Annotated in this window: 50 protein-coding genes and 3 pseudogenes (1 of these 53 only partly in view); 31 read left to right on the top strand and 22 right to left on the bottom strand. The window is 71.1% G+C overall.

Annotation, left to right across the window (positions count from 1 at the left end):
- Positions 1-73, top strand: the 3' end of a protein-coding gene (locus ACIA8E_RS36015; protein ID WP_399304699.1) for an SCO5918 family protein. It extends 236 nt beyond the left edge of the window; 73 of the gene's 309 nt are visible here — the last part of the coding sequence; its start codon lies beyond the left edge, outside the window; it ends in the stop codon at positions 71-73.
- Between the two features lie 103 nt (positions 74-176).
- Here the strand turns inward: ACIA8E_RS36015 and ACIA8E_RS36010 are convergent, their stop codons facing one another.
- Together ACIA8E_RS36010 and ACIA8E_RS36005 are read right to left on the bottom strand one after the other, a co-directional pair.
- A complete protein-coding gene (locus ACIA8E_RS36010) occupies positions 177-530 on the bottom strand; it encodes a hypothetical protein (protein WP_399304696.1) in 354 nt (117 codons plus the stop codon).
- 1,051 nt (positions 531-1,581) lie between these two features.
- The gene (locus ACIA8E_RS36005) at positions 1,582-1,806 is read right to left on the bottom strand and encodes a hypothetical protein (protein WP_399304693.1); all 225 of its coding nucleotides are present in this window, start codon (positions 1,804-1,806) and stop codon (positions 1,582-1,584) included.
- Between the two features lie 294 nt (positions 1,807-2,100).
- Between ACIA8E_RS36005 and ACIA8E_RS36000 the strand changes: the two genes are divergently transcribed.
- From ACIA8E_RS36000 to ACIA8E_RS35985, 4 genes are all read left to right on the top strand, one after another.
- Positions 2,101-2,244, top strand: coding sequence for a hypothetical protein (locus tag ACIA8E_RS36000; RefSeq protein WP_399304691.1), 144 nt, complete (start codon positions 2,101-2,103; stop codon positions 2,242-2,244).
- A 34-nt stretch (positions 2,245-2,278) separates the two neighbouring features.
- The gene (locus ACIA8E_RS35995; protein ID WP_399304688.1) at positions 2,279-3,547 is read left to right on the top strand and encodes an ATP-binding protein; all 1,269 of its coding nucleotides are present in this window, start codon (positions 2,279-2,281) and stop codon (positions 3,545-3,547) included.
- Positions 3,548-3,808: 261 nt separating this feature from the next.
- On the top strand, positions 3,809-5,131 hold the full coding sequence (locus ACIA8E_RS35990; RefSeq protein ID WP_399304686.1) for an ammonium transporter: 1,323 nt from the start codon (positions 3,809-3,811) through the stop codon (positions 5,129-5,131).
- Positions 5,128-5,466 (top strand): P-II family nitrogen regulator, encoded by a 339-nt coding sequence (locus tag ACIA8E_RS35985; protein WP_030972661.1) that lies wholly within the window; start codon positions 5,128-5,130, stop codon positions 5,464-5,466. Before ACIA8E_RS35990 ends, ACIA8E_RS35985 begins: the two co-directional genes overlap by 4 nt.
- Before the next feature lie 144 nt (positions 5,467-5,610).
- Here the strand turns inward: ACIA8E_RS35985 and ACIA8E_RS35980 are convergent, their stop codons facing one another.
- Entirely contained in the window at positions 5,611-6,348 is a 738-nt protein-coding gene (locus ACIA8E_RS35980; RefSeq protein WP_399304684.1) for a PP2C family protein-serine/threonine phosphatase, read from the bottom strand.
- Positions 6,349-6,482: 134 nt separating this feature from the next.
- Here ACIA8E_RS35980 and ACIA8E_RS35975 point away from each other — a divergent pair.
- Positions 6,483-7,107, top strand: a pseudogene (locus ACIA8E_RS35975) (DUF72 domain-containing protein).
- 469 nt (positions 7,108-7,576) lie between these two features.
- The gene (locus ACIA8E_RS35970; protein WP_399304682.1) at positions 7,577-8,239 is read left to right on the top strand and encodes a CAP domain-containing protein; all 663 of its coding nucleotides are present in this window, start codon (positions 7,577-7,579) and stop codon (positions 8,237-8,239) included.
- Between the two features lie 177 nt (positions 8,240-8,416).
- Here the strand turns inward: ACIA8E_RS35970 and dacB are convergent, their stop codons facing one another.
- Both dacB and ACIA8E_RS35960 read right to left on the bottom strand, forming a co-directional pair.
- Positions 8,417-10,033: a D-alanyl-D-alanine carboxypeptidase/D-alanyl-D-alanine-endopeptidase gene (gene dacB / locus ACIA8E_RS35965; protein ID WP_399304680.1), complete on the bottom strand. Its 1,617-nt coding sequence runs from the start codon at positions 10,031-10,033 to the stop codon at positions 8,417-8,419.
- A 199-nt stretch (positions 10,034-10,232) separates the two neighbouring features.
- Positions 10,233-11,033: an HAD-IIA family hydrolase gene (locus ACIA8E_RS35960; RefSeq protein WP_399304678.1), complete on the bottom strand. Its 801-nt coding sequence runs from the start codon at positions 11,031-11,033 to the stop codon at positions 10,233-10,235.
- A 101-nt stretch (positions 11,034-11,134) separates the two neighbouring features.
- On the opposite strand from ACIA8E_RS35960, the pseudogene ACIA8E_RS35955 reads away from it, so the two are divergent.
- Together ACIA8E_RS35955 and ACIA8E_RS35950 are read left to right on the top strand one after the other, a co-directional pair.
- A pseudogene (locus tag ACIA8E_RS35955) lies at positions 11,135-11,752 on the top strand (phosphoribosyltransferase); the annotation flags it as partial.
- 135 nt (positions 11,753-11,887) lie between these two features.
- Entirely contained in the window at positions 11,888-12,253 is a 366-nt protein-coding gene (locus ACIA8E_RS35950) for a PH domain-containing protein (protein ID WP_030931508.1), read from the top strand.
- Positions 12,254-12,294: 41 nt separating this feature from the next.
- Here ACIA8E_RS35950 and ACIA8E_RS35945 read toward each other — a convergent pair whose 3' ends face one another.
- Positions 12,295-12,492 (bottom strand): alpha/beta hydrolase, encoded by a 198-nt coding sequence (locus ACIA8E_RS35945; protein ID WP_399304676.1) that lies wholly within the window; start codon positions 12,490-12,492, stop codon positions 12,295-12,297.
- A gap of 206 nt (positions 12,493-12,698) precedes the next feature.
- Complete coding sequence (locus ACIA8E_RS35940) at positions 12,699-13,436, bottom strand: polyprenol monophosphomannose synthase (RefSeq protein ID WP_399304674.1); 738 nt, start codon at positions 13,434-13,436, stop codon at positions 12,699-12,701.
- A 516-nt stretch (positions 13,437-13,952) separates the two neighbouring features.
- Here ACIA8E_RS35940 and ACIA8E_RS35935 point away from each other — a divergent pair.
- The 4 genes from ACIA8E_RS35935 to crcB (ACIA8E_RS35920) all read left to right on the top strand — a co-directional run bounded on the left by ACIA8E_RS35935 (position 13,953) and on the right by crcB (ACIA8E_RS35920) (position 16,859).
- The gene (locus ACIA8E_RS35935; RefSeq protein WP_399304672.1) at positions 13,953-15,335 is read left to right on the top strand and encodes a glycosyltransferase family 39 protein; all 1,383 of its coding nucleotides are present in this window, start codon (positions 13,953-13,955) and stop codon (positions 15,333-15,335) included.
- 326 nt (positions 15,336-15,661) lie between these two features.
- On the top strand, positions 15,662-16,108 hold the full coding sequence (gene crcB, locus ACIA8E_RS35930) for a fluoride efflux transporter CrcB (protein ID WP_399304670.1): 447 nt from the start codon (positions 15,662-15,664) through the stop codon (positions 16,106-16,108).
- Positions 16,105-16,488: a DUF190 domain-containing protein gene (locus ACIA8E_RS35925; protein ID WP_399304668.1), complete on the top strand. Its 384-nt coding sequence runs from the start codon at positions 16,105-16,107 to the stop codon at positions 16,486-16,488. The genes crcB (ACIA8E_RS35930) and ACIA8E_RS35925 overlap by 4 nt, the downstream gene beginning before the upstream one ends.
- The gene (gene crcB, locus ACIA8E_RS35920) at positions 16,485-16,859 is read left to right on the top strand and encodes a fluoride efflux transporter CrcB (protein WP_399304666.1); all 375 of its coding nucleotides are present in this window, start codon (positions 16,485-16,487) and stop codon (positions 16,857-16,859) included. The genes ACIA8E_RS35925 and crcB (ACIA8E_RS35920) overlap by 4 nt, the downstream gene beginning before the upstream one ends.
- 87 nt (positions 16,860-16,946) lie before the next feature.
- Here crcB (ACIA8E_RS35920) and ACIA8E_RS35915 read toward each other — a convergent pair whose 3' ends face one another.
- The 4 genes from ACIA8E_RS35915 to ACIA8E_RS35900 form a co-directional block, all read right to left on the bottom strand.
- Positions 16,947-17,255, bottom strand: a complete 309-nt coding sequence (locus tag ACIA8E_RS35915; RefSeq protein WP_376258401.1) for an SCO5918 family protein — start codon at positions 17,253-17,255, stop codon at positions 16,947-16,949.
- A 53-nt stretch (positions 17,256-17,308) separates the two neighbouring features.
- Positions 17,309-18,874: a DEAD/DEAH box helicase gene (locus ACIA8E_RS35910; RefSeq protein ID WP_399304663.1), complete on the bottom strand. Its 1,566-nt coding sequence runs from the start codon at positions 18,872-18,874 to the stop codon at positions 17,309-17,311.
- A 275-nt stretch (positions 18,875-19,149) separates the two neighbouring features.
- Positions 19,150-19,353 (bottom strand): cold-shock protein, encoded by a 204-nt coding sequence (locus ACIA8E_RS35905; protein WP_015609674.1) that lies wholly within the window; start codon positions 19,351-19,353, stop codon positions 19,150-19,152.
- Between the two features lie 305 nt (positions 19,354-19,658).
- A complete protein-coding gene (locus ACIA8E_RS35900) occupies positions 19,659-20,012 on the bottom strand; it encodes a MerR family transcriptional regulator (RefSeq protein ID WP_313938354.1) in 354 nt (117 codons plus the stop codon).
- Between the two features lie 539 nt (positions 20,013-20,551).
- Between ACIA8E_RS35900 and ACIA8E_RS35895 the strand changes: the two genes are divergently transcribed.
- The 4 genes and pseudogenes from ACIA8E_RS35895 to ACIA8E_RS35880 all read left to right on the top strand — a co-directional run bounded on the left by ACIA8E_RS35895 (position 20,552) and on the right by ACIA8E_RS35880 (position 24,801).
- Positions 20,552-21,001 carry a hypothetical protein gene (locus ACIA8E_RS35895; protein WP_399304661.1) on the top strand — a complete coding sequence of 150 codons (450 nt, stop codon included), beginning with the start codon at positions 20,552-20,554 and terminating at the stop codon, positions 20,999-21,001.
- An 18-nt stretch (positions 21,002-21,019) separates the two neighbouring features.
- A pseudogene (locus ACIA8E_RS35890) lies at positions 21,020-21,516 on the top strand (hypothetical protein); the annotation flags it as partial.
- Between the two features lie 231 nt (positions 21,517-21,747).
- Positions 21,748-23,625, top strand: a complete 1,878-nt coding sequence (locus tag ACIA8E_RS35885; RefSeq protein ID WP_399304659.1) for an alkyl/aryl-sulfatase — start codon at positions 21,748-21,750, stop codon at positions 23,623-23,625.
- A gap of 93 nt (positions 23,626-23,718) precedes the next feature.
- Complete coding sequence (locus ACIA8E_RS35880; RefSeq protein WP_399304657.1) at positions 23,719-24,801, top strand: NAD-dependent epimerase/dehydratase family protein; 1,083 nt, start codon at positions 23,719-23,721, stop codon at positions 24,799-24,801.
- Here ACIA8E_RS35880 and ACIA8E_RS35875 read toward each other — a convergent pair.
- Positions 24,792-25,907: a sensor histidine kinase gene (locus ACIA8E_RS35875; RefSeq protein ID WP_399304655.1), complete on the bottom strand. Its 1,116-nt coding sequence runs from the start codon at positions 25,905-25,907 to the stop codon at positions 24,792-24,794. The genes ACIA8E_RS35880 and ACIA8E_RS35875 overlap by 10 nt on opposite strands.
- Entirely contained in the window at positions 25,904-26,716 is an 813-nt protein-coding gene (locus tag ACIA8E_RS35870; RefSeq protein WP_399304653.1) for a response regulator transcription factor, read from the bottom strand. Before ACIA8E_RS35870 ends, ACIA8E_RS35875 begins: the two co-directional genes overlap by 4 nt.
- Positions 26,717-26,839: 123 nt before the next feature.
- Here ACIA8E_RS35870 and ACIA8E_RS35865 point away from each other — a divergent pair, with 123 nt between their 5' ends.
- Genes ACIA8E_RS35865 through ACIA8E_RS35855 form a run of 3 tightly spaced genes read left to right on the top strand, consistent with a single transcriptional unit; the run spans position 26,840 to position 29,105 of the window.
- Positions 26,840-27,565, top strand: coding sequence for a glycosyltransferase family 2 protein (locus ACIA8E_RS35865; RefSeq protein WP_399304651.1), 726 nt, complete (start codon positions 26,840-26,842; stop codon positions 27,563-27,565).
- The gene (locus tag ACIA8E_RS35860; protein WP_399304649.1) at positions 27,562-28,233 is read left to right on the top strand and encodes a DUF2064 domain-containing protein; all 672 of its coding nucleotides are present in this window, start codon (positions 27,562-27,564) and stop codon (positions 28,231-28,233) included. Before ACIA8E_RS35865 ends, ACIA8E_RS35860 begins: the two co-directional genes overlap by 4 nt.
- A complete protein-coding gene (locus tag ACIA8E_RS35855; RefSeq protein WP_399304647.1) occupies positions 28,230-29,105 on the top strand; it encodes a class I SAM-dependent methyltransferase in 876 nt (291 codons plus the stop codon). Before ACIA8E_RS35860 ends, ACIA8E_RS35855 begins: the two co-directional genes overlap by 4 nt.
- Before the next feature lie 370 nt (positions 29,106-29,475).
- On the opposite strand, the gene ACIA8E_RS35850 is transcribed toward ACIA8E_RS35855, so the two are convergent.
- Positions 29,476-30,768 (bottom strand): molybdopterin-dependent oxidoreductase, encoded by a 1,293-nt coding sequence (locus ACIA8E_RS35850; protein ID WP_399304645.1) that lies wholly within the window; start codon positions 30,766-30,768, stop codon positions 29,476-29,478.
- A gap of 175 nt (positions 30,769-30,943) precedes the next feature.
- Here ACIA8E_RS35850 and ACIA8E_RS35845 point away from each other — a divergent pair, with 175 nt between their 5' ends.
- Complete coding sequence (locus tag ACIA8E_RS35845) at positions 30,944-32,347, top strand: hypothetical protein (RefSeq protein WP_399304643.1); 1,404 nt, start codon at positions 30,944-30,946, stop codon at positions 32,345-32,347.
- Positions 32,348-32,408: 61 nt separating this feature from the next.
- Positions 32,409-33,260, top strand: a complete 852-nt coding sequence (locus tag ACIA8E_RS35840; protein WP_399304641.1) for a GNAT family N-acetyltransferase — start codon at positions 32,409-32,411, stop codon at positions 33,258-33,260.
- A gap of 12 nt (positions 33,261-33,272) precedes the next feature.
- Here the strand turns inward: ACIA8E_RS35840 and ACIA8E_RS35835 are convergent, their stop codons facing one another.
- Entirely contained in the window at positions 33,273-33,662 is a 390-nt protein-coding gene (locus ACIA8E_RS35835) for a hypothetical protein (RefSeq protein ID WP_399304639.1), read from the bottom strand.
- A gap of 108 nt (positions 33,663-33,770) precedes the next feature.
- The gene (locus ACIA8E_RS35830; protein WP_399304637.1) at positions 33,771-34,490 is read right to left on the bottom strand and encodes a serine aminopeptidase domain-containing protein; all 720 of its coding nucleotides are present in this window, start codon (positions 34,488-34,490) and stop codon (positions 33,771-33,773) included.
- Positions 34,491-34,587: 97 nt separating this feature from the next.
- Here ACIA8E_RS35830 and ACIA8E_RS35825 point away from each other — a divergent pair, with 97 nt between their 5' ends.
- From ACIA8E_RS35825 to ACIA8E_RS35815, 3 genes are all read left to right on the top strand, one after another.
- Positions 34,588-35,139, top strand: a complete 552-nt coding sequence (locus tag ACIA8E_RS35825; protein WP_399304635.1) for a peroxiredoxin — start codon at positions 34,588-34,590, stop codon at positions 35,137-35,139.
- A gap of 232 nt (positions 35,140-35,371) precedes the next feature.
- On the top strand, positions 35,372-35,842 hold the full coding sequence (locus ACIA8E_RS35820) for a cation:proton antiporter regulatory subunit (RefSeq protein ID WP_399304633.1): 471 nt from the start codon (positions 35,372-35,374) through the stop codon (positions 35,840-35,842).
- A 2-nt stretch (positions 35,843-35,844) separates the two neighbouring features.
- On the top strand, positions 35,845-37,083 hold the full coding sequence (locus ACIA8E_RS35815) for a cation:proton antiporter (protein ID WP_327125977.1): 1,239 nt from the start codon (positions 35,845-35,847) through the stop codon (positions 37,081-37,083).
- A gap of 7 nt (positions 37,084-37,090) precedes the next feature.
- Here ACIA8E_RS35815 and ACIA8E_RS35810 read toward each other — a convergent pair whose 3' ends face one another.
- Both ACIA8E_RS35810 and ACIA8E_RS35805 read right to left on the bottom strand, forming a co-directional pair.
- A complete protein-coding gene (locus tag ACIA8E_RS35810) occupies positions 37,091-38,023 on the bottom strand; it encodes a M56 family metallopeptidase (protein WP_399304631.1) in 933 nt (310 codons plus the stop codon).
- Positions 38,024-38,026: 3 nt separating this feature from the next.
- Positions 38,027-38,482, bottom strand: coding sequence for a BlaI/MecI/CopY family transcriptional regulator (locus ACIA8E_RS35805; protein WP_399304629.1), 456 nt, complete (start codon positions 38,480-38,482; stop codon positions 38,027-38,029).
- Positions 38,483-38,642: 160 nt separating this feature from the next.
- Here ACIA8E_RS35805 and ACIA8E_RS35800 point away from each other — a divergent pair, with 160 nt between their 5' ends.
- Positions 38,643-39,098 carry a tellurite resistance TerB family protein gene (locus ACIA8E_RS35800; RefSeq protein WP_030931413.1) on the top strand — a complete coding sequence of 152 codons (456 nt, stop codon included), beginning with the start codon at positions 38,643-38,645 and terminating at the stop codon, positions 39,096-39,098.
- 227 nt (positions 39,099-39,325) lie between these two features.
- Here the strand turns inward: ACIA8E_RS35800 and ACIA8E_RS35795 are convergent, their stop codons facing one another.
- Together ACIA8E_RS35795 and ACIA8E_RS35790 are read right to left on the bottom strand one after the other, a co-directional pair.
- Positions 39,326-40,882 carry an MFS transporter gene (locus tag ACIA8E_RS35795; protein ID WP_399304627.1) on the bottom strand — a complete coding sequence of 519 codons (1,557 nt, stop codon included), beginning with the start codon at positions 40,880-40,882 and terminating at the stop codon, positions 39,326-39,328.
- Positions 40,883-41,073: 191 nt separating this feature from the next.
- Positions 41,074-42,144: a PucR family transcriptional regulator gene (locus ACIA8E_RS35790; RefSeq protein WP_399304625.1), complete on the bottom strand. Its 1,071-nt coding sequence runs from the start codon at positions 42,142-42,144 to the stop codon at positions 41,074-41,076.
- A 288-nt stretch (positions 42,145-42,432) separates the two neighbouring features.
- On the opposite strand from ACIA8E_RS35790, the gene ACIA8E_RS35785 reads away from it, so the two are divergent.
- The 4 genes from ACIA8E_RS35785 (at position 42,433) to ACIA8E_RS35770 (ending at position 52,462) form a co-directional block, all read left to right on the top strand.
- The gene (locus ACIA8E_RS35785; protein WP_399304623.1) at positions 42,433-43,095 is read left to right on the top strand and encodes a hypothetical protein; all 663 of its coding nucleotides are present in this window, start codon (positions 42,433-42,435) and stop codon (positions 43,093-43,095) included.
- A gap of 116 nt (positions 43,096-43,211) precedes the next feature.
- Positions 43,212-45,326 (top strand): flotillin family protein, encoded by a 2,115-nt coding sequence (locus ACIA8E_RS35780; RefSeq protein WP_399304621.1) that lies wholly within the window; start codon positions 43,212-43,214, stop codon positions 45,324-45,326.
- 211 nt (positions 45,327-45,537) lie between these two features.
- Positions 45,538-50,430 (top strand): DNA repair ATPase, encoded by a 4,893-nt coding sequence (locus tag ACIA8E_RS35775; protein WP_399304620.1) that lies wholly within the window; start codon positions 45,538-45,540, stop codon positions 50,428-50,430.
- 31 nt (positions 50,431-50,461) lie between these two features.
- Complete coding sequence (locus ACIA8E_RS35770) at positions 50,462-52,462, top strand: NAD-binding protein (RefSeq protein ID WP_399304618.1); 2,001 nt, start codon at positions 50,462-50,464, stop codon at positions 52,460-52,462.
- Positions 52,463-52,466: 4 nt separating this feature from the next.
- On the opposite strand, the gene ACIA8E_RS35765 is transcribed toward ACIA8E_RS35770, so the two are convergent.
- Positions 52,467-52,925, bottom strand: a complete 459-nt coding sequence (locus tag ACIA8E_RS35765; RefSeq protein ID WP_399304617.1) for a DUF4267 domain-containing protein — start codon at positions 52,923-52,925, stop codon at positions 52,467-52,469.
- A gap of 266 nt (positions 52,926-53,191) precedes the next feature.
- On the bottom strand, positions 53,192-54,259 hold the full coding sequence (trpS, locus tag ACIA8E_RS35760; protein WP_399304616.1) for a tryptophan--tRNA ligase: 1,068 nt from the start codon (positions 54,257-54,259) through the stop codon (positions 53,192-53,194).
- Positions 54,260-54,700: 441 nt separating this feature from the next.
- On the opposite strand from trpS, the gene ACIA8E_RS35755 reads away from it, so the two are divergent.
- A partial coding sequence (locus ACIA8E_RS35755) for a YncE family protein (RefSeq protein ID WP_399304615.1) occupies positions 54,701-56,154 on the top strand: 1,454 nt, incomplete at its 3' end.

Raw genomic sequence — 56,154 nt, 5'->3', positions numbered from 1 at the left:
GGCCGCACCCGCCCGCGTCCTCAGCCCGTTCCAGCAAGCTTCCGCGATGCTCGGCACGCCTTTGTCCGTCTGACCGACGGACAGGCGCAAGCAAACACCTGAACAGCGAGGAGGCCCGGTCGGCGCGCGCCGGCCGGGCCTCCTCGCGTGTCGTACGATTCCCGTCCTGGCGGGGCTCAGTGGTAGCTGAAGTCGCCCACGGTCCAGGCGCCGACGTCCTCGATCGAGACCCGGTACATCCCGCCCGTCTCCGGGATCCCCACAGCCCCCTGCAGGATCCGTGCGACGTGGAAGTGCAGATGGGTAGGGGGCCCGTCCTTCCGTGTGGAGGCGGTGAAGGTGCCGGCGAACTCGCCCAGGTGGGCCGAATCCGTCAGGACCTCCGACACCCGCTGTCGCCAAACGGCTTCGGGAGCCAGTCGACCGGTGATGACAGCACCACCGGTGACCACGGTCAGGGACATCTGATTGCTTTGCCCGGTCTCCACCAAGGCGGCGACATCGACGAGCAATTCGTCAGGCTTCGACATGAGAGCCGATTCTATTCACCGGGACCGTCCGGTGAGCTTCGGCAATGGGGCCATCGGCTGAACGCCGAAGACCGCCGCGCCGCGGCAGACACCGACGAGATCTCCGACTGAGCCCATCAGCGCTCGGAGCGGGCCCCGGCCTGTGGACGCAGGCGTGCGCAGAGCGGGAAGGCGAGGGCGGCACCCACACCTCCTCCACCCACCTATCGCCGGCGGGTAATTCCCGAGCCCGGAGCGCGAGTTCGATTCCCTTCACCCGCTCCACGCAAAAGCCCCCGGTCCGGCGGCCCGAGGCCGGCGAAGCCCAGCCGCTCATCCCGGCATTCGTGACGACATGTCCGGGAGCAGGACGCACCAGCGTCGGCAGATCTTTGCAGCAGCGTCACAAGGGCTGCGCATCACCTGCGGCGGGTGCCAGTAGCGTTACTGCCCGCTCGATCCCGCGTGCGAACTCGAGACAGGTCGCCGGCGTCCCTGGCGGCGCAGCCATCACAGAAAGATCGCAGATGGACTACTGCTCCGCGTGCCGCCGAATCCTCAATGGGGCGCTCGTGTGTCCGGGGTGCGGCGCATACGCTCCCGACATTGCCCCGCCCGCCCGTCACTCCCACGGCACGGCCGCCTCCGCCGCAACGGCGATTCAGGCCTGGCGCGCGGAGGAGTGGCCTGCTCCGGGGTCCTACACCGGCACTCATCACGCCGAGGCGAACCCGATCGGCAGCGGCGCGCCCGGAGGCGCGATGGTGGACGCATCGGCCACTGGTTCGTCCAGCGGCCCCGAAGGCACTGCCTCCACCGGGCAGGGCCGGGCGGCTCGGCGTCGGCAGCTGGCGCGTTGGAAGAAGAACAAGCGTCGGGCCGTGGCCGCAACGGCCGTTGCCCTTGTCGGTGGCGGCCTGACCGTCGCCGCGCTGCCGGCCACCAGGTCTTCCAACAGCCACACACACGCGGCATCACCGCCGGAGCCGGTGACCGCGGCCACACCCCGGACAGCGACCACCGACTCGGTATCGGAGCAACCGGACACCCAGGTTCCGCGGCATCCCGGCCCTCACCGCCCCGCGACGACGAGCCGACACCGGAGCGCCACCGTCGCCGTGCCGCACACCGCGACGCCGAGCCGGCAGCCGAAAGCCGCAGCCACGGCCCCCGCTCCCGCGACCTCGAGCACCACGCCGAACACCACCCCCGAGTCGGCCGACGGGACGCACACGGGCACCGCCGAGACCCCGGCCCAGGCCGCCCCGGCCCCGGAGACGACTCCGCCCGCTTCCACCGGACACTCCGGCGCAGGCCCGTCGGCTGTGCACCTGCTGCCGATCACGTCGGCGGGTGATCCGACATCTCCGACGCAGATCTGTCTGATCGCTGTGTGCATCGGCTGATCGCTTCGTCGCCCTCGCACACAGACGTCCCCGGGCGCGGACGGAGACGCGGCCCGTCCCCGTCCGCGCCCGGACGGACAGTGTTCCCGTGACCCCAGGGGGTGCGAGCGGTCCGCACGCCGCCCGGCACCCCAGGGGCGCGTATCGGCTCAGGGCTGGACAAGGATTTTCAGGGCCGGAGGGGCATGACGAGTGAGCAGCAGAACGACGGCGAGCCGGGCCGCTTCCCGCGCGCCCACCGGGCTCGGGTGACCCCCGAGCAGGCCGGTCCCACAGCAGGCCGCAGCCTGCGCCACGCGCCCGGGCTGCGTACCGCGGGCTGCGGCTGATGATGGGAGTACGGCCGAGCACTCGGAGCTGATCATGACGAGTTGGTTTGTCAGGGACTACTCCCAGGACGATCTCGAGGCGGTGATCCTCCTGGACACGGAGAGCGGCACGACCGGAGAACCTCCCCTCTTCCAGCTCTCCGACACCGTGGCGGCCCTCCAAGCCCTTCATCCGGCCGTGGTGGCCATGGCGGACGATGTGATGATCGGGGCTGCGGTGAGCAGGGTGGAAGGCGACCGGGCGTGGATCCTGCGTATCTGTATGGCCCCGTCCTGGCGGCATCGAGGTCTGGGCAGTGCCCTGATCACAACCCTTGAGCACCGGCTCTTCGCCGGTGGTGTCCGGACGGTGCACGCGGTACTGCCCGAGGGCGAGACCGGTGCCGCCGCTCTGCACAACTGTGACTTCGGCACCCGCTCCGGCCTGGTGTTCTTCGAGAAGCGCGGGCCCGTGACCCCCCAAGCGATCAGCATGCTGGCCGCGCTCGGAGCGGAGCTGCCGCCCGGGGGACTGTGGCAGAAGGTCGCGGGCATGGAACGGGAGAAGCAGCTCATCGAGCGGCGTCTGGTCCTGCCGCTGGCCCATCCCGAACTGGCCGCCCAGCACGGGGTGGAGCTGCCACGCGCGGTCATGCTGTTCGGTCCGCCCGGGACGGGCAAGAGCACCTTCGCGCACGCGATCGCCAGCCGCCTGGGATGGCCCTTCGTCGAACTGTTCCCCGCGCGTCTCGCCGCCGAATACGGGCTGGCGACCGGGCTGAACCGACGGTTCGACGAGATCGCCCAGCTCGACCACGCACTGGTCTTCATCGACGAGGTCGAGGAGATCGCCGCCGAACGCAGCGGCGCGGACGCGACCGCGGTCGGCATCGTCAACGAGCTGCTCAAGGCCATCGTCCGGTTCCGCAGCCAGGACGGCCGACTGCTCGTCTGCGCCACCAACAACGTGACCACGCTGGACCCGGCCTTCCTGCGGCACGGTCGCTTCGACTACGTACTGCCCATCGGCCCTCCCGACCACACGGCCCGGGCCGCGCTGTGGGAGAGCTACCTGGCACGAGCGGGCGCGGAGGCCGACAACGCCGCACTCGCGTCCGCCAGTGGGGGATTCACTCCCGCCGACATCGCCCACGTCGCGCGCACCGTCTCCCAGGCCCAGTTCGAGCGCACCATCGACACCGGAACCCGGGCCCGCCCCACCACGGACGACTACCTGGAGACGATCGGCGCGACCAAGCCGACGGTCAGCAGCACCATGGCCCAGGAGTTCTCCGACCAGAGCGACAGGTTCGCCCGCATCTAAGGGCCGGCTCGCGCGTGACGCTCGCTCCGGCACCCGAGCGCGAGCCAGGAACAGACACCTCGCCACGCACGTCACGCGAGCCGTGCAGCGGGTCCTGCGACGGTTGTCGCAGCACCCCGCGCCCACCGCGGCCGCTGTGAGAATTCGGTCACCTCCGCGCAATGAAATGTGCCGGAAACGCATGGGTGTTCGTTACGAAACGCAACCCGGCCACCCTCTCTGTCGCCGGACCCCCACGCCGCCCCGAGGAGGGACTCCCTCTTGACCCCCGCGACCCTGACCGCGGCAGGCCTCGACACAGGCGACACCGCCTGGCTGCTCGCCGCCACCGCGCTCGTCCTGCTGATGACTCCCGGGCTGGCCCTGTTCTACGGCGGCATGGTCCGCTCGAAGAGCGTCCTCAACATGCTGATGATGAGCTTCGTCTCCATCGCGCTGGTCACCGTCGTCTGGTTGGTCGCGGGCTATTCGCTGGCCTTCGGCGACGACGTCTTCGCCGGCCTCATCGGCAACCTCGATCACGTGGGCATGACGGGCATCGGCCCCGGCACCCTCACCGGCAGCGTCCCCACCCTGCTGTTCACCACCTTCCAGCTCACCTTCGCGATCATCACGGCGGCACTGATCAGCGGCGCGATCGCGGACCGCATGAAGTTCGCGGCCTGGTTGGTCCTCGTGCCGGTGTGGACCCTGCTCGTATACGTTCCCGTCGCACACTGGGTCTGGGGACCCGGCGGCTGGATCGCGCATTCCCTGGGCGCCCTGGACTTCGCCGGGGGCCTCGTGGTGGAGATCACGTGCGGAGCATCGGGTCTGGCACTCGCCCTGGTGGTGGGCCCGCGCATCGGCTTCAAGAAGGACGCCATGCGCCCGCACAACCTGCCGATGGTGATGACCGGCGCCGGCCTGCTCTGGTTCGGCTGGCTCGGCTTCAACGGCGGCTCGGCCCTCGGCGCCAACGGTCTGGCAGCGGCCTCGCTCCTCAACACCCTCGTCGCCGGATCCACCGGCCTGCTCGGCTGGCTCTTCGTCGAGCAGAAGCGCGACGGCCACCCGACCACCTTCGGCGCGGCGTCGGGCGCGGTCGCCGGACTGGTGGCGATCACGCCCGCATGCGGCACGGTCAGCATCCTGGGCGGCGCCGTGGTCGGACTCGCGGCCGGCGTCGTCTGCTCGTACGCGGTCGCGTGGAAGTTCCGGTTCGACTACGACGACTCGCTGGACGTGGTCGGCGTGCACTTCGTCGGAGGTGTCGTCGGCACATTGCTCATCGGCCTGTTCGCGACGGCCACGATGACCGGCGGCAAGGAGGGTCTCCTCTACGGGGGTGGCTCGGGCCAGCTCGCCCGGCAGGCCGTCGCCGTCCTCGCCGTGGCTGCGTACACGTTCCTGGTGACCTACGGGATCGGTAAGGCGATCGACAGGCTGATGGGGGTGCGGGCTTCCACCGAGGAGGAGCTCACGGGCCTGGACCAGACGATGCACGCGGAGAGCGCCTACGATCACGGCGTCCTGGGTCATGCCGCCCCGCAGGCCCTGGCCCTCTCGACACCTCATTCCAAGGACAGGAGCCCTGCCACATGAAGCTCATCACCGCGATCGTCAAGCCGTACCGCCTTGACGAGGTGAAGACCGCACTGCGGGAGCTCGGCGTGCACGGACTGACCGTTACGGAGGCCAGCGGATACGGGCGTCAGCGCGGCCACACCGAGGTGTACCGGGGCGCCGAGTACCGGGTCGACCTGGTGCCCAAGGCCCGCATCGAGGTCGTCGTCGAGGACGCGGACGCGGACCTGGTCATCGACGCGGTGGTCCGCGCCGCCCGGACCGGCAAGATCGGCGACGGCAAGGTGTGGGCGGTGCCCGTGGACACGGTGGTGCGGGTCCGCACGGGCGAGCGGGGCCCGGACGCGCTGTAGGCGGTGCCGGTCGCGGTCACCACCGAGGGCGGCTGACGGTGCTCGTACCGAACCACTCCCGCCCCATCGGCTTCCGGCTCTACGGCATCGGACATGGGCTGACCTGCGGCGTCGAGGATCAAGAACTCCCGCTTCCGCCGGCCGCTACTCGCCGATGCGTACCACCGCCAGCGTGATGTTGTCGGGGCCGCCCGCCTCGATGGCGGCCTTCCACAGCTCGAAAGCGGCCCTGCCGTCGTTGTGCACCCGCAGCAGGCTGTCGAGTTCGTCCTCCGTCACCGGGTCGGTCAGCCCGTCGGTGCAGACCAGGTAACGATCACCTGCGGACAGCGGCAACGTCGTCACGTGGGGCGTGACGGCGCTGTACCGGGAGGCGCCACCGAGCGCCTGCGTGATGAGCGACGTGGTGCGCCGGCCCGGCGCCGGCGGCGGGCTGTCGTCGATGCTCACCCGGCGAAGTCCGTCAGTCGCGTCGAGCACCCTGCTGTCGCCGACGTTGAAGGCGAGCAACGACTCCGCCAGTACGACGGCGCCCGCGACCGTGGTTCCCATGGCGGCCAGCTCCGGATGGCCGACGGCGGCTGCGTACACCGCATGATTGCAGGCCTTCAGAGCGTCACGAACGGCTTCCTCGCTGTCCAGCGAAGGGCCGGTCGCAGCGAGCCGGCGGACGACCAGCGCGCTGGCCACCTCGCCGGCCGGCTGCCCGCCGATACCGTCAGCGACCGCGACGACGAGCGGTGCGCCGAGAGGGAACAGCAGCGTCTGCGGGTTCTCGGTCACGGTGCCGCACAGCGTCCAGGGTCCGACAACGAGGCTGTCCTCATTGTGATCGCGGATCAGCCCGGTGTGACTCAGTGCAGTGACAGCTACGTACGGCATCAGAGGGTCCCGCTTCTCCGCAACGGCAGGCGCGTCCCGCACCTCCATTGTGGCGCTGCGAACCGACGGATGCCCTCGTCGCCGCCCGGTTCCCGTCGACCGGCAGACAGGGCTCCACGTGGGTCTCTCGCCGGGTGCGGCGCTACGGCCGGCGTTACGGCCTTCGGCCTCACGGGCAGGCATCGGACCGGCAGTACACGGACTGGCGCGGCGCTCTCTGTCCACCCGGGCAACCGCAGCGGCTGTGGCTGGAGGAGTACGCCCGGCAATTCGGCACGGTGGAGAACAACAACGCCTTCTACCGGCTTCAAACTGCGGAGATCTTCGCCTCCTGGCGGGAGCGGACCCCGGAGGGGTTCGTCATGGCGGTCAAGGCCGGCCGCTACCTGACCCACCTGAAGCGGCTGCGCGACCCCGAGGAACCGGTGCATCGGCTGATGGATCACGCCCAGGGTCTCGGCGACCGCCTGGGACCCCGTGCTGCTGCAACTGCCGTCGCACACTGGCTAGGAACGGTACGTACGGTTTCACGGCGGCATCGCAGAGCCGCCGCCGCGCTACGGCCGCCAGGCGTTGAAGTCCCGGGCCCGTCGCATCGTCGACACCTGGCCCGACAAGAACGATGTGTATGTGTACTTCAACAACGACCTGGGCGGCGCGGCCGTCGTGGACGCCGCGATGTTCGCGCGGGCAGCGGCCGCGTTCGGCCGGACGGTGAGCCGTGCGCCTCCGGCACCGCCGGCACGGTCCACGTCCTGACGGAAGCGGGAGACCGGAACCATCGCCTGCGTCACCGGCGGCACGGCGAGGCCGGTTCACCCGTCGTCCCGTGACATCAGCCACACAGACTTTTGGCACTCAGGTCGTCGAATAGTAGATCCAGGCTCGACGGCATAGTGCGTTTTATCCGTCTTGATGCAGAAATACTCCGAGCGGGATCGAGTGGTATTCGACCCGCTCGACACTTTCGCCCGTTCGTGCGGCGAACAACGGCTTCTGACGGGCCAACGGACCTGTTCGCCACCCCGTGAGCCGGACCAGCACGCCTGCGCGCCCGTTTCAAGAGCCGTCCATGGCTACGGGCCGAGGTAGTACTGCCGCCTGTTGCCGCAGCCCGACACCAGTTCCAAGAATGTCGGCCGCAAGGCGTCTCCGCGGCCCTGGTGCAGGAACTGGGCAGAGCCGGACCCCCCTGGGGGCGCTCCGCGATCACCGAGCGAGGTCACGCATGAGGAAGCACCGCAGGAAGTCGTACTACCGGCCGATAGCCATCGCTGTCATCGCCGTGGGAGCCGTGGGTGTGCCCTCCGCCGCCATGGCCTGCCTGGGCACTCAGGGTGATGCGGGTGGCCGCCCCTCCGGCCACTGGGAGAACGTGAGCTCCCACCAGCGGTGGACGGGCTCGTCCTGGGGTCATGAGCCGACTGCGGGAGCGTCGAAGAGCCCCACTGCGACTCCCGGCGCGCCGCAGACCACCGCGTCTCCCGGCGCACCTGCTACGACCGCACCGGCATCCGGGGCCACGGCCCGCGTGCTGACGCTCGTCAACAACGAGCGCAGCAAGGCCGGATGCTCCCCGCTGACCATGAACGCGAAGCTGACCAAGGCCGCTCAGGACCACAGCAAGGACATGGCGTCCCACGCGAACATGTCCCACACGGGCTCAGACGGGTCGTCGCCCGGCGACCGGATCACGCGTGCCGGTTACAGCTGGAGCGCCTACGGCGAGAACGTCGCCTACGGCTACTCCACGCCCGAGAAGGTCATGGCGGCCTGGATGTCCAGCCCGGGCCACAAGCGCAACATCCTCGACTGCTCGTTCAAGGAGATCGGCATCGGCCTCGCGCAGCCCGACAGCTACTGGACCCAGGACTTCGGCACGGCCCGATAGGGACACCGCGGGGACGGTGCGCCTCCTCCCTCGGACGAAGGCCCCGACCGGTTCGCCGGCCGGGCCTTCACCATCGGTGCGTTTCCGTGCGGGTGGGCGACCGTCGGCGGGTCATGGCGCAGACGGGACGGGCCCCGGCGGCCCGGCGGCCCGGCATCAAGGTTCCCCGGGCCGGCGTCAGGAGGCGCCGCTCGGGCCCTCCTGGAGATACGCGGCGATGTCGGCCATGTCGTTCCCGATCGCCAGCACGCCCTTGATGTCGGGCGCCGACGCACCGTTCACCCCGGCGAAGAACACGTCGTAATGCCCCTTGCCGTTCTCCAGATACCCGGCGATGGTCTCCGCGCCCACGCCCAGCCGGTCGTTGACGAGATCGCCACCCGCGACGGTGCCCGTCTTGGCGGAGACCAGGCCGCGGGCCGGGCAGCTCCGGCAGGAGAACGCGAGGGACCCGTCGACGCCCAGCGTGGGCAGCGCCTCCCGGAAGCGGGTCGCGTCGGAGGTGCCCTGCCAGTACGTCAGGATCCGGGCGACGGCGCGGGGTGTGGTGCGGTCGCTCGGGTCGCCGCCGCGGCCGTCGGCGAGCTGAACCGTCTTGCGGTCCACCTTGGCGACGTCCAGGAACTTCGCGAACACGGGAAAACCGTCCGCACACCGGGAACTGCCCGTGCTGACAGCCATGAGGCAGATCCCGAGATTCGCCCCGAGGTTGTGGCTCACCTTGAGGATGAGCCGGGCGTATTCGCCGTAGGACGGAGAAGTGAACCGGGCCACCTCCGGCGCGCCGTCCCCGTACGACCGGGGCAGCCGGCCGGCCGGGTTGGGTCCCACGGGTTTGGCGGTGACCTCGACCCCGGCCCGCTTCAGTGCCTCGATCAGGGCGGTACGGCCGAAGGCGTTCGGATCGCGGATGTCCGACACCCGCAGGACCGGGTCGGAATCGGCGGCGATGGTGCCGGAGAGCTTGATGCGGGTGCCGTCGGCGGAGGGTTTGACCGTGATGTCGGTGGGCTTGCCGGCGGCGACGGTACGGACGGTGGACGACACGGTGTACGACGCCACGTGCGGACGCCAGTCGAGCCGGGCCGGCGCGCCCGGACCGTCGCCGGGGGTGGTGAGCAGATCGATCACGTTGTCATTGATGATCAGCGGCGTCGGAGTCGGATCGAGCTCCGGGTCGGTGCGGAACAGCCGCGCGTCCACGATCACGTCGCCGTCCACCTTGGTGATCCCCGAGGCGCGCACCTGCTGGGCCAATTGGTCGATGCCGGCCAGCGGGTTCTGCGGGGTGAGGGTCGCTCCGGGAACGTCGTCGGCGTAGGTGTGGTCGATGGCTGTGAAGGCGACGGTGCCGTCCGCACGCGTACGGCCACCGAGGGTCAGGTCGCCCTGGGCGACGAGGGCCAGGTCCCCGGTGAGGGTCGCGCCCTGGCGCTTTCCGACGGCGTGCACCGGTGTGACGAAGCGGTGATCGCTTCCGAGGGTGTGCCAGGTGCCGCTGACGCTGAACAGTTTGGCCACCGACCCGGGGATGAAGAACTGGTCGGCGGAGCGCGTCTGCACGATCTCGCCGGTCGCCGGGTTCTGCTGGAACAGCCCCCACTGGGCATGCGGGTAGTAGGGCTTGTTCATGATCGACGCGATGCGCGGGTCGAGGCCGGCCAGCTCCTTCGACGGCGTCACCCAGGCAAGGCCGAACGCGGCCACACTGCCGGCGAGCAGGAGGCCGAGGACGGTGAGGACGCGCTGACTGTTCCGGCCGCTGCTCCGGCCTGGCGTGATGGCTGATGACATGCGGACTCCACGTGGTGTGTGGTTCGCGGTGCTCACTGGGACCGAAAGAGGGTGCTCCGAGGCTATGGGCCGTGAAGGGCGGAACGATTCGGCGCGGCGAGCGGGTCCCCCGGACGGTCGCGGGACGGGGCGGCCGGATGCGCCCGTATGGTCGCGAGGGGGCGTCGGCTTCACCCCTCCGGCAGCGCCCGCAGGCAGCTCACTGCCCCAGCAGCGCGGGCAGGTCCGCGAAGGAGTCCAGGACGTGGTCCGGGGTGCCGGTGGCGGACCTGTGTGTCTCGGGCAGGTATTTGCCGGTCCTGACCAGTACGCCGGTGATACCGAAGCGCTGCGCCGCCAGGACGTCGGTCTCGATGTCGTCGCCCACCATCAGCGTCTCGGACGCGACGGCGCCTAGGTGGGCCAGCGCAGTGGCGTAGAACGCCTCGGCGGGCTTGCCGGTGACTTCCGCCTCGACCCGGGCGGCCCGTTCCAGCCCCGGGAGGAAGGCCCCGGTGTCGAGGTCGAGCCCTTCCGACGTGCGCCAGTACAGGTTCCGGTGCATCGCGATCAGCCCGGCGCCACGCTGGAGGTGGCGGAAGGCCGCGTTGAGGGCCGCGTAGCTGAACGCGTCACCCGCGCCTCCCACGACGACCACGTCCACGTTCCCCCGGGCGCCATCCACCACGTCGACGAGTGTCACGCCCGCCAGGTCTTCGCGGACATCGCCGCTGTTGAGCAGCGCGCACCGGGCGCCGGGGTGGTGCTCGCGCAGATACGCGGCGGTGACCGACGGTGCGGTGAGGATGTCGTCCTCGCCGACGGGGAAGCCCGCCCCCGCCAGTTTCGCGGCGATGCGGGCGCGGGTGCGGGACGTGGTGTTGGTGACCAGGGCGAGCGGGAGTCCGGCGGCACGCAGCCGCTCCATGGCCGCCACAGCGCCGGGCAGCGGCTGCCAGTCCACGGTGAGTACGCCGTCGATGTCGATCAGGGCCGCTCCGGACACTCCGATTCCTTCCATGAGGTCGAATGTCGCCGACTTGCGGGACCGCCGCACATGGGGTTGCTTCGAAGTAGGTACGTACGTGGTCACTGTCTCCCCTGGGTCGGGGGTGAACCACTGTGTTGTTCACCGATCGCACGGATGCGGGGCAGCGCCTCGCCGAAGCCCTCAGGCATCTGGCGGGGGAGAAACCCGTGGTGCTGGGTCTCCCGCGCGGCGGGGTCCCCGTGGCCGCGGCGGTCGCCACGGCGCTCGGCGCCCCCCTCGACGTGATCGTGGTCCGCAAGCTCGGTGTCCCGTACCACCGTGAGCTGGCCTTCGGTGCCATCGGGGAGGGCGGTGTGCGGGTGATCAACGACGACGTCGTCCGCCGCGGAGGGCTGAGTCCCACGGACATCGCCACCGTCGAGCGCGCCGAGCAGGCGGCACTCGTACGGCAGGCCGAACAGTTCCGTGACGACCGGCCCCGGCTGGCGCTCGACGGCCGTACCGCGATCGTGGTCGACGACGGGATCGCGACCGGTGCCACGGCCTCGGCGGCCTGCCAGGTCGTACGGGCACAGGGCGCGGCCCGCGTGGTACTGGCCGTTCCGGTGGCTCCCGCGGACACGGTGGCCCACCTGCGTACGCAGGTGGACGAGGTCGTCTGCCTCTCGACGCCGGCTCTGTTCTCGGCCGTCGGCGAGTGGTACCGGGACTTCTCCCAGACCCCCGACGAGGACGTCATCTCCCTGTTGAAGGCGTAGAGCCACCCTGGTCCGTGCGGGGCCGGGTGGAGCCGCCCGGAGCCGCTCCGTCGGTTCACCCGTGCCGCCGTACAGACCCGTATACAGTGCGAAAAACATGCAACTTCGAGTACATGGGGGGCTGACATGGCACTGTTCGGGAACGCGCACACCATCGATACGGCGACGGCGCAGCAGGACTTCGCACGGCTGCTGGGCCAGGGCGAGCAGGTGCACGCCGCGTACCTGCTGATACGCGACACCATCCTCTTCACCGACCGGCGCCTCCTTCTCGTCGACAAGCAGGGGATCACCGGCAAGAAGGTGGAATACCACTCCGTGCCGTATCGGAGCATCACGCATTTCGCCGTGGAGACCGCCGGCACGTTCGACCTCGACGCGGAGCTCAAGATCTGGGTCTCGGGCACCTCGTTGCCGATCCAGAAGACCTTCACCAAGGGCGTCGACATCTACGAGGTGCAGGCGATCCTCACCCAGTTCGTGGCGAAGTAGGGGTCCCGCCGACTGCGCGGGCGGGACCCTGCTTCGCCCGTTCAGTCCGTGCAGTACGCGTCCTCCGCCGGGCGCGCCCCCGTCGTGAGGAACTCGGTGACCTTGCCCGTGCCGCACACGTTGCCGTTGCCCAGGTAGACGCCGTGTTCCCGGTCGTCCTCGTCGAGCCCGCAGTTCGCCCGCGTACTGCCGCCGGTCCCGCGCGGATCGAGGCCGACCAGGTCGTACGCCCCCACCATTTCCTTCTGCAGTGCCGCCCCCTTCTGCGTCAGCCGCTGCCCGGGCCGCCGGGGATCACGATCAACGTGCCGCGGCGCTCCTCGGGACGGTCACTGGCGGTCAGCCGAGTGCCGGGCCGGGCCACGGGGCGGGAAGGCCGGTGCCCACCGGCGGTCAGGGCAGGGAACGTTCCACCACCTGCGGCCGCCCGGAGAGCGACCCGAAGTCAGCCGTTCTTCCTGCCGAACAGCAGCTTCCACGGTGCGATCGCCGACTCGATCTGTACGCGCAGCCCGAGCTTCGATTCGCCGTTGACCCGTTCCTCGAATCTGATCGGCACCTCGACGATTCTGAGTCCGCGCCTGACCGTCCGGTAGTTCATCTCCACCTGGAAGGAATACCCGTTGCTGCGGACGGACGGCAGATCGATCGCCTTCAAGGCGTCCGCACGCCATGCCTTGAAACCGGCCGTGGCATCCCTCACGTGCAGCCGCAGAATCGCGTTGACGTAGAAATTTGCCCAGGCGGAGAGCGCCTTGCGGTGCCAAGGCCACTCGGTCGCGAGCGAACCGCCCTCCACATAGCGGGAGCCGATCACGACAGCGGCATCGTCGGCGAAGAGTTTCTCGACCATGAGCGGGACCACCGAGGCCGGATGGGAGAGGTCGGCATCCATCTGAATGACGACGTCCGCCTCTTCTTCGAGCGCGCGTGTCATACCGGCGACATACGCGCGGCCCAGCCCGTTCTTCTCCGTCCGGTGCAGAACGCCGACCAGGCCCGAGGTCTCGGCTGCGAGCCGGTCCGCGACTTCGCCCGTGCCGTCGGGCGAGTTGTCGTCCACCACGAGAATATGCAGGTTCGGTACGTGCAGTTCCGTGAGCAGATCGACGAGGATGGGCAGGTTCGTCCGCTCGTTGTAGGTGGGGACGACCACCACGACCTTCGAGGAAGTCTTCTCCACGACCATTCCCTTGCGTTCTCAGGTATTTGCTGGTGATTCACGCTCTTGATCCGCGCGAGCCTAGCAGTCGGGAACGGCACCTCCGCGAGTTCGTCCGGGCAGCTGCGCGCATCGCACCGGCCACCCGATCCGCAAGGTCCCTGCCGATACGGACCCGGCAGAAGTCGATACGCGAGCACGCCACTTGTTTCAAGGGCCTGAATCGAAGAAAAAGGCCATCCCGATTCCGCATGCTCCGTGCGGGAACAGAGCTGACTCTTCCCGGACTTCCCGGGTGTTGGGTACGCTGACGGGCGCGCAGACCCGGGTCCGTTGCACCCTTTCGCCGCCGAATCGGAGTGCGCCATCAACCTTCCGCAGACTCCGGCCGCTTTGCGCGCGACGCGTCGTCCCGAGAGACGCCACGAACCAGGTGCAAAACGGCTCTCCGCGCCGCTGTCCCGATACCGGGCCGGCCTATTACCCGCGCTGCTGGCACTGCTGATGGGCCTCTGGGGGATCCGTCGCGAAAACTCCATGTGGCGCGACGAGTCGGTGACGTACCAGGTCGCCCATCGAAGCCTCTTCGAGATCTGGCATCTGCTCGGCAATGCCGATGCGGTGCACGGCCTCTACTACTTCTTCATGCACGCGCTGTTCGCCGTGGGGGGCGACAGTCTCGTGACACTCCGGCTCCCGTCGGTGCTCGCGACTTCCGTCTCCGCCTTTCTGGTGGCGTCGACCGGAAACCGCCTCGCGGGCCCCCGTACCGGACTCATCGGCGGTCTTGCCTTCGCTCTCCTGCCCATGGTCCAGATGTACGCGCAGGAGGGCCGCTCCTACGCCATGGTGTGCGCGCTCATCGCCCTCTCCACTCATCTGTTCGTCGGCGCCGTCGACGATTCCTCCCGCCGGCGCTGGACCGCGTACGCACTCACCGTCGTCGCCGCCGGATGGCTTCACGAATTCGCGGTCCTCGCCCTGCCCGCCCACGGCCTGACGCTGTACCTCTCGCGGCTGCCCCGTGCGCTGATGCGGTCCTGGGCGGTCGCCGCAGGGCTGTCCGTGGTCGCGGTCACCCCCCTCGCCCTGCGGTCCGCGGGCCAGTCGGGGCAGGTTTCCTGGATCGGGTGGCCGCATCCGGGCGAATGGCTCGTCATCGCGGCCGTCACCCTCGTCGGCGTGCTCTGCGCCGGGTACGCGACGAAGCCGGGGGAACCGGCCACGGGTACGAGGGCGCGGGCGGGCGTGCTCCGTCTGGTCAGGCTGGCCCTGCCGCTGCTGATCGTGCCCACGGCCACGCTCCTCCTCGCCTCCCTCTACGACCCGATGTACCTGGACCGCTATGTCCTCTGCTCCCAGCTCGCCCTGGCCCTGCTCATCGGGGTGGCCGTGGACCGCCTGTGGGGCGCCGCCGGCCGGGCCGCCCGGCCGGCGGCGCACCGGTCGCGGGCCGTGGTGTTCGGCACCGCGGCGGCCGGTGTGGTCGTCGCGCTCCTCCCGGTGACGCTCCAGATGCGCACCCCCGACAGTCGCAAGGACGACGTCACCGCCATCGCCGCCCAGGTGCGGATCATGGCGTCGGACGACGCCGGTGTGCTCTTCATGCCGTCGCGACGGAGGGAATGGGCCCTCTCCTACCCGGACGATTTCCGGGGCCTGACCGATCTGGCCCTGCAGCGGGGCCCGGGGGCCGACAACACGCTTGAAGGCACCGAGTTCTCTGCCGACCGGATCCGGGTCCGGCTGCGCGCGTTCGACCGGATCGTGGCGCTCACCGATCCGCCGGGACAGCCGGAGGACGCGTTTCCCGAGGAGGCGGTCAAGCGGGACGTCCTGCGGCAGGAATTCGTCGTCTGCCGCCGGGTGCAGGCCAAGGGTGGCCAGGTCACGCTGTACGCGCGGCCGGGCAGGTGCTGACCCGGCCGAGCCCCGGCCGAGCCCCGGCCACGCGCCGGTCATCCGTCGCCGCTGCGCCGGGCGGGGCGCACACGCGGGCGATACTCTGGTGCGAGCAGGGACTGTGATGGTGACTGACGGTTGCTGCGCGGCGGTGGGGCCCGCCGTACCCGAACCGCGGCAGCAGTGCCGCCAACGGTCCCTACTTGCGGAGGAGTGTGCCCGCGTACGGGCACCCAGCAGGTAGGAGACGTATGCCCATGGGAGCCCAGCAGCCACGCATGTCCCCCGTACCCACAGGGTCCCGGGGATCCGCGGCGGATGAACCCGAGGACGCCGAGGCTGCCATGTCCGTACCCGAGCAGCGGGCCGCGCGGCCAGGCCGGCGGTGGTCCGGCAGGCAGTGGCCCGTCGTCGCCGTCGTCGCCCTCGGTGGTGTGCTCGGGGCGTGCGGCCGTTACGGGGCTTCGCTGATCTGGACGACTCCGCCGGGTGGTTTCCCCTGGACGACGCTGCTGGTGAACGTCATCGGGTGTGCGGTGATCGGCGTGTTCATGGCGGTCATCAGCGATGTCCGGTCGGTGCACCGGCTGGTGCGGCCCTTCTTCGGCACGGGGGTGCTGGGCGGGTTCACCACGTTCTCCACGTACACGGTGGACATCGAGCGGCTCGTGGACGCAGGCCGGGCCCGTACAGGTATCGCGTATCTCGGGCTGACCCTGCTGGCGGCGCTGGCCGCGGTGTGGAGTGCGGTGTGGCTGACGCGCCGCGTGCTGGCGTGGAGGCAGCCATGACGAGGAAGTCCAAGGAGACGCACGAGACCGAGGGGACCAGGGTGACCGAACGGGGTCTGCGCCTGACCGTCCTCATCGGGGAGTCCGACGGCTGGCACCACCGGCCCCTCTACTCGGAGATCGTGCGCCGGGCACACCGGGCGGGGCTGGCGGGCGCGAGTGTGTTCCGGGGCATCGAGGGGTTCGGCGCCTCGTCGATGATCCACACCCAGCGGCTGCTGTCGCTGAGCGAGGACCTGCCGGTGGCCGTCGTGATCGTGGACACGGAGGAGCGGATCCGCGCGTTCCTTCCGCTCGTCGACGAGGTGATCGGGGAAGGCGTGGTCGTCCTGGACGCCTGCGAGGTCATCCACTACCCCGGCCGGGAGGAGAGCCGGTGAACTGGCTGCTGGTGATCGTCGGCGCGGCGGTCGGCGCACCACTGCGCTACCTGACCGACCGGGCGGTCCAGTCCCGGCACGACACGGTCTTCCCGTGGGGGACGTTCACGGTCAACGTGGCCGGCTCCCTGGTGCTGGGCCTGCTCACCGGAGCGGTGGCGGCCGGCGCGGCGTCGTCGCAGGTGCAGCTCTTCGTGGGTACGGGTCTGTGCGGGGCGCTGACGACGTACTCGACGTTCAGCTACGAGACGCTGCGACTGGCGGAGGACGGGGCGAAGTTCTACGCGGCGGCCAACGTCGTGGCGAGCGTGGTGGCGGGGCTGGGCGCGGTGTTCGCGGGGGTCGCGGTCGCCGATGCGCTGTGGGCGTAGGCCCGTTCGGTACGCACGCGCGAAGGGGCCGGGGGCCGGGACGTGCGTCCCCGGCCCCCGGCCCTCGTGCCTCTCACCCGCCAGGCGTCAGACGGTCGTCGCCGATCCGAGCATCGCCGACGCCGCCTCGAGCGGCGTCGGCGCGGTCGCCGGGACGGGCACGTCCGCGGTACGGCAGGTGAAGCCGAGACGGGTCAGCGCGCGGGTCACCTCGCCGGAGGTGAAGTCGCGGCGGTCCTGGCGGGTGATCACCTCGCCGACCTGCTTGACGGGATAGACCCGGCGGCCGATGACCACCGAATCACCTGTGACGGGCTCCGGCTTGATGCCCTTCATCGATTCCATGACCTCGCTCTTGAACAGGTCGAAGGGGAAGCGGGCGATGACGCAGCGCATAGTGCCTCAACGGGGTTGAAGAGAAGGAACGGGATCAGTGGGCCGCGTCCTGCTCAGGCCGCGCGGTTGCCCGAGGACCTGCGCGGCGCACTGCCGCTCCCCCCGCGGGCCGAGGAGGACGACTGCGACGAGGACGTCCCGGCCGACGTGCGGCGCGCCTGTGACGGGCGGCTGCGGCGGCCACGGGACGACGACGCGCCGCTCCTGGCGCGCTCCGTCACCGGTGCCGTAATGGTGACCGGTACACCCGACGGGGCCTGCGCCCCGGTGATCCGGTTCAGTTCGGCCTCGCCGGAGCGGACCTGGGCGATCTGCGGGGTGATCCCCGCGTCGGCCATCAGGCGGGTCATCTCACGGCGCTGATTGGGCAGCACCAGCGTGACGACGCTGCCGGACTCGCCGGCGCGGGCGGTGCGGCCGCCGCGGTGCAGGTAGTCCTTGTGGTCGCTCGGCGGGTCGACGTTGACGACCAGGTCGAGGTTGTCGACGTGGATGCCTCGGGCCGCGACGTTCGTGGCGACCAACACCGTGACGTGCCCGGTCTTGAACCGGGTCAGGGTGCGGGTGCGCTGCGGCTGAGACTTGCCGCCGTGCAGCGCGGCAGCCCGTACGCCGCTGTTGAGGAGGTGGTCGGTGAGCTTGTCCACGGCGTGCTTGGTGTCCAGGAACATGATCACCCGGCCGTCGCGCGCCGCGATCTCCGTCGTGGTGGCGTACTTGTCGGCGCCGTGGACGTACAGCACGTGGTGCTCCATCGTCGTGACCGCACCGGCCGCCGGGTCGACGGAGTGGACCACCGGGTCGTGCAGATAGCGGCGGACCAGCAGGTCGACGTTACGGTCCAGGGTGGCCGAGAACAGCATCCGCTGCCCCTCGGGCGCCACCTGGTCGAGCAGCTCGGTGACCTGCGGCATGAAGCCCATGTCGGCCATCTGGTCGGCCTCGTCGAGGACGGTGATGGTGACCCGGTCGAGGCGGGCGTCGCCGCGCTCGATGAGATCCTTGAGCCGGCCGGGCGTGGCGACGACAACTTCGGCGCCGCCGCGCAGCGCGCCGGCCTGCCGGCCGATAGACATCCCGCCGACGACGGTCGCCAGGCGCAGCTTCAGCGACTTGGCGTACGGAGTGAGCGCGTCGGTGACCTGCTGGGCCAGCTCCCGGGTGGGGACGAGGACCAGGGCCAGCGGGGAGCGGGGTTCGGCGCGCCGGCCTGCGGTACGGGCCAGCAGGGCGAGGCCGAAGGCGAGCGTCTTGCCCGAGCCGGTGCGGCCGCGGCCGAGGACGTCGCGTCCGGCGAGCGAGTTGGGCAGCGTGGCCGCCTGGATCGGGAACGGCGTGGTCACGCCCTCGGCGGCGAGCGCCGCCAGAAGGGGCGCGGGCAGGTCCAGATCGGCGAACGCCTCGGCGGCGGGCAGCGCGGGGGTGATGGTCTTCGGCAGGGCGAACTCGCCCTGCTTGGCGGCGGGCCGACGGCCGTAGCCACCGGAACCGGAACGCGAACCGGAACCGGAGCGGCCCGGGGCGCCGTAGCGGCTCTGGCCACCCTGGCCACTGCCGGCCTGGGAGCGGAAGCCGCCGCTGCGGGAGTAACGGTCGTTCGTGCGAGCTGTGCGGTTCATGCAGAACCCTTCCTCGATATGGCGCGTATCGAGGAATTCGCTGCGGCGGAGCGGCGCAGGAATCGCAAGAACGGGCCGATGAAATGCGTGGACGAAGCCCGGCTGCGAAGAATGAGCCGTGTCCGACACGGATGAACCGTGTCCGTCACAGGGACTGGGGGGCGGCGCACGGTGGCGGGCCCGGAAAAAGCAACGAGCTGGGGCCCGCACCCCAAGGTGCGGGCCCCAGCTGCGCAAGTGCGTGTCAGCGCGTCAGCGCCGGAGCATTCGCAGGATCACGCGGGGGTGATGTTCTCCGCCTGCGGGCCCTTCTGGCCCTGCGTGACGTCGAAGTTCACCTTCTGGCCCTCCTGCAGCTCACGGAAGCCGCTCGCGGCGATGTTCGAGTAGTGGGCGAAGACGTCAGCGCCGCCACCATCCTGCTCGATGAAGCCGAAGCCCTTTTCCGCGTTGAACCACTTAACGGTGCCAGTAGCCATGTTTTATCTCCTTCTGGGGCAGTGCCCGGGGATCCGCACTGTGCGAACCCCGCGTCGCCGCGATGATTACCCCGTCCGGAACAATAATGCCGGAAATACAAAAGCGCACCCACCGGCTCATTACGTCGGCGAGAGCACTTGGAGTTTTGGGAACCACAACTGCAACTGGCATCCACACTAGCACGGTGGAGGCATCCGGGCGCGGCAAGTAATTACACTCCGCCCGGTGTGTCATAAACCCTCATCGCGCATTGGATAAAATTCTGCGCTTGCGACAGCAGATATTCTGTCCCGCGGACCCGGTCTCAGGACCCCGCGCCCGCCCCACCGGCCGAACCCGCCGTGGGCCGGCGCAGCTCCGCGTTGAGGCGCAGCGCCTCCTCCAGCTGGTCCTCCAGGATGACGATGCGACAGGCCGCCTCGATCGGCGTGCCGCCGTCGACGAGCTCACGGGCGCGGGCCGCGATACGCAACTGGTAGCGGGAGTAGCGGCGGTGGCCGCCCTCGGACCGCAGGGGCGTGATCAGGCGGGCGTCACCGATCGCCCGGAGGAAGCCCGGCGTGGCGCCGATCATCTCGGCGGCGCGCCCCATGGTGTAGGCGGGGTAGTCGTCGTCATCGAGTCGGTCGGCGGCATGCGGAGGGGTATCTGCGGGCATTTGCACCTCTTCCGGGCCCGCGGCGAGAGACATCGGAAGCGTCTCTGATTTCGTTGACCGAAAAAGAAACTCTCATGGTGCGAGCCATCATCTCTAGCATAGCCGCGACAGATTTCCCGGGCCTGCCAGGTGAAATTATCTGCCTGCCGGACAGGGGTGGCGCCCCGGAGCGCGACGGACCGCCGTACGCCTGTCCGCACGCGTCCCGGTACGCCTGTCCGCCCGCATCCTCGTACACCTGTCCGCACACCCGGTCGGACACACTGACCGGACGGTCAGTTGATGACGGCCCGGCCGACGGCCATAATGAACGCGTAGCCCTTCACGCATCCCCCGTCGTGAAGGGCTACGACTCGTTGTGGGCCTGCGCGGACGATACGGCGACTTCATGGGCAAGGGACTCCCCTCGTGGTCCCTTGCCCATGTTTTTTCGAGTTAACAGTGACGTAGAGTGTTTGCGCAAGCCCGCTCCTGGCACCGGAGCAGGATGTTCCGCTCGGACGGACGCGCGTACGGCGGACGTGGATGTGGGGGCCCCGATGGACAACGGCGGAGAACACGCGCCGGAGCTGCGGACGCTGCAGCAGAAGGTCGAGTACATGGTGGAGGAGACCTTCCCCGGCCAGAAGATCTCCGGGCGGGTCTTCGCGGACCTGGTCAAGGAGCGCGGCGGCTCGCTGTCGCACAGTTACTTCTCGAACATCCTCGCCGGGAAGGTCACCCAGCCGTCCGAGGAGATCCTCAAGGCCCTCGGGCTGGGCTTCGGCGTCGACTGGCGCTTCTTCAAGGAGGAGTCCGAGGTCGTCGACGATGTCGTCGCGGGTCTGCGGTTCCTCGCGAAGCGGCGTACCGGGGAGATCAGCGGGCCGGCAGGCCGTGGCCCCGACGACGACGGTCTCCCGCCGGAGCTCCTGCAGTTCGCGCTCTCGCTCCTGGAGGACGCCAGGGACCGCCGGGGCGACGCAACCGACGGCCGGTCGGAGCAGTAGCCCCATGTCCCTGCGTGCCTGCGTGCGCTGCGGAAGGAGTGCGAGGCCGGCGCGGGCCACTGGACCGGTCTGCTGTGGGGCCAGCTCGGCGCCCTGTGCGCGGGGCTCGTCCCGGCCGGCTACATCGGGCGGGAGTGGGGGCGCGGCACCTGGCGACCGGCATGTCGTCGACCGTTGCGTGCGCCGAGCTCCTTCGTCGTCCTGGGCTCGATCGGTGCCGGCTCGGTCCTCATGGTCGTCGGGCACGCCCCGACCGGGATCCTGGTGACGATGCCGGCGCTGTGGGCGATGACGGTCGTCCGCCGTCCGTCAACACCGTCGGGAAGATCTCGGTGGACGCGTCGGTCGCCTCGGCGGTCGTCGCGCTGCTCGCCGCCGCCCACTCCCCGTGGTGGCTCCTGGCGTACGCGCTGACGGCCGCCGTGTGCTGGTCACGGGTGGCCCTCGGATGCCACACCGCCGCACAGGTGGTGGCGGGAGCGTCGCTGGGCGCGGCGACAGCGGGCGCGTTCCTGCTCGTCCGACGGCCGTCCGGTCACTGGTGCTTCTCCCGGCGCATCCCCGGTTGCGTAACGTCAGGCATGCCCAAATAGTCGTGTACCGACGGACTTTTACGGACTGAAGCGTCCTGCGGTACGGGGCCGGGACGGCGCGCTTCACGTGCCCCGGGAGGGATTCGTGGGCGACGCCATCGGCCAGATGCCCAGCTCGGCGGCTGATATCGCCATCGGCCCCAGGAGATCAGCATGACCACAGCCGCCGCATCGGGCACACCTGCCGCTCCGGTCACGCCGGACTTCACGGACCGCGCCGACTTCGAGAACGCCGACCGGGGCTTCGTGGCCGGCCCGTCGTCCACGGCCATCAGCACCGACGACGGACGCGTGGTGTGGGATTTCGGGAGCACCGCTTTCCTGGACGGCGACTGCCCTGACACCGTCAATCCGAGCCTGTGGCGGCAGTCCCAGCTGTGCGCCCGCGCCGGCCTGTACCGGGTGACCGACGGCATCTACCAGATCCGCGGCTTCGATCTGTCGAACATGACTCTCATCGAGGGCGACACCGGTGTGATCGTCGTCGATCCGCTCATCTCCGCCGAGACCTCGGCGGCCGGCCTCGCGCTCTACCGCGAGCAGCGTGGCGACCGGCCCGTCACCGGCGTGCTCTTCACCCATTCGCACATCGACCACTTCGGCGGCATCCACGGCGTCGTCGGCCGGGGCGATGACGTACCGATCCTCGCCCCGCAGAGCTTCATGGAGCACTCGGTCACCGAGAACGTGTCCGTCGGCACGGCCATGCTGAGGCGCGGCGCCTACTACTCGGGCATGAACCTCGGCCGCGGCCCTACCGGACTGGTCGGGACTGGCCTCGGCTTCACGACCTCCACCGGAACCACCGGCATCCTCCCGGCCACCATCGAGATCACCGGTACCGGGCAGGTCGAGACGGTCGACGGCGTGGTGTTCCACTTCCAGCTGACGCCCGGCACCGAGGCGCCCGCGGAGATGAACTTCCATCTGCCTGAACACCGCGCCCTGTGCATGGCCGAGAACGCCACCCACACCCTGCACAACATCCTGTCGCTGCGCGGCGCCGCGGTCCGTGACGCCCGGATCTGGTCCCGCTGCCTCGATGAGGCCGTCCAGCTCTTCGGCTCCGAGAGCGACGTCCTGTTCGCCTCCTACCACTGGCCCACCTGGGGCACCGAGCGGCTCACCGCGTTCCTGTCGGAGCAGTGCGACCTGTACGCCTATCTGCACGACCAGACTCTGCGCCTGGCCAACCAGGGCCGCACCGGCACCGAGATCGCCGAACTGATCGAGCTGCCGCCCGGCCTCGCCCGCTCCTGGCACGCCCGCGGCTACTACGGTTCCGTCAGCCACAACGCGAAGGCGATCTACCAGCGCTACCTGGGCTGGTACGACGGCCACCCCTCCTCGCTCTGGGAGCACCCGCCGACCGAGTCCGCCCGCCGGTACGTCGACTGCATGGGCGGCGTCGACGCGGTGGTCGCCCGGGCCGGGCAGTACGTCTCCGAGGGCGATCTGCGGTTCGCCGCCCAGCTGCTCAAGCACGCGGTCTTCGCGGACCCCGACCACAGCGCGGCAAAGGAGCTGCTCGCGCGGACCTTCGAACGGCTCGCCCACGGTGCCGAGAACGCGACCTGGCGCAACTGCTATCTCATGGGCGCCCTCGAACTGCGCCAGGGCGTCACCAAGACGCCCCTGTCCGCCCGAGGCATGACCACCGCACTGAGCGTGGAGCAGATCTTCGACACGCTGGCCACCCGCGTCAACGGCCCCGAGGCATGGGATCACCGGGCCACTCTGGACTGGCACTTCACCGATCTGGGCGAGTGGTACCGCACCAGCCTGCGCAACGGCGCCCTCGTACCGACGAGAATGGATCCGGTGGAGACCGCCGTCGGCTTCGAAGGTGCCCCCGGATTCGAAGGCACCCCCGCCGACGTGACGTTCACCCTGACCCGGCCGCAGCTGCTGGACCTGCTGGCCGGGAAGGGGCTCGACACCATCGAGCACACCGGGGACATCGGCGCGCTCCGGACCCTGGTCTCGGTCCTGGACACCACCGACCCGGACTTCCCCATCGTGACGCCATGACCGCGCGCGACCCGGTGTTCCCGCTTCTTACGCTCCGGTGACGTGTCCGTACGGCAACGGAGCGGAGCGCGCCGGGCGACCTAACGTGGCGTCATGCGTGTACTGCTCACCGGCGGAGCCGGGTTCATCGGGGGACACATCGCCGAGGCGCTGGTCGCGCACGGCCATGAAGTGGTCGTGTTCGACGCGCTGCTGGAGTCGGCGCACGGTGGGGGTGCCCGCAGCGGCCGGGAAGGAATGATCGTCGCCGATGTACGGGACCGGGACGCCGTGGCCGATGCGCTGCGGGGCGTCGACGCGGTCTGCCACCAGGCCGCGATGGTCGGTCTGGGCAAGGACTTCGCGGACGCCCCTGAGTACGTCGGCTGCAACGACCTGGGGACGGCTGTCCTGCTGGCGGAGACGGCCCGGGCCGGGGTGCGCGATCTGGTGCTCGCCGGGTCGATGGTCGTGTACGGCGAGGGGCGGTACGACTGTCCCCGGCACGGGCAGGTCCGGCCCGGTCCGCGAGCCGTGGACGATCTGGCGGCGGGCCGGTTCGAACCGCGTTGCCCGCATTGCGGGAACGAGTTGACCCCGGGCCTGGTCGCCGAGGACGCGCCGGCCGATCCACGCAATGTGTACGCGGCGACGAAGCTCGCCCAGGAACATCTCGCCGCCGCGTGGGCGCGGGCGACGGGCGGCCGGGCGACGGCCCTGCGGTACCACAACGTGTACGGGCCGGGGATGCCGCGCGACACCCCGTACGCGGGTGTCGCGTCCTTCTTCCGCTCGTCGCTGGCCCGGGGCGAGGCACCGCAGGTCTTCGAGGACGGCTGCCAGCGGCGGGACTTCGTCCACGTACGCGACGTGGCGGCCGCCAACGCAGTGGCGATGGAGGCCGTGCGGGACCGGCCGGCCGGCAGCTTCACCGCGTACAACACGGGCAGCGGCGAACCGCACACGATCGGCGAGATGGCCGCGGCACTCGCCTCCGCGCACGGTGGCCCGGCACCGGAGATCACCGGTGGGTACCGGCTCGGGGACGTACGCCATGTGACGGCGGACTCGCGCCGGCTGCGGGAGGAGCTGGGCTGGCGGCCGGAGGTGGGGTTCGCGGAGGGGATGAAGGAGTTCGCGGAGGCGGAGCTGAGGTCGGGACCGGCGGGCGGTCGAGGACGGCCCGCTCATGCCTGAGCGGCCGCCGGGAGGGTGACCTCGAAGCAGCAGCCGCCCGTGACGTTGCGGACCTCCGCCCGGCCGTCGTGCGCCTCCACGATGCCGCGGACGATCGCCAGCCCGAGTCCCGCACCGGCGGGTGGCGTACGGGCGTGGCTGCCGCGCCAGCCCGTGTCGAAGACCCTCGGCAGGTCCTCCTCGGGGATGCCACCGCAGCCGTCCGTCACCGACAGCACCACCCCGCCGTCGGCGCGGCGAGCGGCCACCGCGACCGTGCCGTCGGCCGGCGTGCGGCGGATCGCGTTGATCAGGAGGTTCCCCAGGACCCGGCTCATCTCCTTGCTGTCGACCTCCACCGGCACGGCGTCGATACGGTCGCCGACGAGCCGCACCCCGTGCTCGCGCGCCAGCGGGTCCGCGCCCGCGAGGGCGTCGCCGACCAGGTCGTACGCGGAGATGCGGGTGGGGGTCAGGGTGAGCGATCCGGCGTGGATCCGGGAGAGTTCGAAGAGGTCGCCGACCATGTCGTTCATGCGTTCCACCTCGGTCCGTATCTGTCGCAGGTAGCGGCCGGAGTCGGCGGCCATGCCGTCCTCCAGCGCCTCCGACATGGCCCGCAGCCCGGCGAGCGGGGTCCGCAGATCGTGCGAGATCCATGCGACGAGCTCACGGCGCGACGTCTCCAGTGCGCGTTCGCGCTCCCGGGAGCTGTCGAGCTTGGCGCTGGTGGCCGCCAGTTCCTTTGCCAGGTAGGAGAGTTCGGCGGTCGCCTGCTCCTCGGGGGCGGCGAACGTACCGCCGTCGCCGAACGAACGGGCCGCGAGCGCCAGGTCCAGGCTCCTGGCAGCGATCCAGCGGCCCAGCAGCATCGCCGTGGCGAGGGACACCACGGCGGCCATGGCGACGACGGTCGTGACGACGGTCAGATCGTGCGCCGACAGGAACATCGCCCAGGCGACCGCGAGGGTCCCGGCGAGCATCGCGGTCACGGCGACGGCGGCGACGACGGCCAGCGACACGACGAGCGAACGGTGCCGGAAGAGGCGCAGGACCAGTGCACCGAGAAGCCCGGCCGCTGCGGCGCCCAGGAACGCGAGGAGCGCGATGAGGAGGAGGTCGGTCATGAGGGGTCCGCATCCGTGGTCGGGGCGCCCGGCGGGGCGGTTCTCGTGCCGTCCGCGCGGGCCGGGACCGGGGCCGGGTCCAGGCGGTAGCCCACGCCCCACACCGTCTGGATCAGCTGCGGACGGGCCGGATCCGTCTCGACCTTGCCACGCAGCCGCCGGACGTGGACCGTCACCGTCGACAGGTCCCCGAAGTCCCACCCCCAGACCTCCCGCATCAGTTCCTCCCGGGTGAACACCCGGCCGGGATGGCGCAGGAAGAAGGTCAGGAGGTCGAACTCCCGGAGGGTGAGGGCGAGCTCGCGGCCGTCCCGCACCGCGCGGCGGGCCACGGGATCGAGACGGAGTCCGGCGCACTCCAGCGGGGCCCCGGCGGCAGCCGCGCCGGGCGCCGCTCCCCGGCCGCGGCGCAGCACCGCATCGACGCGCAGCACGAGCTCACGCGGGCTGAACGGCTTGGTGACGTAGTCGTCCGCGCCCGTCTCCAGGCCCAGGATGCGGTCGTCCTCGTCGCCGCGTGCCGTCAGCATGATGACCGGCACACGGCCGTGCGCCCGCATCCTGCGGCAGACCTCGAAGCCGTCCATTCCGGGCAGCATCAGATCGAGGACGACCAGGTCCGGGCGGCGCGCCGTGAAGCACTCCAGCGCCGCCGGACCGTCGCCGGCCCGCCGGACGTCGTAACCCGCCCGGTCCAGATAGCCGACGACCACCTCGGCGACCGTCGGATCGTCGTCCACGACGAGGACATGGCCACGCGGAACGCCGGGGGCGGTGCCGGGACCCGGGGCGTCCGGGATGTTCTCCATACAGCCACTTTGGCATCCCGGCTGCCGGGAGAGCCGGTCGGCCGTCCGCCGAAGGGCCGACGTCCGGCTTTCGTAAGAACCTGATGCCCGAAATGCCGGTTTCTGCTCCGTAGGGTGAGCGAGGTGACCGACTCCTTCCGCACTCAGTCCCCGCGCGCCGATGTGGTCCTGCCCTGTCTGAACGAGGCCGCGGCGCTGCCCCGGGTACTGGCCGGCATCCCGTACGGCTGGCGCGCCATCGTCGTCGACAACGGCTCCACCGACGGATCGGCGGACCTCGCCCGCTCCCTCGGGGCGACCGTCGTGCACGAGCCGCGGCGCGGCTTCGGCGCCGCGTGCCATGCCGGTCTGCTCGCCGCCGGGGCGGAGTTCGTCTGCTTCTGCGACTGCGACGGCTCGCTCGACCCGGGGCTGCTGCCCGGCTTCGTAGGCCGGATCGCCGACGGGGACACGGATCTGCTGCTGGGCCGCCGGCGCCCCGAGGGCCGCGGCGCCTGGCCCCTGCACGCCCGCGCGGGGAACCTGGCGCTCGCCCGCATGCTGCGCCGCCGGACAGGCCTGCGCCTGCACGACCTCGGTCCGATGCGGGCCGGGCGCCGGGCGGACCTGCTGGCATTGGACCTCACCGACCGGCGCAGCGGCTACCCGCTGCAGATGGTGGTACGCGCGTCGGACGCCGGGCTGCGGGTCGCGGAGACGGATGTCCCCTACCTCCCGCGCACCGGCAGATCCAAGGTGACCGGCACCTGGCGGGGAACGTGGCAGGCGGTACGCGACATGCGCGCCGTCCTGCGCGAGCCGCCGGGAACCATGTCGCCACGGGCGGTACGCCCGGGGGCGTCCCGATGAGCGTGGCGCCCGCCCGCCGCGGCGTCGCGCCGGGCCCCACCACGCTCCTCGTGATCGCCAAGGAACCGCTGCCCGGCCTCGTCAAGACGCGGCTGACCCCGCCCTTCACCCCCGCCGAAGCCGCGCAGCTCGCCGAGGCGGCGCTCAGTGACACGCTGCGCACGGCGCTCTCGCTGCCGGCCCGGCGGCGCGTCCTCGTGCTCGACGGACGGCCCGGCCCCTGGCTGCCACCCGGCATCGAAGTCGTCGCGCAGTCCACCGGCCGCCTCGACGAACGGCTCGCGGCGGCGTTCGGCGGCTGTGCCGGACCGGCGTTGCTCATCGGCATGGACACCCCTCAGATCACCGCCGCCGATCTGACGCCCGCGCTCTCCCCGGACGCCTGGGACGGGTGCGACGCCTGGTTCGGGCCCGCCGACGACGGCGGCTTCTGGGCGCTGGGCCTGGCCGCACCCGACCCGGACCTGGTGCTCGGCGTGCCCATGTCCACCCCGGAGACCGGCACCGTCCAGCGGCGCCGGCTCGTCGACGCGGGGCTGACCGTGCGCGATCTGCCGCCGCTGCGGGACGTGGACACCGCGGCTGACGCCGCGCACGTCGCAGCTGCCGCACCGCACGGACGGTTCGCCTCGACCCTCGCCCGGCTGACCGGGGCGGCGAGCCGATGAGCGGGACGGTGCCGAACCGCTCGGTGCTGACTCCCGTGACCCCGGACACCCGGCACCCGGACACCGAACACCCCGGCACCGTGCATCCGGACATCGCCCCGTGGAGCACCGACCCGTACGCCGACGCGCTGCGCAACGGCCACGGTCCGCTCTTCCTCCGCCGCACGGACGGCTGGCTGCTCCCCCTGGACGTCGAGCGCTGGTGCGGGGGCGCCGACGCCGCCGACCTGTCAGCGCTGCACCGCTGCGAAGGGCCGGTCCTCGACATCGGCTGCGGGCCCGGCCGCCTCGTCGCGGAACTGGCCGCCCGCGGCCACCGTGCGCTCGGCATCGACGTGAGCGAGACGGCCGTCGCCCACACGCTGCGGATCGGCGGCTCGGCGCTGCGCCGTTCCGTCTTCGACCCGCTGCCCGGCGAGGGCCGCTGGGGCACCGTCCTGCTCATCGACGGCAACATCGGCATCGGCGGCGACCCGCACGGCCTCCTGCTGCGCACCGCGGAGCTGCTCGCCCCCGGCGGTCTGCTCATCGCGGAGACCGTGTCGCCGGACATCGACGAGCGGGTCCAGGTCCGGTTGTACGACGGACGCCGCGCACCCGACGGGGCCGGCGGGCCGGACCGTGCCGATGCCGGGGACGGGCACTTCCCGTGGGCCAGGATCGGCACCCCTGCCCTGCTGCGGTACGCGCAGCCGAACGGCTGGCACCCGGTCGATCAGTGGGTGGCGGACGACCGCCCCTTCGTCGCCCTGCGCCGCGACCGGAGGGTCCGGACCATGAGCCAGAGCGCCGACGCCGCGAACAGCACAGCTGTGATCAGCAGCCAGTTCCCGAGGAAGACGTCGGGGGACAGTCCGCTCGCCGGCTCGTAGTGCTTCGCCTGCCTGGTGATCAGCGGGAACCACATCAGCAGGAGCAGCCCGGACAGGAAGGCCGGTACGCGGACGAAGTTGACCAGGCCGGAGCGCGGCCCGAGCGCCACGCGTACGACCCGGTCCGCCGTCGCGTACACCGGCAGCAGCACCAGGTCGTGCAGCAGCGCCGACCCGACGAACCACACCACCACGGCGAACGTGTCCCCCTCCAGCAGCCGCACTCCCGCATAGCCAGCGAGCGCGAACGTGGCGGCCAGCAGGACGAGTTGCAGCGGCCCTTCCCCGTACCAACGCCTGAAGACCGCCCCCGGTCCGGTCGCCTTCGTCCGCTTCGTCCGCTCTCCGGTGCGCTCGCCGCTCCGTCTCATCACAGCTCTCCGAACGTCAGCCGGGTCACCCATTTGGTGTTCAGCACACCGGGCGCGGCCGGCACGATGATCCGTGCCGGAAACCCGTGATCCGGCGACAGTGTCTCGCCGTTGACCTCCAGCGCCAGCAGCGAGCGCGGGTCGCGCACCTGGTTGTCCCGCAGTGCCGCCTTGCGGAACGGTCCGCTGCGCTGCACCGACTCGACGAGCACTCCCGGCGGCCGGTCCGGATACCCCGCGAGCGCCGCCAGGTCCCGCAGCCGCACTCCGCGCCACCACTGGTCCGAGGTCGACCAGCCCTCCACGCAGGCGATCGGCAGCGCCGCGCTGTACTGGTCCATGGCCAGCAGCTGTTCCCGGGTGAACGTGAGTTCCCCGACAGGGCCTTGGACGCTCAGCTGCCACCGTTCCCCCGTATCGGCCGGGGTGACCCGGACGGACGCGGCCGTCTTGTTGATCTGGAACCCGTTGGGTCCCGATCCGGGGTCGGCGACCCCGCGCGGGGTGAGGAGAGCGGTGCTCCGCAGCGCGTCGAAACTCCGGCCCACCGAGGTGACCAGCAGGAGCAGCGATCCGGCGCCCACCATGGCGAAAGCGCCGCGCCGGGAGATGGTGGGCGCGTCGGGGGCGGGGGCCGCCAGCTCATCCACTTCACCGCGCAGTCCCCCGCTGCGCAGCACCCGTACGGCCCGTGGGAGCTTCAGCCCGACATGGGCGACGAACCCGGCGAAGAACACCCACGCGCCGTAGAAGTGCAGCGGATAGAACGACCCCGGAAACACGTACTCCAGCTGGATGTTGAGCAGCCCCGTGAGGAACTCGAACAGTGCCCCGCCGACGAGCAGCAGCAACGAGACCCGTTCCAACGCATGCCCCACCGACCGGGCCGGCGGCAGCGCGAAGAGTTTCGGGATCACCGACCACAGCTTCGCCAGCAGCACCGGTACGAGCACGATGCCGCCCGTGACATGCACTCCCTGGTCCAGCCGGTACAGCCAGTGCGGCCCGGTCGGCCAGGCGAAGAGGTAGAACCCCAGCAGCCCCTTGCCCGGCGTCTTGTCGTTGACCGCGGCGAGATTCGGGTTGTACGCGGCGTACGACAGCAGACCCGTCACGAACACCAGCGTCAGCCCGACGAGGAGGACGAGACCGAGCACCGCCGTGAACCGGACACCGCGCACCGGACTGCGCCAGAACCCGGGCGCGGAAGGCAGCCGTTCCAGGACTCGGGACCGGTCCGGGAACGACGGGAACGGGATGCGGGATGCTCTGCCGTGTCGTGTGTCGCCCATGCCCCGAAGCTATGCCCGGGCTGCCGGACCCGGGCCCGCACGACTCCTGACGAAACGCTGACGTCACTCCCCGCGACGGCCAACCGGGCCAAGATCTCCGGGCCGGATCTGACAGTTCGGTGACGTGGCCCGGCGGCACCGCCCGCAGCCGCCCCACCCTGCATAGCGTGCCTACGTGAAGACCGAGGAACGCACCACCGGCCACCACCCCCCGCAGCAGCGCACCACCGGCCGCCGCGGCGATCTGATCGCCGCCGCCGCGGGTGTCCTGCTCGTCACCGCGGCCGTCCTGATCGGGCGAGCGATCCAGGACGCCGACGGAACCCTGGTCGCCCACTGGCCGCCTCTGCTGGCGTCCTGGTATCCGCACACCGGCCCCGGCACCGCGGCCGCCGTCGTCGTCGCCGCGGCCGTCGTCGCGTACGGGCCGGGCCTCGCCGACCGGCTGCCCTGGCGGGGCCTGCTCGCCACCGCGTGGGGCGCCTCCCTCGTCTGGATCCTCTCGCTGGCGATGATCGACGGCTGGGGCCGGGGCATCGCCGACCGGCTCACCACGAAGCACGAATATCTCCAGGTCATCAGCCGATTCGGCGATATCGGGGCGGCCCTGCACGGCTTCACCGGCCACATCCTGAGCGGCCGTCCGGACAACTGGCCCGCGCATGTCGCCGGTCATCCGCCGGGCGCCACGCTCACTTTCGTCCTGCTGGACCGGATCGGACTGGGCGGCGGCGGATGGGCCGGTGTGTGGTGCATCGTGCTCGGTGGCTCCGCGGTGGTCGCGGCGCTGGTCGCGGTGCGCGCCCTGGCCGACGAACGCCTGGCGCGGGGCGCCGCGCCGTTCCTCGTCCTCGCGCCGATGGCGGTCTGGACGGGAGCCTCGGCGGACGGCTACTTCGCCGCGGTCGCCGCATGGTCGGTCGCGCTCCTCGCCCTGGCGGCGACGCGCCGGCCCCACAGCCCCCGCCCCGCCGCCGCGGCCGCCGCCCTCGGTTCCGGGCTGCTCTACGGCCTGACCTGCTATCTCTCGTACGGTCTGACGCTCATCGCGCTCCTGCTCCTCACCGTCCTCCTCCTGACCCGCACGGCCCGCCCCGTGCCCCTCTTCCTTCTCGGGGCGCTCGTCGTCCCCGTCGCGTTCACCCTGGCGGGCTTCAACTGGTGGGAGGGGTACCGGCTGCTGGTCGAGCGGTACTACCAGGGGGCGGGCGGGACCCGTCCGTACTCCTACTGGGTCTGGGCGAACCTCGCGGCCACCACGGTCTCCGCCGGTCTCGCCACGGTCGCCGGCCTCCGCCGGGCCGCGGCCGGTGCCCCGGGATCCGTACGCACCCTGCGCACCGGCACCACCTCCGCCCGGCACCGGCTGATCCTCCTCACCCTGGCCGCGCTCCTCGCTCTCCTCGTCGCGGATCTGTCCGGGATGAGCAAGGCGGAGACGGAACGCATCTGGCAGCCGTTCGTCCTCTGGCTCCTGCCCGCCGCCACGCTGCTTCCCCCGGACACCCGACGCGGCTGGCTGATCGCGCAGGGCCTCGTCGCCCTGCTGGTCAACCACCTGCTCTGGACGGGGTGGTAACGGAGTGCCACGTGACCGAGCAGGGTCCTTGAACCGATCGCGCACCGGGTACAGGTGACCCGTGCCGACATTCGAGATCACCACAGCAAGCGCCGACGACATCGAGATGCTGGGAGAGTGGGCCCACGCCGAGGGCTGGAACCCGGGCCGGACCGACGGCCACGCCTTCTTCGCCACCGACCCGCGCGGCTTCCTCATCGGCCGGCTCGACGGTGCGCCTGTTTCCTCCGTCTCCGTCGTCCGGTACGGCTCCGGCTTCGGGTTCCTGGGCTTCTATCTCACCCGCCCGGAACTTCGCGGCCAGGGTTACGGCATCCAGGTCTGGCGCGCCGGAATGGACCGGCTCGCCGGGCGCAACATCGGGCTCGACGGCGTCGTCGCCCAGCAGGCCAACTACCGGAAGTCCGGATTCCGCTCTGCCTGGACGAACATGCGGTGGGTCGGCCGGCCGGCCGCGGACATCGGCGTACCGCCCGGCCTCACGCTCGTCGACGCCCGCTCGCTCCCCTTCGACCGGCTGGCCGTCTACGACCGCCGCTTCTTCCCCGCCGAGCGCGACAGCTTTCTCGCCCCGTGGATCGCCGCACCGGGGCGCACCGCCCTCGCCGCCCTCGGTGACGACGAGGAGTTGCGGGGGTTCGCCGTGATGCGTCCCTGCCGTACGTCGTCGCGCATCGGCCCTCTCCACGCTTCGTCGCCCGAAGTGGCCGCCGCGCTGGTGAGCGCACTGTCGGCCACCGCACCGGACACCGAGATCGCCGTCGACGTACCCGACATCAACCCGACGGCGGTCACACTCGCCGAACAGCTCGGCCTCGCACCGTCGTTCGAGACGGCCCGCATGTACACGGGCCCGATGCCTGACATCGACCACACCGGGCTGTTCGGCATCACCAGCCTGGAACTCGGCTGACCCCGGGGCCGGCTATCGCCGGAGCTTCTCCAGCACCCGGTCGCGGAGCAGTTCGTACTCCTCGCGCAGCCGTACGATCTCCGCCGGCCGGGGTATCACCGTGCCGCCCGAGACGATCTCCTCCGGCCCGAACTGCTCCCGCGTGAGGTCGATATCCACACCCATGCCCAGCCGGTTCCACCAGTGGAAGTCCGTGCGCTCGCCGTGCACCCGGACCTCGCCGCGGATCAGCTCGCCGCCCAGCAGGTCGTTGAGCACCATGGCGGTGACCCCGCACTGGTCGCGGGCCGGATTGTCGGCCGTCCAGTGCGGCCGGTGGCCGGGTGTGGCCGTGTCGGCACCCCAACTGGCGCGGACGGCGGCTTCGATGTCGGCGAGAAGCAGCGGCTTCGAGGACTCCATGACACCGATCCTCGCAGCGACCACTGACAACCCCTGGAGAATGTCCTGCTCCGGGGCCGGGAGCCGGGAGCCGGCCTGATGGAGGCCAGCGGCCGGCCGCGCGGTCCGTCACGAGCGGCGCACGGTCGCGGCGCGCAGCCGGTCGTAGTCCAGCGTGCCGTCCGAAGCCGGTGCGTCCAGCGGCAGCCGGAGGGCGGCGTCGACCGCCGCCGGGAGCGCGGACAGTCCCAGCAGACCCCTCACCAGCCCGGTCGTCATCGTGTGCCACGCCCGGGCCCGGCGGAGCATCGCATGGTCGCTGGCGCGGATCGTCACCAGACAGGAGCGGGCACCCGCCCGGCGGGCCCGGGTGGCGAGGGACTGGGAGGCCTGGGGGCTCGTCACACGGTCACGGTTGCTGTGCAGCAGGACGACGTCCCGGTCCGCGAGTTGGGTGACCGGATCACCGGGCGGACACCACGGCGCGAGGCCGACCACTCCTCGCACCAGGGGATGCCCGGCCGCGCGCAGGGCGGCCCGGGCGCCCATCGAGTGCCCGACGAGCACGACCGGCACCTCGCCGAACTCGCGCCGCACGCCGTCCAGCGCACGTACGGCATCGTGCAGGGCATCCTCCCGGGACCCGTTCCACCCGCGGTGTCCGTACCGGACCTCCCGTACCGCCACATCCACCGGTTCGGCTCGGGTCCCACGGACCACGCCCCGCGCGAACGGCCGCATGCGCAGGGCCGGAAGGTTCAACGGCCCGGGCGGGGGCGGCCCCAGACCCGTCTCGCGCCCGCCGTGCAGGAGGAGCACCGCCGCCGACGGTGGTCGCCGATCCGCCATGCGTACCTCCTGGTCGCGGGAGCCACCACCGTACCGAGCATGCTGTACCCAGACATCGCCGAACGCCGTACACCCGTCGCTCACAAGGGGACCCGCCATGGGATCGTCACCACAAGTCGGCCAGCCCGTCCAGGACTTCACACTGCCGGGCGGAACTCTCACCGGAGACACGTTCGAACGCAGCGACTACACACTCTCGGCCGCCCGCGGCCGTACCGTCGTGCTCGCCTTCTACCCCGGCGACAACACGACCGTCTGCACCAAGCAGCTCTGCTCGTACTCCTCCGGCATGGAGACCTTCACCGGTCTCGACGCGGAGGTCTGGGGAATCAGTCCACAGGGTGTGGACAGCCATGAGTCGTTCGCCCGCACATACGGGCTGCGGATGCCGCTGCTCGCGGACACCGGGCGGGAGATCGCGCGGGCGTACGGGATCACGGCGCCCGGGATCGGGGTGCGCCGAGCCGTGTTCCTGATCGGGCCGGACGGAGTGCTGCGATGGAAGCATGTCGCGGTCCTCGGGGCCACCTTCCAGTCCCTGGACACGCTCGCCGAGCACATCGCCGGCATCAAGAGCCCGACGGGCGGTTCCGCTTCACCCACTCCCGAGGAGCCGGCCGACGACGGCGGGACCGGGACCACCGGCTGACGGCGCCACCCACCCCACGTGCCCGGCGGCGAGCAGGAAGCCGCCGGGCACGGCTGTGTCCGGGCCCCGGCCGCCTCCTGCGGCCGCGCGCCGATCGGCACGGCGCGGGAGGGCACTGCGGGGGTCCGTGACGCGTGTCCCGCAAGCGGCGGAAGTCTCCGGTTAAGGTAATGGGACGTTAAAGAGATCGCCAAGTGCGTCGCTGTGCCGTCGTGCGCCTCGGGAGGAAGCCATGGGAACCCACCGGACCACGCTGCCCGGAGTCGGTGTGCAGTACGACTACACCACCGAGTCGGGACAACACATTTCGGTCGTCGTCCACCACGACGGGCGGCGGTTCATCGGCTTCTACGAGCGCGACGACCCCGATTCGTGCCGGCTCTCCGTGCCGCTGACTCCACAGGAGGCCACCGCACTCGCGCATCTCATCGACGCCGCGCCCATCGATGCCGTACGGACCGAGGGAATCGATCTCGTCACCGAGCACATACCGCTCGGGTCGCGCTCCCGCTACGGCGGGCGGCTGCTGGGGGACACCCGGGCGCGGACGCGGACCGGGGCGTCGATCGTGGCCGTGCTGCGGACGCACAGTGCGCACCCGTCGCCGGGGCCGGACTTCCGGCTGGCCATCGGGGACACGCTGGTCGTCGTCGGTACACGTGAGGGCGTCGACGCGCTCTCCGAGATCATTGCGGAGGGCTGACCGTGCACGACACGACCGCACTGCTGGTGGAGCTCGGCTCCGTCATTCTGGGGCTCGGGATCATCGGGCGGTTCGCCGGGCGGATAGGGCTCTCGCCGATTCCGCTCTATCTGCTGGCCGGCCTGGCGTTCGGCGACGGGGGTCTGCTGCCCCTCGGGGCCAGCGAGGAGTTCACCGCCGTCGGCGCCGAGATCGGCGTCATTCTGCTGCTGCTCCTGCTGGGGCTGGAGTACAGCGCGTCCGAGCTCGTGACCAGCTTGAAGACGCAATATCCGTCCGGGGTCGTCGACTTCGTACTCAACGCGACACCGGGCGCGGTGGCTGCGCTGCTGCTCGGGTGGGGGCCCGTCGGGGCCGTCGCACTGGCCGGGGTCACCTGGATCTCCTCGTCCGGCGTCATCGCGAAGGTACTCACCGATCTGGGGCGGCTGGGCAACCGGGAGACGCCCGTCATTCTCGGGGTTCTCGTCATCGAGGACCTGTCGATGGCCGTGTATCTGCCACTGCTCACCGCGATGCTCGCCGGCGTCGGCCTGGCCGGCGGCAGCATCGCCCTGCTGGTCGCACTCGGCACCGTCGGGTTCGTGCTGTACCTGGCGCTGCGGCACGGCCGGCTCATCAGCCGGGCCGTGTCCTCCGACAATCCGGAGATGCTGCTCCTCGTCGTCCTCGGGCTGACCGTCCTGGTGGCCGGGGTCGCCCAGCAGTTGCAGGTCTCCGCGGCGGTCGGGGCGTTCCTCGTCGGGATCGCGCTTTCGGGGGAGGTGGCGGAGGGCGCCCGCAAGCTGCTGACTCCGCTGCGCGATCTGTTCGCCGCCGTCTTCTTCGTGTTCTTCGGCCTCTCCACCGATCCGGCCCAGATCCCGCCCGTGCTGCTGCCGGCCCTGCTGCTGGCCGTCGTCACCGTCTTCACCAAGATCGGCACCGGGTGGTACGCGGCCCGGCGCGCCGGGATCGGGTCGCCCGGGCGGTGGCGGGCCGGGGGCACGCTCGTGGCGCGCGGTGAGTTCTCCATCGTCATCGCCGGTCTGGCCGTGGCGACCGAGCCCCGGATCGGGCCCATCGCCACCGCGTACGTCCTGATCCTGGTGATCGTCGGTCCGCTTACCGCCCGCTGGACCCAGCCCGTCGTGGCCCGGATCCGGAAGCGGCGGCACCGTGGGGGCGGTGTTCCCGGTGGCGGCGTGCCGGTCGCTCACGAGGAGCTTCCGGTCGTGGAGCGCGCCTCGGCCGTCGACTGAGCCGTCGTCAGAGCGGGGTCGCCGCGTGCAGGATCCGCACCAGCGTCACGGTCGCGTTCAGCGACGACAGCGCCGACACCGTGGTCCCGGCGGTGGCCACCAGTCCCGCGAGGGCGACATGGGCGGACGACGGCGGCCAGAGCCGGGTCGGCGGGACGGGGTCCAGGAGTGCGGCGACCCGGCGCGGGATCGGCCCGACCGCCGCGAGCGCGGGCAGGGCGTCCGGTGACCGGTGGGCGAAGAGCGCCGCCTTGCCGACCGCGCCCGCCACCGCCCGCCGGTCGCCGGTCTCCTGCGCCGCCGCCTCGTCCGCCCACCGTTCCGTGCTGTACGCCACCGCCGTACGCAGCGGCAGCAGGAACGGGTTGGCCCGCGCGGCGAGCTGGGTGGCGAGGAGGTAGCGGTGGTGGCGGGCGGTCAGGTGGGCCCGCTCATGGGCGACGAGCGCCCGGCGTTCACGCGCGGTCAGGCACTCCATCATCGCCGTCGACACGACCACCCGCCCGGGGGAACCGGGGAGTGCGTACGCGTACGGCTCCGGGTCCGGCAGCACGGCGAGCGCGGACGGCTGTTCCGGGAGGGACCTCAGGGCCCGTGCGGCGCGGACGCGTTGGCGCACGTGGTGGTGGACCGCCGCCCCGCACGCCACCACCACCGCCGCCAGTACCCCGATCGCGACGATGCCCGCCTTCTCCTCGTACGGCACCGCCGCGCGCACCTCGGGGTCCGACCAGCCGTCCGGCAGCGGGTTGCCGGGGAGCTGGGCCGTGCCCACCACCATCAGCAGCGCCAGGCACACCGTGCTGCACAGGGCGAGCGTCGTACCGACGGCCGCCAGCAGGCGGGTGGCGCTGCGTGGGTGCAGATGCTGTTCGGCCAGGCGCGCGATCGGCAGCGCGGTCAGCGGCAGCACGAGGGGCAGGTAGACGAAGACGCCCATCGGTCAGTCCTCGTCCTGCTCCGCCGTCTGCGCCAGCAGCGCACGCAGGCGCTCCTCGTCGCCCGGGGACAACGCCGAGACGAACCGGGCGAGTACGGCTTCGCGGTCCCGTTCGCCGTCCAGGACGCGGCGCATCCGCAGCGCGGCGAGACCGGCCTCGTCGGAGGCCGACGTCCAGGTGTAGGACCGGCCCTGGCGGGCACGGGTCACGCACTTCTTCTCGTACAGACGGGACAGGATCGTGATGACGGTGGTGTACGCGAGGTCGCCGTCGAGGTGTTCCTGCACCCAGCCCGCCGTCGCGGGGCCGTTCGCCGAGCGCAGAACGGCGAGGACCTGGGCCTCCAGCTCGCCCTGCCCGCGCTTGCGGGGGCGCCGGCCGTCGGAGGGCGGGCCCGGGGGCACGTTGTCGTGGGGCAGTTCGTTGTGCGGGTGGTGGCTGGCCCCGGCCGTGTCCATCGTGGTGACTGCCCTTCGTGCGATACCGCGTCGTCCACGGCGTCGCAGCATCGTACTGAAGGCCGGTTCCCGGACACTGCGGGCGATCATCCTGCTAACTTCTACACGTCTGTAGAGTTGGATCTCGTTCCGGCAACGCAACGCAACGTATGGAGACGTCATGGCACTGTGGGATCGGATCAAGGAATCCGCGACGACGATGCAGTCGCAGCTCGAGGCGAAGAAGAACGACCTGAAGAGCGGTGCGTTCCGGGACGCGAGCATGGCCATGTGCGCTCTGGTCGCCGCCGCAGACGGTTCCATCGATCCGTCCGAGCGCCAGCGCGTCGCCTCGCTGATCGCCTCCAACGAGGTGCTGCAGAACTTCCCGGCGGACGACCTGCAGCGGCGCTTCAACGAGTACGTCAACAAGCTCACCGCCGACTTCGCCTTCGGCAAGGTCAGCGTGCTCCAGGAGATCGGCAAGGCGAAGAAGAAGCCGGCCGAGGCCCGCGCCGTCATCCAGATCGGCATCGTCATCGGCGGCGCCGACGGCGACTTCGACAAGTCCGAGCAGGCAGTCGTGCGGGAGGCGTGCTTCGCGCTCGACCTTCCGCCCCACGAGTTCGACCTCTAGACACCTTCGTCGGGCATGCTCTCCGGGTCGGCCGAACAGCCCCCCGTACCGCCGGGAACACACCGCGGTCCGACTGACCATCGGACCGCGCCCGGCCCGGCCGGGGACTCGCGACTCCCCCGAGCGAGTTCCCGGCCCACCGCCGCCCGCACGGCGCCCGGTGTCGCTGTCACCGTCGGCGAAGCCCCGCTCGCCGAGGCCGCCGACCGGTTCGGCATGTCCGGGCGTCAGGCGCGGACCGGTGCTGCGTCCTCGACCAACTGCGGGCGGGGCGCGCCCCTGCGGTACAGGACAAGGGTGACCAGCAGCCCGAGGGCGAAGTAGCCCGCCGACCACCAGTACGCGGTGGAGTAGCTGTGCAGCTGGGCCTGGGCGATGTCGGCGGGGGTCGGCGGACGTCCGACGAGGTAGCTCGTGGCGGCGCCGGTGGCGAGCGTGTTCAGCAGCGCCGTACCGATGGAACCGCCCACCTGCTGGCTGGTGCTGACCATCGCCGAGGCCACACCCGCGTCGCGGACCGCCACCCCGTACGTGGCCAGGTTCATCACGGTCGCGAAGACCATACCTAGGCCCAGACCGAGGAAGAGCAGGTTGGGCAGCACATGGGTGACGTAGCCGCTGGTCAGGTCCAAGCCGGTCATCCACACCATGGCGGCCGCGGCGATGCCCATGCCGAGCGGCACGATCGGTTTCGCGCCGAACCGCGGCACCAGCACATTGGTCGTCGTCATCGACGTCACGATCATCAGGGCGACCATCGGGATGAACGCGAGACCGGTGGCGACCGGCGAGTAGAGCAGAGTCCTCTGCAGGTAGTACGTGAGGAACAGGAACACGCCGAACATGCCGCCGCCGGCGATGAACATCGCCAGATACGACGCCCCTCGGTTGCGGTTCAGCACCACCCGCAACGGCAGCAACGGATGCGCGGCCCGCGTCAGCCACCAGGCGAACCCCGCCACGAGGAAACCGCCTGCCGCGAGGAAGCCCCAGGTGTGCGGTGAACTCCACTGGTGAGACTCCGCGTTCGAGAAGCCGAACACGATGCAGAAGAGGCCTGACGAGACCAGGACCGTGCCCGGGACATCGAGCTTCGGACGGTGGGCGGGGGCGCCGGCGGTCAGCAGCCGGGCGCCGCCGACAAAGGCGACCAGGGCGAACAGCAGGTTGACGTACAGACACCAGCGCCAGTTCAGGTATTCGGTGAGCACCCCGCCGAGCAGCAGCCCCACCGCCCCGCCCGTGCCCGCGATGGCACCGTAGATCCCGAAGGCCTTCGCCCTCTCGTTCGGGACGTTGAACGTCGTGGTGAGGAGAGAGAGCGCGGCCGGCGCCAGCAGCGCGGCGAACATCCCCTGGAGGGCGCGGGCGACGACCAGGACCTCGAAGCCCGGGGCGGCGCCGCCGATCGCCGACACCACCGCGAAGCCGACCAGGCCGGTCAGGAACACGATCTTGCGGCCCACCAGGTCGGCTATCCGGCCGCCGAGCAGCAGCAGCGAGCCGAAGGCCAGGGCGTACGCCGTCACGATCCACTGGCGGTTGCCGTCGGAGAAGCCTAGGTCCTGCTGGGCGGAGGGCAGGGCGATGTTCACGATGGTGGCGTCCAGGACCACCATCAGCTGCGCCAGACCGATCACGCCGAGCACCCACCACCGATGCGCCGGTCCACGCTCACGCCCGGGCGCGGGGCGAGCCGGTGAGGAGGTCACGGTCCCTCTCACGCCACTCACGGAGCGTTCCCCCTCGGACGGCTCTCGCGCATGACGTGCATGACGGGCCATGGTCCTGGGTCTCCCTCGGTGCGCACCCCGAAATCCCCCGCACTTCACGCTAAGCGCGGGTCAGGATCCCCGCATGCGGTGAGCAGCGCCCGGGTTCAGGCCTGCCAGGATCCGCCAGCGGGGCGGGCGGAACCGGGATCCGGCAGCGAGGCGGGCGGAAACCGGGATCCGGCATCGGGGCGCACCGTCGGTCAGAGCTCCTTGGCGGGCCAGTCCAGCAGCCGGGCGCCGATCACCGCCGTCTGCAGCGTGTACCGGTGCATCGGGTCCGACGGGTCCGAACCGGTCAGCTGATGGACCCGCTCCAGCCGGTACGTGAGCGCCCGCACGCTCAGCGCCAGCTGCCGGGCCGTCTCGGCGGCGACACAGCCCGCGTCGAAGTACGCGGAGAGCGTCTTCAGCAGTGGTTCGGCGCCGCCGCGGGCCTGCTGCAGCGGGCCCAGCCGACTGCGCACCAGATCGGCCATCGCCTGCCGGTCCCGGGTCAGCACCGGGTAGACCAGCAGGTCGGCGGCGTACAGCACCGGATCGTCCAGGCTCAACCGGTCCGCCAGGTCGAGTGCGGCGAGCGCCTCGTCGTACGACTGGACGACACCGCCCGGGCCCCGGTGCGGGCGGCCGACCGCGACCCGGCCGCCGTCCGTCGCCGCATGCGCCTGCTTGGCGAAGTGGCGCAGGACGTCCGGCTGGGAGCCCGGGGCCATACAGACCAGACGCCCGTCCTTCGTCGTCAGCAGGATCTCCCGGCCGTCGAAGCGGGCCAGCAGCGCCGACTCCACCTGTCGCGGCACGGTGTCCGTCTCGGTGTACGCCTGGGGGCCCGTCGCCACCGCGACCGCGTGGGCACGTGCCAGCCGCAGCCCGAAGCGGGTGGCCCGCTCGGCGAGCCGGCCCAGGTCGCTGCGCCCGTACAGAAGGTCGTCGATGAACTCGCGGCGTGCCGCCTCCTCCCGCCGTACGGTGAGTCGCTGGGCCCGCTCGAACCCCTCGGCGAACGCATCGACGCACTGCTCGACCGCGGCCAGCACACAGTCGGTGGACGCCGGGTCGGTGGCGTCGGCGCTCGGCCAGGCGGTGCGGGTCGCCGTCAGATGGAGACCGACCAGGGCGCGTAGCTGGAATCCGGCCTCGGCGGCCTCCCGGCCCAGGGCCCGGCGGCTCTCCAGCTCGTCCCGGGTCAGCCGGCGGCCGGTCGCGGCGACCTCGCCCAGGATGCGGGCGTAGTCCCCCAGATACTCGTCGGGGATCTCCGGCTCCGGCACGACCTACCTCCAGTCTTGACACGTCACTGACACTCGCTCAACGCATCCGGGCAGGTGCTGGTGCCCGGCATCAAGGACGTACAAAGATTGCCGGACTCCGGCAATGCGGAACGGCGGCATCGACTGTCACGATCAGGCCCAGCACCACCGGGGGAAACACGGGGGATACGGGGACGGGGGAAGACCCGGCTGCCGTGGCGTCGCTTGTCGGCGACGTCACGGCACCGGGGTCACCGCCGGACGGCGCATCCGCCGGACCCCCCGCTCACACGCAGGGGGAGTGGACCGATGCAGGAGTTCCTGGACGCGGCGCTCTCCTTTCCGACCGCCCTCTTCGGCGCGGCCCTGGTCGTCGTCATCTGTTTCTGGCTGCTGGTCCTGGCCGGTGCGGCCGACCACCACTCCTTCGACGCCGACCTCGACCCCGACCTGGCCGGGATCGGCGGTGTGCCGGTCGCCGTCTCGGTGTCCGTGATGATCGTCGTCGCCTGGTTCGCCGGCCTGACCGGGACCGTCCTGCTGAACCGCAGCTCGGTCACCGGCACCCCGCGCGCCGCGCTCGCCTGTGCCGTGCTCGCCGGGGCGCTGCTGATCTCCTGGGCCGTGGTCCGGATGCTCGTCACCCGCTACCGCCGCCGTTTCCCTGCCGAACCTCCGCCGTCCCGCCAGGACTTCCTCGGCCGGGTCTGCACCATCCGTACCGGCTCCGTCAGCTCCGACTTCGGCCAGGCCGAGGTCGCGGCGGCCGACGGGTCCACCGCGATCGTGCAGGTCAGGCAGTTGCGGCAGACGGGCGAAGCGGTCTTCACGGCGGGCAGTGCGGGGCTTCTCTACGCGTACGACGACGAGGGCGAGTTCTTCTGGGTCTCGCCCTACGACGTGACACTCGACCCGGGACCACCGACGCCACCGCGGCAGCTGCCGCGTACCCGCCCCCGCCGCACCGGCTGAGCCGCCGGCCGCCGCCGTACGCCGCGAACCGGCGCGCACACGGCTGCCCGCCGCCGCTCGGGCACTCCGGTTCCTCTCACCTTCCTCGCCTTCCTCACCAGCCGCCAAGGACTGTCATGGACGCCATCTCTCTGGGCTTCGGTGTGCTCATCGCCGTGGTCCTGCTCATCGCGATCGCTCTGCTCCTCGTCGTCAGCCGGCTCTTCCGCAAGGTCGAACAGGGCAAGGCCCTGATCATCTCCAAGACCAAGAAGGTCGACGTGACCTTCACCGGTGCCGTCGTCCTGCCGGTGCTGCACAAGGCCGAGTACATGGACATCTCGGTGAAGACGATCGAGATCCGGCGCACCGGCCGCGAGGGCCTCATCTGCCAGGACAACATCCGCGCCGACATCCACATCAACTTCTTCGTTCGGGTCAACAAGACCGTCGAGGACGTCATCAAGGTCGCCCAGGCCATCGGCACCGAGCGGGCCAGCGACAAGATCGCCATCCAGGACTTCTTCGCCGCGAAATTCGCCGAGGCCCTCAAGACAGTCGGCAAGCAGCTGGACTTCGTCGATCTGTACACCAAGCGCGAAGAGTTCCGGGACCGCATCATCCGGGTCATCGGGACCGACCTGAACGGCTACCACCTCGACGACGCGGCGATCGACCACCTGGAGCAGACACCGATGGCGCAGCTCGACAGCGCCAACATCCTCGACGCACAGGGCATCCGCAAGATCACCGAACTGACGACGATCGAGCACGTACGCACCAACGAGTTCCAGCGCACCGAGCAGAAGGAGATCACCCGGCAGAACGTCGACGCCCGCGAGACCATCCTGGAGCTGGAGCGCCGGCAGGCCGAGGCCGAGATCAAGCAGCGGCGCGAGGTCGAGACGCTCCGGGCCCGCGAGGAGGCGGCCACCGCCCGGGTCCAGGAGGAGGAACGGCTGGGCGCGCAGGCGGCGTTCATCCGTACCGAGGAACAGCTCGGCATCCAGCGCGAGAACCAGGCGCGGGAGATCGCCGTCGCGCAGAAGAACCGTGAACGGGTCATCGCGGTGGAGAACGAGCGCATCGAGAAGGACCGGCTGATCGAGGTCATCGGGCGCGAACGGCAGACCGAGCTGAATCGGATCGCCGCGACGAAGGAGGTCGAGGCGGAACGCCGCGAGGTCGCCGACGTGATCCGGGAGCGGATCGCCGTGGACCGTACGGTCGCCGAGCAGGAAGAGTCGATCAAGACACTGCGGGCCGTCGAGGAGTCGGAGCGCACCCGCAAGTCGGTGATCATCGCCGCCGAGGCGGAGGCCCAGGAGAAGCTGGTCAAGGACATCAAGGCGGCGGAGGCGGCCGAGGCGGCGGCCACCCACCGGGCGGCGGAGCAACTGACGCTCGCCGAGGCCCGGCTCAAGAGCGCGGATCTCGACGCCCGGGCCAAGCTGCGGCTCGCCGAAGGCGTCCAGGCGGAGTCCGCGGCACCCGGCCTGGCCGAGGTGCAGGTGCAGGAGGCGGCGGCCGACGTCATCGAGAAGACCGGTCTCGCCGAGGCGGAGGCCACTTCCGCCCGGCTCAGGGCCGAGGCGGAGGGCGCACGGCTGAAGGCCCTGGCGACCGCCGAGGGCACCCAGGCACAGGCCACCGCGGATGCGGCGATGATCGGCGAGAAGCTGAAGGCGGAGGCGGCCGGGCTCACGGAGAAGGCAGCGGCCATGGCGGCACTGGACGACGCGTCGCGCGGGCACGAGGAGTACCGGCTGCGGCTCGCCGCCGAGAAGGAGATCCGGCTGGCCGCACTCGATGTGCAGCGGCAGGTCGCGGAGGCGCAGGCGACGATCGTGGCCGCCGGTCTGGAGAACGCCGACATCGACATCGTCGGCGGGGAATCGGTCTTCTTCGACCGGCTGGTCTCGTCGATCTCGCTCGGCAAGAGCGTGGACGGGTTCATGGAGAACTCGGACACGGCGAAGGCCCTCGCCGGGCCGTGGCTGAACGGCTCGTCGTCGTTCACGGAGGACCTGACCCGGGTGCTCGGGTCGGTATCCACGGGCGACGTGCAGAACCTGACGGTGTCGGCGCTGCTGATGCGGATGATGGCGGCGCCAGGCGTGGGAGCGGATGCCGGCCAGGTCCGGCAACTGCTGGAGTCGGCGCGGAAGCTCGGGCTGGCGGATGTGCGGGTCGGGGCACTGTCGGAGGCAAGTGACGTGCCGGCGGCGCGCAATGGGGCGCCGGTGGCGTAGCGGGGCGGGCCCGCCCGGCGGCCTGGCCCGTCCTCGAACGCCGGGCGGGGTCGGGTCGACCGCCCCGTGCCCCGCCCACCACGCACTTCAGGCCCGCCCGGGCCGCGGTTCCGTCCTCGGTCGCCGGACCGGCTCGACCTGCGGCGATCGAGGACAACGTGCGACCGGAGGCCGCACAATCCGCAACCCACACCCGTAGGGAGCCGTACGCATGGACACCGACCCCACCCTCACCGTGGACGCGGGCACCTACGACGTGCTGCGGCGCCGCCTCGCCGCGCACGCCGCCGAACTCGCCCGCCGCGCCGAAGCCCTCAACGCCCGCCGCACCGAGGCGTTCGGCTCGACGGAGCTGCGGTTGCTGGCCACCGAGCAGATCCGGACGGAGCAGCCCTTGCTGCCGCGCGATCTGGTCGCCGTGGGCGGACAGTTGCTGTTCGGCTTCGAGCGCGGTCCGGGCGCGCGCGGCGAGGCCGCCGTCGTCGACGTACTCGCGCTGTACGGACCGGACCTGGCCGGGAGTGGCGACACGCTCCTCGCCGACGAGGCGTTCGTACGCGAATTCACCGCCCTGCACCGCTACTACCGTGACGCCCGCCTGCTCCGCCTGCGCCGTGTCGACGGCCGGCTGCTCGCCGTGTTCCGTACCGGCGAGACCGCCGACGACATCCGTGTCCTGCGCTGGGCGCTCGCCCCGGACGGCTCCCCCGGACCGTTCCTCGACGCGCGCGGCGACCGCGACCACGTCTTCCCTCCGTCGCACGACTTCATCTGGACCCCGGCGGGCCGCGAATCGCACATCCCCGGCCGCCACCCGCACATCGCGATCGGGGACAGCGGCGCCCTCTTCGTCGACACGCTCGGTGGCACCCTGACCGTGAAGACGGTCGACGACACCGACACACCCGACGGCATCTACGACGAGCCGGTCGCCGAACCGCTTCAGTCCCTCGCCGACGCCGACGTCGAGTACGCCGAGGTCGGGCCGCTGATCCTGCTGCGCATCCGCCCGTACAACGAGGACTCCTGGCGCCACCTGGTCTTCAACAGCCTGCTCTGCACCGTGCAGCGCCTCGACGCCATCGGTCCGGCCTGCCACCGGCTCCCAGAGGACCAGGGGCTCATCTTCCCCGGCGGCACCTATCTCACCACCGGCACCGCGAAGACCTTCGCCCTCGCCGAGCCGCTCGCCGACCCGGTCTTCGAGGGGGCCGTCCGGTCCCCCAACGGCGAGGACGTCCTCTACCTCTTCCGCTCCCGGGACGGCGGCCGCGGCCTGCTTCTCCCCTACAACCTGATCCGCCAGGAAGTCGCCGCCCCGCTACTCGGCCGCGGTCACGCTCTGCTCGACGACGGCACGCTCGTCCTTCTCAAGGACACGGCGTCGGCCGAGCCCGCCCGTGTGCACGCGGTGCAGCGCTGGCGGACCCCGTACGTCTCCGACACCTACGCCGACTCCCGCCCGGCCGGGACGGGTCCGCTCGCCCGGGTCGGCAACGCCGATCTGGTCCGCGGCATCTCCGACTGTCTCGCCCTCGCACACAGTGCCACCGCGACCTACCCGACCGCCGCCGTGTACGGACAGCTGGTCGCCGACTGCACGCGCGCCACCGACCGCTACCACTGGCTGGCCGACCTCGAACTCGGCGCTCTCACGGCCCCGTTGGCCGACCTCCGGGACACCGCGCAACAGGTCCTCACCGAGTTCGGGACGGTGCAGGAACTGACCCGGCAGGCCGCCGACGGGCTCGCGGAGTCGGCGGACCGGATCACCGCGCTCGTCCGCCGCATCCGCGGCGAAGCCCCGCGCTCGGCCGCCGCCTGGGTCTCTCAGCTCACCGAACTGCGCCGCGCTCACGGCCGCTTGGCGACGCTCGCCGAGATGCGGTACGCGGACACCGACCGGATCGCCGCGCTCACCGCCACCACCGCCGCCGACATCGGCTCGGCCGCCCAGCGCGCGGTCGCATTCCTGAGCCGGAACGACGCGTTCACCGGCTACCACCAGGACATCGAGCAGCTCACCGCCGACGCATCCGCGCTCACCACCGTCGTCGACTCCGCCGCACTCGGCGACCGGCTGACGGAGATGACGGACGGGCTGGCGACGGTCACGGATGTCGTGACCGGGCTGGAGATCGGCGACGGAGCCGTCCGTACGTCGATCCTGGAACGGATCGCCGACGTCCTCGGCGGTGCGAACCGGGCCCGCGCCACGCTCGACGCCCGCCGCCGGGAACTCCTCGACCGCGAGGGGCGGGCGGAGTTCGCCGCCGAGTTCGCCCTGCTCGGGCAGGCGGTCACCGGCGCGCTGGCCGCCGCGGACTCCCCCGACGCATGCGACGAACAACTGGCGAGACTTCTCATCCAGCTGGAGAACCTGGAGTCCCGGTTCGCCGAGTTCGACGACTTTCTCGCCCAGCTGTCCGAGCGGCGGACAGAGGTGTACGAGGCGTTCTCGGCCCGCAAGCAGACACTGCAGGACGCCCGCGCACGCCGCGCGGAACGGCTGGCCCAGTCGGCGGCCCGGGTCCTCGAAACGGTCTCCCGGCGCCTGTCCGCCCTCCCCGACCTGGACGCGGTCCACACATACTTCGCCTCCGACCCGATGGTCGCCAAGGTCCGCCGCACAGCGGACGAGCTGCGCGGGCTCGGCGACCCGGTGCGCGCCGAGGAGCTCGACGGACGGCTGAAGGCGGCCCGACAGGAAGCGGGGCGGGCGCTGCGCGACCGCAGCGAGCTGTACGCGGACGGCGGTGCGACGATCCGGCTCGGACGGCACCGGTTCGCCGTGAACACCCAGCCGTTCGACCTGACGCTCGTGCCGTCCGGGGACCGGCTCGCGTTCGCCGTCACCGGAACCGACTACCGGGCGCCCGTCACCGACCCGGCGTTCGACGCGGCCCGCCCGTACTGGCAGCAGCAGCTGCCGTCGGAGTCCGCGTCGGTCTACCGCGCCGAGCACCTCGCCGCCCGCCTCCTGGACGAGCACGGCGCCGAATCGCTGGCGGCCCGCGCGCCGGCCGAACTTGCCATGCTGGTGCGGGAGTCGGCGGCCTCCGCGTACGACGAGGGATATCAGCGCGGTGTCCATGACGAGGACGCCACCGCCGTCCTGGCCGCCCTGCTGCGACTGCACGCCGGAGCAGGTCTGCTGCGCGTCCCGCCTGCGGTGCGCGCGGCGGCACAGCTCTTCTGGACATGGGAGGCGGACGACAGCCTGCGCACCTCCTGGACGCGCCGGGCCGTCTCCCTGGCCCGGGCCCGCGAGACGTTCGGCCCGGCGCCCGCGATCACCGCACTCCAGGAGGAGTGGGCGGTCAGGATCAGGGCGGATGATGCGCACACCACCGCCGCATATCTCTTCGAGGAGCTGACCTCCGGCCCCGCCGGATTCGTGACGAGCACTGCCGTCCGCACCTTCCTGGACAAGTTCCGCCGCACGACCGGCACTTCGGCGTACGACGAGGACCTGTTCGCCCTCCGCGACGACCTCCCCGCGCGCCGCCAGCTCGTCGAGGGCTGGCTGACCTCGTACGCCCGCGCGGGCGGCACGGACATCACGGACGGTGACCTCGCCGAGGCGGTCGCCGTGGAGCTCTGCCCGGAGCCGGGAACCGAGCGATACGACTGCGAGGCGCCGATCGCCGCGACGGTGGACGGCCTGCTCGGCACCCACCCCCGCATCGACCGGGGCCGTCTGACCGTGCGCCTGGACGAACTCCTCGCCCGCACAACGGAATTCCGCACGACCGCCGTCCCCGGATTCCGCGCCTACCAGAGGCAGCGCACCACCCTCGTCGCCGCCGAACGGGCCCGGCTGCGACTCGACGACCACCGGCCGCGGGTGATGTCCACGTTCGTCCGCAACCAGCTCATCGACGAGGTCTACCTGCCGCTGATCGGCGACAGCCTCGCCAAGCAGCTCGGCACGGCCGATGCCGACCGGCGCACCGACTCACAGGGCCTCCTGCTGCTCGTCTCTCCGCCCGGCTACGGCAAGACGACCCTCATGGAATACGTGGCCGACCGGCTCGGCCTGGTCCTCGTCAAGATCAGCGGCCCCTCGCTCGGCCGTGAGGTGACCTCCCTCGACCCGGCACAGGCACGCAGCGCGACCGCCCGGCATGAGATCGAGAAGATCAACTTTGCGCTGGAGGCGGGCAACAACACGCTCCTCCACCTCGACGACATCCAGCACACCGCGCCCGAACTGCTCCAGAAGTTCATCCCCCTCTGTGACACCACCCGCCGCGTCGAGGGCGTACGGGACGGCGAGCCGCGCAGCTACGACCTGCGAGGCAAGCGGTTCGCGGTGTGCATGACGGGCAATCCTTACACCGAGTCCGGCGAGCAGTTCCGGATCCCGGACATGCTGGCGAACCGGGCCGACGTGTGGAACCTGGGCGAGGTGCTGAGCGGCCGCGAGGACGTCTTCGCGCTCAGCTTCGTCGAGAACGCGCTGACCGCCAACCCGGTGCTGGCACCCCTCGCCGGCCGCTCCCGGGAAGATCTCGCGCTGCTCGTGCGCCTGGCCTCCGGCGCGGGCCCTTCCCCGATCGCGCGGACGGACCGTCTCGACCACCCGTACACACCCGCCGAGCTGGCCCGGATCGTCCCGGTCCTGCGCCACCTGCTGACCGCCCGCTCCACCGTTCTCGCGGTGAACGCCGCCTACATCGCCTCGGCCGCGCAGACCGACGCGACGCGCACCGAACCGCCGTTCCGGCTGCAGGGCTCGTACCGCAACATGAACAAGCTCGCTGAACGGATCGTGCCCGTGATGAACGACGCGGAGCTCGCGGCGGTCATCGACGACCACTACGCGGGCGAGGCCCAGACGCTCACCACCGGCGCCGAGTCCAACCTGCTGAAACTGGCGGCCCTGCGGGGAACGCTCACCACCGAACAGACCGACCGGTGGGCGGCGATCACCTCCTCGTACGTCCGCACCCAGGCACTGGGCGGCCCCGACAGCGGCCCCATGACCCGGGCGGTCGCCGCCCTCGGTCTGCTCGCGGACCGGATCGCGGCAGTCGAGTCGGCGATCCGGCGGGCCGGCGGGCCGATCACCGAGGCGAAGATCACCGAGCGGGCCGAATGAGACCGACCGGCAAATGAGGGGTGGGCAAGGCATGCTGGGTTCCGTGTCGACACTTCCCCAGCAGCCTCAACGCTCCCCGTTCAGCGGCCACATGGTCGTCTGCGGCGACGACGCACTCGCCCAGCGGCTGGCGGTGGAACTGCGTTATGTCTACGGGGAGCGGGTGACGCTGCTGCTCCCGCCGGGGCGTGACCCGCGCCGCCCGGAGCTGCCGCTGACCCAACGCGGGCGCGCGGCCACGCTGTTCGGCCGGATGTCGGCGGCGATGAACCGCAACCTGGGCAACGGCGGCGGCGCCACCGGAGCCAACGGCGGTTCCGACAGCGACACCGGCGCCGGCGTGGAGGCGGTCCGCATCCTCGAGGCCGCGGAGCCGTCCGACGAGGCGTTCGAGGAGGCGGGTGTCGACACGGCCGCCGCGCTGGCGCTCGTCTACGACGACGACGAACGCAACATCCGCGCCGCACTCACCGCCCGCCGCCTCAACCCCCGCGTACGGCTGGTCATCCGGCTCTACAACCGCAAGCTCGGCCAGTATCTGGAGACCCTCCTCGACCAGGCCGCCGCTGTCGCCGTGCCCGGCCTCGACCCGACGGCTCTGGACACGTCCACCACCGTCCTCTCCGACGCCGACACCGCCGCGCCCGCACTCGCCGCGACGGCGCTCACCGGCTCCAGCAAGGTCATCCAGGCGGAGGGCCTGCTCCTGCGGGCCGTCGAACGCACTCCGCCCCGGCAGGGCGAGGTCGCCGACCCCGGCCTGTGCACGCTCGCCCTGCTCTCCTCCACCACCCACGACCCGGCGGGCGCCGAGGGTTCCGACAGCAGCGGCGCCGAGGGCCCTCAGCTCCTGCCCGACCAGCAGTCGGTGGCCGCCGCGACCGGCCGGGGCGCGGTGGTCCTCGAAGCCATCCGGGAGGCCGCACCGGACGGCCCGGCCCCGCGGATGGGCGGCAGAAGCGCATCCCTGAGCCAGATCTTCTCGCGCCGACTGCGCCGGTCGGTGCTGGGCGTCGCCTCGGCGGTGCTGGGCCTCGCCGTCGCCTCCACGCTCACGACGGGCGAACATCCCCTGCACGCCGTGTACTTGACGCTGCTCGACCTGTTCGCGATGGGCGACCCGGCGATCGACGACTCCGCCGCCCGGCAGGTCATCCAGCTGCTCTCCGGCGTCGCCGGGCTGATGCTGCTGCCGCTGCTGGTGGCGGGAGTCCTCGAAGCCTTCGGCTCCCTGCGTACGGCATCGTCGCTGCGCCGCCCGCCGCGCGGACTCTCCGGCCATGTGGTGCTGCTGGGACTCGGCAAGATCGGCACCAGGGTGCTGGTCCGGCTCCGTGAGCTCAACATTCCTGTGGTGTGCGTGGAGGACGACCCGGCCGCGCGCGGCATCCCCGTCGCCCGGCGGCTGCAGGTACCGGTCGTCCTCGGGGACGTCACCCAGGAGGGCGTCCTGGAAGCGGCGAAGATCCAGCGTTCTCGCGCCCTGCTCGCCCTGACCAGCTCCGACACCACCAATCTGGAGGCCACCCTCTACGCCCGCTCGGTCAAACCGGACCTGCAGGTGGCGCTGCGCCTCTTCGACGACGAGTTCGCCACCGCCGTCTACCGCACCCTGCGCACCGCCCACCCGCAGGCCCTGACCCGCTCCCGGTCCGTCTCCCACCTGGCTGCGCCGTCCTTCGCCGTCGCGATGATGGGGCGGCAGATCCTGGGCGCGATCCCGGTCGAGCGGAAGGTGATGCTGTTCGCGGCGATCAAGGTGGCGGGCCACCCGCAGCTGGAGGGCCGGACGGTCGAGCAGGCGTTCCGGGCGGGGGCCTGGCGGGTACTTGCGCTGGACGCCACGCCGCCGGAGGACCGGCACCCGGACCTGACAACGGCCGGTCCCGCGTCCTCGGACCGGCCGTCGGGCCTGATCTGGGATCTGCACCCCGGCTACGTACTCCGCGCCGAGGACCGCGTGGTGATCGCCGCGACCCGGCGCGGACTTGCGGAACTGCTGCGCAGGCGAAGCTCGTTGACGCACCGCTAGAGCGTCAGGCGTCGGACGGGTCCGGGGCCGCACCCACCGCGCGCGAGGAGCCCTCTGCAGAGTGCTCGGCGGAGCCTGCGGCAGGGCGCTCGGTGAGCAGCATGACGGCGGTCAGCAGGACGACCGATGCCGCCGAGAAGTGCACGCTGAGCGCCGTGGTGAGCGATCCGCCGTGGGTAAGGACCGCAAGCGCGTCACCGAGCGGGAGGATCGCGTCGATGAGCACCACCCAGCCCAGGGTCCGACGCTGTCCTCGCGCAAGCAGCAGGAACACCGTGGCCGCGACGGCGAGATCACGTACGCCCTTGACGACGAAGTAGCCCGCGGCGTTCCCCTGCGGCCAAGGCTCGATGCCGAAGCCGTCGGGTGCGCCCTCGGGGTTCAGCAGGAAGTTGAGTCCGAAGAAGAGCACGGCGGCGCCGGTGATCAGAGCCAGCGCGGTAGTGAAGTGACGCTTCGTCATTTTTCCCCCAACAGGACGACAGAGCAGGCGAGTTCGCCGTTTTCTAGCAGCGCTAGAATTTCAACCGATGCTAGACCTGTCCTTGCTCGAATGTCTAGCATCGCTAGGGTTTTGGTCATGGCCACGCGACAGCGCCGCGGGCACGAACGAGCGGAACGGCGCCGGTCGGTCGTCTCGGCGGCCCGCAAGCCCGCCGGGGCGAGGGGCTCCTGGCCGATGGCAGGCCTGACCCGACCTGCCGTGCCCTGACCTGCTGACCGGGGGCGTTACAGGACTCCTCCCATCACCTGTCGCACCTGCGCCAGCGTCGCCTCGGCCACGGCGTCGGCCCGCTCGTTGCCGTCCCGCAGCACCGACCGTACGTATGCCATGTCCTGCGCGTACTCGGCCCGCCGCGCCCGCACCGGTGCCAGCCGCTCGTTGACGGCGTCCGTCACGGTCCGCTTGAGCGCGGCACCGCCGCCGTCACCGATCTCCTCGGCGACCTCGTGCGGGTCGCCGTCGAGACAGAGCGCGGCGAGCAGCACGAGCCCCGACACCTCGGGCCGGGTCTCCGGTTCGTATGTGATGCGCCGGTCGGTGTCCGTCTTCGCACCGCGGATCAGCCGGGCGGTCTCGTCGGCGGTGGCGCCGAGGGCGATGGAGTTGGCCCGGCTCTTGCTCATCTTCGTGCCGTCGGTGCCGAGCAGCAGGGGTGCGGCGGAGAGCAGGGCGTCCGGTTCCGGGAAGACCGGCCCGTACCGCTCGTTGAAGCGGCGGGCGACGCTCCTGGTCACTTCGAGGTGCGGCAGCTGGTCCTGCCCGACGGGGACCAGGTTGCCCTTGCAGAACAGGATGTCGGCGGCCTGATGCACGGGATACGTGAACATCAGCCCGCTGACGGCGGACTGCCTGGAGTGCGCGATCTCGTCCTTGACCGTGGGATTGCGGCTCAGCTCGGCGACGGAGACGAGGCTGAGGAACGGCAGCATCAGCTGGTTCAGCGCGGGCACGGCGCTGTGGTTGAAGATCGTGGTGCGGGCGGGGTCGAGACCGATGGCCAGATAGTCCAGCAGCATCCCCTCCATGTGCTCGCCGAGCCGCTCGGCGACGTCCCGGTCGGTGAGCACCTGGTAGTCGGCGATGATCACGAAGACGTCCACACCGAGATCCTGGAGCCGGACGCGATTGTGCAGGGTCCCGAAGTAGTGCCCGAGGTGCAGCGCCCCGGTGGGCCGGTCCCCGGTCATCACGCGGAACCGCCCGGGATCCTGGTGGATCTGCTGCTCCAGCTCGGCACTGCGACTCTGAGCGGGGGTGGCGGTGGTGGTGACAGGTGCGGCGACGGTGGTCATGGGTCTCTCCTCGCGGGTGCTGGTTGCGTGGAGGACGGCCCACCGGGATCGGCATCCGTACCCGTACGAGGGCACAGAAAAAGGGCCGTCCATATCGAACGGCCCTGGTTCCGTGCAGATGAGGCGGCCGCTCCTAAGGGGAGCGCCACCAGTTTCGGCACGGTACGGAGGTCATGAGCTCACTGTAACGCGGGCCGGCGACACACTCACGGGACTTCCACGCGGAATACGGGTTGCTGACGGTGTGGTACCGGTGCGCGGTGGCCGGTACCGCGCAGGGCCGGGAGCGGGCGGTCGACGACGCGACCGCCCGCTCCCGCAGACCCGGACTCGATCCACCGAAGGTGGCGACGCGGTGAGTTGTATGGCGGACCCATGTCCTACTCTGCGATCACCGCGCCCGGATACACGGGCCGGTTTCACAGTGGGGGGATACCACTCGTGCCCAGACGCACTCTTACGGCCGCGACAGCTCTCGCGGTCCTCTTCAGCTCGGCCGCGCTGGTGGCCGGCACAGCGGGGTCGGCCGCGGCCGACTCCAGCAAGGTTCTGCCGGTGAAGTCCGCCGGTGACATCGTGGTGGACGGCGTCCACCAGAAGATCTTCATCAGCGATCCGTACGGCGGGACGCTGATCGCCACCGACTACTCCGGTACGGTGCTGGCCACTCTGACCGGTCTGGCGGGCGTGGACGGGCTCGCCCTGTCCGCCGACTCGGGGCAGCTGTACGCGGCCGTCCCCGGCGACGACTCCATCGTGTCCGTCGAGACGCAGACGGTCACCCGGACCGCCCGGTACGCGACCGGCGACGGCACCGACCCGGAGCACCTTGCGCTCGCGGGCGGCAAGATCTGGTTCGGGTACGGCAGCAACGACCACGGCGACATCGGTTCGCTGGACCTTTCCGGCGCCGAGCCCGTGGTGACCCTCGGCCAGGACCCCGAGCCCGGTTACGCCGTCGCTCCGAATCTCGCCTCCACTCCGGGCGCCCCGAATGTGCTGGCCGCCGGTTCCCCGGATTACAACGGGTCCTCGCTCGGCGTGTACGACGTATCCACCGGCACGGCGAACCGTACCGCTCAGTATTCGAGCGGCCCCGGCGTGCCGTGGCTGGGGATAACGTCCGATCTCGCGCTCACGCCGGACGGCAGTGGGCTCGTCACCGCCAATCCGGGCGACCACCACCGGCTGTGGCGGACTTCGGACCTCAGCGACGTGGGGGCCTACCCGTCCGCATACCACCCCGATGCGGTGGCCATCGCCCCCGACGGCACGGTCGCGGCGGGCACCTCGTCCCCGTACGACCCGGACCTCTACGTCTTCACGCCCGGGACCACATCCGCGGTCCGGCAGTACGACCTGCCCGACACGGACGACTCCATCAGCGGCGGCGACGAGATCGTCCCCGGCGGTCTGGCCTGGGAGCCGGGCGGGAGCCGCCTGTTCGCGGTGACCAGCAACAGCAAGGGCGACCGCGCTCTCCGTGTCCTGACCGACCCCACCAAGTCGGCCCCGACGATGACCGTGACCGCGCCGGCCTCCGCGACCCGCGGCAAGTCGCTCACGGTCAAGGGCACACTCAAGGCCACCCTGCCGCTTCCGGCCGGGACGCCGCTGACCGTCACCCGTACCGACATGGAGTCCCCTAGCGGCAAGTCCCTCGGGACGAAGCCGCTCGGTACGAACGGCGCGTTCTCGTTCACGGACACCCCGCCCGCGGGCGGCAAGGTTACGTACAAGGTGTCGTACGCCGGTGACGCCACGCACACCACGGCCTCCGCTTCCGCCTCGGTCGCCGTCTCGCGGGCGACGCCCTCGCTGACCCTGAACCACAACGGCGCCCTGTACTCGTACGGCACCGATGTCTCGTTCACGGCGCACCTCGGTACGACGTA

Source organism: Streptomyces sp. NPDC051664 (assembly GCF_044453545.1).
Taxonomy (GTDB): domain Bacteria; phylum Actinomycetota; class Actinomycetes; order Streptomycetales; family Streptomycetaceae; genus Streptomyces.
The sequence above is the reverse complement of the archived record's forward strand: the minus strand, read 5'-3'. Positions and strand labels throughout refer to the sequence as shown.

Coding starts and splice junctions, on each gene's coding strand:
- ACIA8E_RS36010 (WP_399304696.1), bottom strand. CDS start 530: ATGTCGAAGCCTGACGAATTGCTCGTCGATGTCGCCGCCTTGGTGGAG.
- ACIA8E_RS36000 (WP_399304691.1), top strand. CDS start 2,101: ATGACGAGTGAGCAGCAGAACGACGGCGAGCCGGGCCGCTTCCCGCGC.
- ACIA8E_RS35995 (WP_399304688.1), top strand. CDS start 2,279: ATGACGAGTTGGTTTGTCAGGGACTACTCCCAGGACGATCTCGAGGCG.
- ACIA8E_RS35985 (WP_030972661.1), top strand. CDS start 5,128: ATGAAGCTCATCACCGCGATCGTCAAGCCGTACCGCCTTGACGAGGTG.
- ACIA8E_RS35980 (WP_399304684.1), bottom strand. CDS start 6,348: ATGCCGTACGTAGCTGTCACTGCACTGAGTCACACCGGGCTGATCCGC.
- ACIA8E_RS35970 (WP_399304682.1), top strand. CDS start 7,577: ATGAGGAAGCACCGCAGGAAGTCGTACTACCGGCCGATAGCCATCGCT.
- dacB (WP_399304680.1), bottom strand. CDS start 10,033: ATGTCATCAGCCATCACGCCAGGCCGGAGCAGCGGCCGGAACAGTCAG.
- ACIA8E_RS35960 (WP_399304678.1), bottom strand. CDS start 11,033: ATGGAAGGAATCGGAGTGTCCGGAGCGGCCCTGATCGACATCGACGGC.
- ACIA8E_RS35950 (WP_030931508.1), top strand. CDS start 11,888: ATGGCACTGTTCGGGAACGCGCACACCATCGATACGGCGACGGCGCAG.
- ACIA8E_RS35945 (WP_399304676.1), bottom strand. CDS start 12,492: ATGGTGGGGGCGTACGACCTGGTCGGCCTCGATCCGCGCGGGACCGGC.
- ACIA8E_RS35935 (WP_399304672.1), top strand. CDS start 13,953: ATGTGGCGCGACGAGTCGGTGACGTACCAGGTCGCCCATCGAAGCCTC.
- crcB (WP_399304670.1), top strand. CDS start 15,662: ATGTCCGTACCCGAGCAGCGGGCCGCGCGGCCAGGCCGGCGGTGGTCC.
- ACIA8E_RS35925 (WP_399304668.1), top strand. CDS start 16,105: ATGACGAGGAAGTCCAAGGAGACGCACGAGACCGAGGGGACCAGGGTG.
- ACIA8E_RS35915 (WP_376258401.1), bottom strand. CDS start 17,255: ATGCGCTGCGTCATCGCCCGCTTCCCCTTCGACCTGTTCAAGAGCGAG.
- ACIA8E_RS35910 (WP_399304663.1), bottom strand. CDS start 18,874: ATGAACCGCACAGCTCGCACGAACGACCGTTACTCCCGCAGCGGCGGC.
- ACIA8E_RS35905 (WP_015609674.1), bottom strand. CDS start 19,353: ATGGCTACTGGCACCGTTAAGTGGTTCAACGCGGAAAAGGGCTTCGGC.
- ACIA8E_RS35900 (WP_313938354.1), bottom strand. CDS start 20,012: ATGCCCGCAGATACCCCTCCGCATGCCGCCGACCGACTCGATGACGAC.
- ACIA8E_RS35895 (WP_399304661.1), top strand. CDS start 20,552: ATGGACAACGGCGGAGAACACGCGCCGGAGCTGCGGACGCTGCAGCAG.
- ACIA8E_RS35885 (WP_399304659.1), top strand. CDS start 21,748: ATGACCACAGCCGCCGCATCGGGCACACCTGCCGCTCCGGTCACGCCG.
- ACIA8E_RS35880 (WP_399304657.1), top strand. CDS start 23,719: ATGCGTGTACTGCTCACCGGCGGAGCCGGGTTCATCGGGGGACACATC.
- ACIA8E_RS35875 (WP_399304655.1), bottom strand. CDS start 25,907: ATGACCGACCTCCTCCTCATCGCGCTCCTCGCGTTCCTGGGCGCCGCA.
- ACIA8E_RS35870 (WP_399304653.1), bottom strand. CDS start 26,716: ATGGAGAACATCCCGGACGCCCCGGGTCCCGGCACCGCCCCCGGCGTT.
- ACIA8E_RS35860 (WP_399304649.1), top strand. CDS start 27,562: ATGAGCGTGGCGCCCGCCCGCCGCGGCGTCGCGCCGGGCCCCACCACG.
- ACIA8E_RS35855 (WP_399304647.1), top strand. CDS start 28,230: ATGAGCGGGACGGTGCCGAACCGCTCGGTGCTGACTCCCGTGACCCCG.
- ACIA8E_RS35850 (WP_399304645.1), bottom strand. CDS start 30,768: ATGGGCGACACACGACACGGCAGAGCATCCCGCATCCCGTTCCCGTCG.
- ACIA8E_RS35835 (WP_399304639.1), bottom strand. CDS start 33,662: ATGGAGTCCTCGAAGCCGCTGCTTCTCGCCGACATCGAAGCCGCCGTC.
- ACIA8E_RS35830 (WP_399304637.1), bottom strand. CDS start 34,490: ATGGCGGATCGGCGACCACCGTCGGCGGCGGTGCTCCTCCTGCACGGC.
- ACIA8E_RS35825 (WP_399304635.1), top strand. CDS start 34,588: ATGGGATCGTCACCACAAGTCGGCCAGCCCGTCCAGGACTTCACACTG.
- ACIA8E_RS35820 (WP_399304633.1), top strand. CDS start 35,372: ATGGGAACCCACCGGACCACGCTGCCCGGAGTCGGTGTGCAGTACGAC.
- ACIA8E_RS35810 (WP_399304631.1), bottom strand. CDS start 38,023: ATGGGCGTCTTCGTCTACCTGCCCCTCGTGCTGCCGCTGACCGCGCTG.
- ACIA8E_RS35805 (WP_399304629.1), bottom strand. CDS start 38,482: ATGGACACGGCCGGGGCCAGCCACCACCCGCACAACGAACTGCCCCAC.
- ACIA8E_RS35800 (WP_030931413.1), top strand. CDS start 38,643: ATGGCACTGTGGGATCGGATCAAGGAATCCGCGACGACGATGCAGTCG.
- ACIA8E_RS35795 (WP_399304627.1), bottom strand. CDS start 40,882: ATGGCCCGTCATGCACGTCATGCGCGAGAGCCGTCCGAGGGGGAACGC.
- ACIA8E_RS35785 (WP_399304623.1), top strand. CDS start 42,433: ATGCAGGAGTTCCTGGACGCGGCGCTCTCCTTTCCGACCGCCCTCTTC.
- ACIA8E_RS35780 (WP_399304621.1), top strand. CDS start 43,212: ATGGACGCCATCTCTCTGGGCTTCGGTGTGCTCATCGCCGTGGTCCTG.
- ACIA8E_RS35775 (WP_399304620.1), top strand. CDS start 45,538: ATGGACACCGACCCCACCCTCACCGTGGACGCGGGCACCTACGACGTG.
- ACIA8E_RS35770 (WP_399304618.1), top strand. CDS start 50,462: ATGCTGGGTTCCGTGTCGACACTTCCCCAGCAGCCTCAACGCTCCCCG.
- ACIA8E_RS35765 (WP_399304617.1), bottom strand. CDS start 52,925: ATGACGAAGCGTCACTTCACTACCGCGCTGGCTCTGATCACCGGCGCC.
- trpS (WP_399304616.1), bottom strand. CDS start 54,259: ATGACCACCGTCGCCGCACCTGTCACCACCACCGCCACCCCCGCTCAG.